52 protein-coding genes and 3 tRNA genes (1 of these 55 running past the window's edge) are annotated in these 55,787 nt (G+C 73.6%); 26 read left to right on the forward strand and 29 right to left on the reverse strand.

Annotated features, from left to right (window positions below; translation table 11 throughout):
- Positions 1–167: 167 nt before the first annotated feature.
- Positions 168–1,961 carry a methionine--tRNA ligase gene (gene metG, locus M8316_RS09020; RefSeq protein WP_250053895.1) on the reverse strand — a complete coding sequence of 598 codons (1,794 nt, stop codon included), beginning with the start codon at positions 1,959–1,961 and terminating at the stop codon, positions 168–170.
- Positions 1,962–2,017: 56 nt separating this feature from the next.
- On the opposite strand from metG, the gene M8316_RS09025 reads away from it, so the two are divergent.
- Together M8316_RS09025 and M8316_RS09030 are read left to right on the forward strand one after the other, a co-directional pair.
- Entirely contained in the window at positions 2,018–2,728 is a 711-nt protein-coding gene (locus tag M8316_RS09025; protein WP_250053896.1) for a GOLPH3/VPS74 family protein, read from the forward strand.
- Between the two features lie 72 nt (positions 2,729–2,800).
- Entirely contained in the window at positions 2,801–4,141 is a 1,341-nt protein-coding gene (locus tag M8316_RS09030; protein WP_250053897.1) for a DUF2254 domain-containing protein, read from the forward strand.
- Positions 4,142–4,189: 48 nt separating this feature from the next.
- On the opposite strand, the gene M8316_RS09035 is transcribed toward M8316_RS09030, so the two are convergent.
- Positions 4,190–4,825: a mycothiol-dependent nitroreductase Rv2466c family protein gene (locus tag M8316_RS09035; protein WP_250053899.1), complete on the reverse strand. Its 636-nt coding sequence runs from the start codon at positions 4,823–4,825 to the stop codon at positions 4,190–4,192.
- 64 nt (positions 4,826–4,889) lie between these two features.
- Positions 4,890–6,629 carry a CHAP domain-containing protein gene (locus M8316_RS09040; protein ID WP_250053901.1) on the reverse strand — a complete coding sequence of 580 codons (1,740 nt, stop codon included), beginning with the start codon at positions 6,627–6,629 and terminating at the stop codon, positions 4,890–4,892.
- A 207-nt stretch (positions 6,630–6,836) separates the two neighbouring features.
- On the opposite strand from M8316_RS09040, the gene pepN reads away from it, so the two are divergent.
- Positions 6,837–9,380, forward strand: a complete 2,544-nt coding sequence (gene pepN, locus M8316_RS09045) for an aminopeptidase N (protein ID WP_250053902.1) — start codon at positions 6,837–6,839, stop codon at positions 9,378–9,380.
- A 118-nt stretch (positions 9,381–9,498) separates the two neighbouring features.
- Here the strand turns inward: pepN and M8316_RS09050 are convergent, their stop codons facing one another.
- Positions 9,499–9,903 carry a DUF5130 family protein gene (locus M8316_RS09050; protein WP_250053904.1) on the reverse strand — a complete coding sequence of 135 codons (405 nt, stop codon included), beginning with the start codon at positions 9,901–9,903 and terminating at the stop codon, positions 9,499–9,501.
- Entirely contained in the window at positions 9,890–10,246 is a 357-nt protein-coding gene (locus tag M8316_RS09055) for a hypothetical protein (RefSeq protein WP_250053906.1), read from the reverse strand. The genes M8316_RS09050 and M8316_RS09055 overlap by 14 nt, the downstream gene beginning before the upstream one ends.
- 150 nt (positions 10,247–10,396) lie before the next feature.
- Here M8316_RS09055 and M8316_RS09060 point away from each other — a divergent pair, with 150 nt between their 5' ends.
- Complete coding sequence (locus M8316_RS09060) at positions 10,397–11,437, forward strand: mechanosensitive ion channel family protein (protein WP_250053908.1); 1,041 nt, start codon at positions 10,397–10,399, stop codon at positions 11,435–11,437.
- Between the two features lie 70 nt (positions 11,438–11,507).
- Here M8316_RS09060 and M8316_RS09065 read toward each other — a convergent pair whose 3' ends face one another.
- The gene (locus M8316_RS09065; RefSeq protein WP_250053910.1) at positions 11,508–11,933 is read right to left on the reverse strand and encodes an OsmC family peroxiredoxin; all 426 of its coding nucleotides are present in this window, start codon (positions 11,931–11,933) and stop codon (positions 11,508–11,510) included.
- A 147-nt stretch (positions 11,934–12,080) separates the two neighbouring features.
- On the opposite strand from M8316_RS09065, the gene M8316_RS09070 reads away from it, so the two are divergent.
- The 3 genes from M8316_RS09070 to M8316_RS09080 all read left to right on the forward strand — a co-directional run bounded on the left by M8316_RS09070 (position 12,081) and on the right by M8316_RS09080 (position 14,225).
- Entirely contained in the window at positions 12,081–12,461 is a 381-nt protein-coding gene (locus M8316_RS09070; protein ID WP_250053912.1) for a globin, read from the forward strand.
- 186 nt (positions 12,462–12,647) lie between these two features.
- A complete protein-coding gene (locus M8316_RS09075) occupies positions 12,648–13,655 on the forward strand; it encodes a hypothetical protein (protein ID WP_250053914.1) in 1,008 nt (335 codons plus the stop codon).
- Between the two features lie 9 nt (positions 13,656–13,664).
- Positions 13,665–14,225 (forward strand): RNA polymerase sigma factor, encoded by a 561-nt coding sequence (locus M8316_RS09080; protein ID WP_250053916.1) that lies wholly within the window; start codon positions 13,665–13,667, stop codon positions 14,223–14,225.
- Between the two features lie 36 nt (positions 14,226–14,261).
- On the opposite strand, the gene M8316_RS09085 is transcribed toward M8316_RS09080, so the two are convergent.
- Positions 14,262–15,164 (reverse strand): acyl-CoA thioesterase, encoded by a 903-nt coding sequence (locus M8316_RS09085; RefSeq protein ID WP_250053918.1) that lies wholly within the window; start codon positions 15,162–15,164, stop codon positions 14,262–14,264.
- Between the two features lie 109 nt (positions 15,165–15,273).
- Here M8316_RS09085 and M8316_RS09090 point away from each other — a divergent pair, with 109 nt between their 5' ends.
- Both M8316_RS09090 and M8316_RS09095 read left to right on the forward strand, forming a co-directional pair.
- Positions 15,274–16,488 (forward strand): acetyl-CoA C-acetyltransferase, encoded by a 1,215-nt coding sequence (locus M8316_RS09090; protein WP_250053920.1) that lies wholly within the window; start codon positions 15,274–15,276, stop codon positions 16,486–16,488.
- 91 nt (positions 16,489–16,579) lie between these two features.
- Positions 16,580–17,107, forward strand: a complete 528-nt coding sequence (locus M8316_RS09095; RefSeq protein WP_308195983.1) for a MarR family winged helix-turn-helix transcriptional regulator — start codon at positions 16,580–16,582, stop codon at positions 17,105–17,107.
- An 87-nt stretch (positions 17,108–17,194) separates the two neighbouring features.
- On the opposite strand, the gene ettA is transcribed toward M8316_RS09095, so the two are convergent.
- From ettA to M8316_RS09120, 5 genes are all read right to left on the reverse strand, one after another.
- On the reverse strand, positions 17,195–18,877 hold the full coding sequence (gene ettA / locus M8316_RS09100) for an energy-dependent translational throttle protein EttA (protein ID WP_250053922.1): 1,683 nt from the start codon (positions 18,875–18,877) through the stop codon (positions 17,195–17,197).
- 68 nt (positions 18,878–18,945) lie between these two features.
- Entirely contained in the window at positions 18,946–19,452 is a 507-nt protein-coding gene (locus tag M8316_RS09105) for a single-stranded DNA-binding protein (RefSeq protein WP_250053924.1), read from the reverse strand.
- Between the two features lie 171 nt (positions 19,453–19,623).
- Complete coding sequence (locus M8316_RS09110) at positions 19,624–21,267, reverse strand: GTPase (protein ID WP_250053926.1); 1,644 nt, start codon at positions 21,265–21,267, stop codon at positions 19,624–19,626.
- A gap of 87 nt (positions 21,268–21,354) precedes the next feature.
- Positions 21,355–23,100: a dynamin family protein gene (locus M8316_RS09115; protein WP_250053928.1), complete on the reverse strand. Its 1,746-nt coding sequence runs from the start codon at positions 23,098–23,100 to the stop codon at positions 21,355–21,357.
- On the reverse strand, positions 23,097–24,218 hold the full coding sequence (locus M8316_RS09120) for a PrsW family intramembrane metalloprotease (protein ID WP_250053930.1): 1,122 nt from the start codon (positions 24,216–24,218) through the stop codon (positions 23,097–23,099). Before M8316_RS09120 ends, M8316_RS09115 begins: the two co-directional genes overlap by 4 nt.
- A 181-nt stretch (positions 24,219–24,399) precedes the next feature.
- Between M8316_RS09120 and M8316_RS09125 the strand changes: the two genes are divergently transcribed.
- Together M8316_RS09125 and M8316_RS09130 are read left to right on the forward strand one after the other, a co-directional pair.
- Positions 24,400–25,821, forward strand: coding sequence for an aminopeptidase P family protein (locus M8316_RS09125; protein WP_250053932.1), 1,422 nt, complete (start codon positions 24,400–24,402; stop codon positions 25,819–25,821).
- A gap of 167 nt (positions 25,822–25,988) precedes the next feature.
- A complete protein-coding gene (locus M8316_RS09130) occupies positions 25,989–27,110 on the forward strand; it encodes a YibE/F family protein (RefSeq protein WP_250053934.1) in 1,122 nt (373 codons plus the stop codon).
- A 7-nt stretch (positions 27,111–27,117) separates the two neighbouring features.
- Here the strand turns inward: M8316_RS09130 and M8316_RS09135 are convergent, their stop codons facing one another.
- Positions 27,118–29,493, reverse strand: a complete 2,376-nt coding sequence (locus tag M8316_RS09135) for a TPM domain-containing protein (protein ID WP_250053936.1) — start codon at positions 29,491–29,493, stop codon at positions 27,118–27,120.
- A gap of 210 nt (positions 29,494–29,703) precedes the next feature.
- Here M8316_RS09135 and M8316_RS09140 point away from each other — a divergent pair.
- Positions 29,704–29,777 (forward strand) — tRNA-Arg (locus tag M8316_RS09140).
- 96 nt (positions 29,778–29,873) lie between these two features.
- On the opposite strand, the gene M8316_RS09145 is transcribed toward M8316_RS09140, so the two are convergent.
- Entirely contained in the window at positions 29,874–30,608 is a 735-nt protein-coding gene (locus M8316_RS09145) for a helix-turn-helix transcriptional regulator (protein WP_250053938.1), read from the reverse strand.
- 172 nt (positions 30,609–30,780) lie between these two features.
- Here M8316_RS09145 and M8316_RS09150 point away from each other — a divergent pair, with 172 nt between their 5' ends.
- Positions 30,781–31,563, forward strand: a complete 783-nt coding sequence (locus M8316_RS09150) for a PIG-L deacetylase family protein (RefSeq protein WP_250053940.1) — start codon at positions 30,781–30,783, stop codon at positions 31,561–31,563.
- Positions 31,564–31,578: 15 nt separating this feature from the next.
- On the opposite strand, the gene M8316_RS09155 is transcribed toward M8316_RS09150, so the two are convergent.
- From M8316_RS09155 to M8316_RS09165, 3 genes are all read right to left on the reverse strand, one after another.
- Positions 31,579–32,700, reverse strand: coding sequence for an adenosine deaminase (locus M8316_RS09155; protein WP_250053942.1), 1,122 nt, complete (start codon positions 32,698–32,700; stop codon positions 31,579–31,581).
- Between the two features lie 111 nt (positions 32,701–32,811).
- Positions 32,812–33,546, reverse strand: coding sequence for a DsbA family protein (locus tag M8316_RS09160; protein WP_250053944.1), 735 nt, complete (start codon positions 33,544–33,546; stop codon positions 32,812–32,814).
- A gap of 94 nt (positions 33,547–33,640) precedes the next feature.
- Positions 33,641–34,204 carry a MauE/DoxX family redox-associated membrane protein gene (locus M8316_RS09165; protein ID WP_250053946.1) on the reverse strand — a complete coding sequence of 188 codons (564 nt, stop codon included), beginning with the start codon at positions 34,202–34,204 and terminating at the stop codon, positions 33,641–33,643.
- Positions 34,205–34,363: 159 nt separating this feature from the next.
- On the opposite strand from M8316_RS09165, the gene orn reads away from it, so the two are divergent.
- The 3 genes from orn (at position 34,364) to M8316_RS09180 (ending at position 35,563) form a co-directional block, all read left to right on the forward strand.
- Positions 34,364–34,990, forward strand: coding sequence for an oligoribonuclease (gene orn / locus M8316_RS09170; protein WP_250053948.1), 627 nt, complete (start codon positions 34,364–34,366; stop codon positions 34,988–34,990).
- A 124-nt stretch (positions 34,991–35,114) separates the two neighbouring features.
- A tRNA-His gene (locus M8316_RS09175) sits at positions 35,115–35,190 on the forward strand.
- Between the two features lie 148 nt (positions 35,191–35,338).
- Positions 35,339–35,563, forward strand: a complete 225-nt coding sequence (locus M8316_RS09180) for a hypothetical protein (RefSeq protein WP_250053950.1) — start codon at positions 35,339–35,341, stop codon at positions 35,561–35,563.
- Between the two features lie 161 nt (positions 35,564–35,724).
- On the opposite strand, the gene M8316_RS09185 is transcribed toward M8316_RS09180, so the two are convergent.
- The gene (locus M8316_RS09185) at positions 35,725–36,585 is read right to left on the reverse strand and encodes a sigma-70 family RNA polymerase sigma factor (RefSeq protein ID WP_250053993.1); all 861 of its coding nucleotides are present in this window, start codon (positions 36,583–36,585) and stop codon (positions 35,725–35,727) included.
- Positions 36,586–36,757: 172 nt separating this feature from the next.
- Here M8316_RS09185 and M8316_RS09190 point away from each other — a divergent pair, with 172 nt between their 5' ends.
- The 3 genes from M8316_RS09190 to M8316_RS09200 all read left to right on the forward strand — a co-directional run bounded on the left by M8316_RS09190 (position 36,758) and on the right by M8316_RS09200 (position 39,453).
- Positions 36,758–37,657, forward strand: a complete 900-nt coding sequence (locus M8316_RS09190; RefSeq protein WP_250053952.1) for a bifunctional helix-turn-helix transcriptional regulator/GNAT family N-acetyltransferase — start codon at positions 36,758–36,760, stop codon at positions 37,655–37,657.
- Between the two features lie 21 nt (positions 37,658–37,678).
- Complete coding sequence (locus M8316_RS09195; protein ID WP_250053954.1) at positions 37,679–39,265, forward strand: phytoene desaturase family protein; 1,587 nt, start codon at positions 37,679–37,681, stop codon at positions 39,263–39,265.
- Between the two features lie 115 nt (positions 39,266–39,380).
- Positions 39,381–39,453 (forward strand) — tRNA-Lys (locus tag M8316_RS09200).
- Positions 39,454–39,544: 91 nt separating this feature from the next.
- Here the strand turns inward: M8316_RS09200 and M8316_RS09205 are convergent.
- Positions 39,545–39,892 (reverse strand): winged helix-turn-helix transcriptional regulator, encoded by a 348-nt coding sequence (locus M8316_RS09205; RefSeq protein WP_250053956.1) that lies wholly within the window; start codon positions 39,890–39,892, stop codon positions 39,545–39,547.
- A gap of 99 nt (positions 39,893–39,991) precedes the next feature.
- On the opposite strand from M8316_RS09205, the gene M8316_RS09210 reads away from it, so the two are divergent.
- From M8316_RS09210 to lplB, 3 genes are all read left to right on the forward strand, one after another.
- A complete protein-coding gene (locus M8316_RS09210; RefSeq protein ID WP_250053957.1) occupies positions 39,992–40,603 on the forward strand; it encodes a malonic semialdehyde reductase in 612 nt (203 codons plus the stop codon).
- A 62-nt stretch (positions 40,604–40,665) separates the two neighbouring features.
- A complete protein-coding gene (locus M8316_RS09215) occupies positions 40,666–41,088 on the forward strand; it encodes a PPOX class F420-dependent oxidoreductase (RefSeq protein ID WP_250053959.1) in 423 nt (140 codons plus the stop codon).
- 38 nt (positions 41,089–41,126) lie between these two features.
- Positions 41,127–42,179, forward strand: coding sequence for a lipoate-protein ligase small subunit (gene lplB / locus M8316_RS09220; protein WP_250053961.1), 1,053 nt, complete (start codon positions 41,127–41,129; stop codon positions 42,177–42,179).
- A 93-nt stretch (positions 42,180–42,272) separates the two neighbouring features.
- Here the strand turns inward: lplB and M8316_RS09225 are convergent, their stop codons facing one another.
- From M8316_RS09225 to M8316_RS09245, 5 genes are all read right to left on the reverse strand, one after another.
- Positions 42,273–42,974: a nucleoside/nucleotide kinase family protein gene (locus tag M8316_RS09225; RefSeq protein WP_250053963.1), complete on the reverse strand. Its 702-nt coding sequence runs from the start codon at positions 42,972–42,974 to the stop codon at positions 42,273–42,275.
- Positions 42,975–43,021: 47 nt separating this feature from the next.
- Entirely contained in the window at positions 43,022–43,891 is an 870-nt protein-coding gene (locus M8316_RS09230) for a sugar phosphate isomerase/epimerase family protein (protein ID WP_250053965.1), read from the reverse strand.
- Between the two features lie 47 nt (positions 43,892–43,938).
- Positions 43,939–44,724, reverse strand: coding sequence for an ATP-binding cassette domain-containing protein (locus M8316_RS09235; protein WP_250053967.1), 786 nt, complete (start codon positions 44,722–44,724; stop codon positions 43,939–43,941).
- The gene (locus tag M8316_RS09240) at positions 44,721–45,725 is read right to left on the reverse strand and encodes an ABC transporter permease (protein ID WP_250053969.1); all 1,005 of its coding nucleotides are present in this window, start codon (positions 45,723–45,725) and stop codon (positions 44,721–44,723) included. The genes M8316_RS09235 and M8316_RS09240 overlap by 4 nt, the downstream gene beginning before the upstream one ends.
- A 145-nt stretch (positions 45,726–45,870) precedes the next feature.
- Positions 45,871–46,866: a substrate-binding domain-containing protein gene (locus M8316_RS09245; protein WP_250053971.1), complete on the reverse strand. Its 996-nt coding sequence runs from the start codon at positions 46,864–46,866 to the stop codon at positions 45,871–45,873.
- 131 nt (positions 46,867–46,997) lie between these two features.
- Here M8316_RS09245 and M8316_RS09250 point away from each other — a divergent pair, with 131 nt between their 5' ends.
- The 3 genes from M8316_RS09250 to M8316_RS09260 all read left to right on the forward strand — a co-directional run bounded on the left by M8316_RS09250 (position 46,998) and on the right by M8316_RS09260 (position 49,699).
- A complete protein-coding gene (locus M8316_RS09250) occupies positions 46,998–48,176 on the forward strand; it encodes an ROK family transcriptional regulator (RefSeq protein ID WP_250053973.1) in 1,179 nt (392 codons plus the stop codon).
- 306 nt (positions 48,177–48,482) lie between these two features.
- Positions 48,483–49,262, forward strand: coding sequence for a GntR family transcriptional regulator (locus M8316_RS09255; RefSeq protein ID WP_250053975.1), 780 nt, complete (start codon positions 48,483–48,485; stop codon positions 49,260–49,262).
- Between the two features lie 35 nt (positions 49,263–49,297).
- The gene (locus M8316_RS09260; protein ID WP_250053977.1) at positions 49,298–49,699 is read left to right on the forward strand and encodes a DoxX family protein; all 402 of its coding nucleotides are present in this window, start codon (positions 49,298–49,300) and stop codon (positions 49,697–49,699) included.
- Positions 49,700–49,703: 4 nt separating this feature from the next.
- On the opposite strand, the gene M8316_RS09265 is transcribed toward M8316_RS09260, so the two are convergent.
- Positions 49,704–50,999: a DUF1501 domain-containing protein gene (locus tag M8316_RS09265; RefSeq protein ID WP_250053979.1), complete on the reverse strand. Its 1,296-nt coding sequence runs from the start codon at positions 50,997–50,999 to the stop codon at positions 49,704–49,706.
- A 61-nt stretch (positions 51,000–51,060) separates the two neighbouring features.
- The gene (locus M8316_RS09270; RefSeq protein WP_250053981.1) at positions 51,061–52,542 is read right to left on the reverse strand and encodes a DUF1800 domain-containing protein; all 1,482 of its coding nucleotides are present in this window, start codon (positions 52,540–52,542) and stop codon (positions 51,061–51,063) included.
- A 618-nt stretch (positions 52,543–53,160) separates the two neighbouring features.
- Here M8316_RS09270 and M8316_RS09275 point away from each other — a divergent pair.
- Complete coding sequence (locus M8316_RS09275; protein ID WP_250053983.1) at positions 53,161–54,492, forward strand: hypothetical protein; 1,332 nt, start codon at positions 53,161–53,163, stop codon at positions 54,490–54,492.
- 119 nt (positions 54,493–54,611) lie between these two features.
- Here the strand turns inward: M8316_RS09275 and M8316_RS09280 are convergent, their stop codons facing one another.
- The 3 genes in view from M8316_RS09280 to M8316_RS09290 are tightly spaced (at most 35 nt apart) and all read right to left on the reverse strand, a layout consistent with a single transcriptional unit that may run on beyond the window.
- On the reverse strand, positions 54,612–54,911 hold the full coding sequence (locus M8316_RS09280; RefSeq protein WP_250053994.1) for a GroES family chaperonin: 300 nt from the start codon (positions 54,909–54,911) through the stop codon (positions 54,612–54,614).
- Between the two features lie 35 nt (positions 54,912–54,946).
- A complete protein-coding gene (locus tag M8316_RS09285; protein ID WP_250053985.1) occupies positions 54,947–55,195 on the reverse strand; it encodes a DUF3618 domain-containing protein in 249 nt (82 codons plus the stop codon).
- A gap of 34 nt (positions 55,196–55,229) precedes the next feature.
- Positions 55,230–55,787, reverse strand: the 3' portion of a protein-coding gene (locus M8316_RS09290; protein ID WP_250053987.1) for an energy-coupling factor ABC transporter ATP-binding protein. Its footprint extends 213 nt past the window's final position; the window shows 558 of its 771 coding nt (coding positions 214–771); its start codon lies beyond the right edge, outside the window; its stop codon occupies positions 55,230–55,232.

Raw genomic sequence — 55,787 nt, forward strand, 5'->3', positions numbered from 1 at the left:
CAGATCGCCGCCGAGCTCAACGCCCGTCCTCGCAAGACACTGAAGTGGCGCACCCCCGCGGAGGAACTCGACGCACTACTGTCGGGCGAGTCAGATCCACCTGTTGCGACGACAGGCTGAATCCACCCGGCGTGTCGCCTGCAGAACGTCACGGACTATCGCGGGCCTCAGCCGCCGAGCCGCTCCAGCTCCTCCTCGACCACCGCGGTGTCGAGCTTGCGGAAGACGGGGGTCGGCTTGGCGACGGGCAGCCCGACGGTGATCGGGTGCCGCTGCCATGACGGCGCGGTCGTGTAGTCGCCGGTGATGATCGGGTAGCCGTCGCCACCGTCGAGGTCGTCGGCATCCACGATCTGCGGCATCGGGGCGATCTCGCCGGTGCCACCGAGCGCCTTGTCGACGTCGTTGGCGCTGAACGGCAGGAACGGGCTGAGCACGAGGTTGAGGTCGGCCACGCACTGGGCGACCACGTGCAGCACGGTGCCCAGGCGCTCGCGCTGGTCCTCGCCCTTCATCTTCCAGGGCTCGAGGTCGGAGACGTACTTGTTCACCTCGCCGACCGCGCGCATGGCCTCGCCGATCGCGGCCTTCTGCCGGTGCCGGGAGATGAGGTCGCCGACCGTGCCGAACGCGGCCTCGGCGGCGGCGAGCACGGCCTCGTCCTCGGGCTGGAGCGGGCCGGCGGCCGGGATCTCGCCGAAGTTCTTGGCGATCAGGTTCGCGGTGCGGTTGACCAGGTTGCCCCAGCCGGCCACGAGCTCGTCGTTGGTGCGACGGACGAACTCCGACCAGGTGAAGTCGGAGTCCTGGTTCTCCGGGCCCGCGGAGGCGACGAAGTAGCGGAAGGCGTCCGGCTGGTAGCGGCTGAGCAGGTCGCGGACGTAGATGACGATCTTCTTGGACGAGGAGAACTTCCTGCCCTCCATCGTGAGGAACTCGCTCGAGACCACCTCGGTCGGCAGGTTGAGCGTGCCGAGGGAGTGCTCGGTGCCGCCCTTGTCGCCCTTGCCCGAGTAGGCCAGCAGCTCGGCCGGCCAGATCTGGCTGTGGAACGTGATGTTGTCCTTGCCCATGAAGTAGTAGGACAGGGCCTCGGGGTCGTTCCACCAGGCGCGCCAGGCGTCGGCGTCCCCGGTGCGACGGGCCCACTCGATCGACGCCGAGAGGTAGCCGATCACCGCGTCGAACCAGACGTACAGCTTCTTGGTCGGGTTCTCCCGCCAGCCGTCCAGCGGCACCGCGATGCCCCAGTCGATGTCGCGCGTCATGGCGCGCGGACGGATCTCCTTGAGGATGTTCTGGCTGAACCGGATGACGTTGGGCCGCCACAGACCGGTCTCGGCCCGCTCGTCCAGCCACGCGGTCAGCGCCTCGGCCAGGGCCGGCAGGTCGAGGAAGAAGTGCTGGGTCTCGATGAACTCCGGCGTCTCGCCGTTGATCTTGGAGACGGGGTCGATGAGGTCGGCCGGGTCGAGCTGGTTGCCGCAGGCGTCGCACTGGTCGCCGCGGGCGCCCGGGGTCTTGCAGATCGGGCAGGTGCCCTCGATGTAGCGGTCGGGCAGCGTGCGCCCGGTCGACGGGGAGATCGCGCCGTAGGTCGTCTGCTCGACGAAGTACCCGTTCTCGTAGACGCCCGTGAACATCTCCTGGACGACGGCGTGGTGGTTGCGCGTGGTCGTCCGGGTGTAGAGGTCGTAGCTGCAGCCGAGCGCGGCCAGGTCCTCGGCGATGACGCGGTGGTTCTGGTCCGCCAGCTGCTGCGGGGTCAGGCCGGCCTCGTCCGCGGCGATGAGGATCGGCGTCCCGTGCTCGTCGGAGCCGGAGACCATGAGCACGTCGTGACCGGCCATCCGCATGTACCGGCTGAAGACGTCGGAGGGCACGCCGAAACCGGCCACGTGGCCGATGTGGCGCGGGCCGTTGGCGTACGGCCAGGCGACTGCGGACAGGACTCTGCTCATGCGGATGATCCTAGGTGCCACCACCGGTCCTTTACCTTCCGGCTACCGTGCCGGGCATGAGCACACTCGTCTCGGAGGACCTGCTCCTGCTTCTGCTCGACGTCGACCGGGGCACCGTCCCGTCCGGCTACGCACCTGACCTGGGGCTGGGCGGGGCGCTGATGGTCGACCTCGCACTGGGTGGCCACGTCGACCTCGCCGAGCGCGAGGGCATGTGGCGTGGACAGGTGGTCGTGCCCCTGGACGGCGTCCCGGCCCCGGAGGACGGGCTGCTCGCCGCGGCCCTCGCGCGGGTGGCGGAGAAGCCGCGCTCGCCGAAGGACGCGGTGACGCGGCTCGGCAAGGACGCCCGCGGCGCCCTGGCCGACCGTCTGGTCGCGCGCGGCCTCGTCGAGCAGGTGGACGAGAAGGTGCTGTGGCTGTTCCCGCGCACCCGCTGGCCCGAGGCCGACGGCCGGCACGAGCGGGAGCTGCGGGCCGCCCTGCGCGCGACGCTGCTCGACGATGCCGACCCGGACCTGCGCACGGCGGCGCTCGTGGCCCTGCTCCACGCGGTCGGGCACGTCCACCGCGTCGTCCGCGCCGACGGCGTGGGCGACCGCGAGGTCAAGCGCCGGGCGAAGGCCGTCGCGGACCGGCTCGGTGACGGCGGCTGGCCCGCCGCGGCGGTGACGGCCGCGGCCACGGAGGCCACCACGGCCGTCATCGTCGCCATGATGGCGACCGCTGCCGCGAGCGGCGGTGCCGCTGCTGCCAGCGGCTCCTGAAGACCCTCGGGCTCTCCGACCCGACCGGTCAGGTGTGCCGCTCGGCTCCCCTCACCCGGTAGAGGACGGGGAGTGAGCACTCCCACGAGCGGCCGGCCGCGCGCCGGCGTCGCCCCCGTCACCCCGCCGCCGTCGCGTCGTCTGCCCGGTCGCGGACGCCACCTGCTGCGGCGCCTGCTGCGTCCGTTCTGGGTGGTCCCCACGCTCTGGACGGTCCTGGCGATCGCGCTGGGCCTGGCGGCCCCCGAGATCGGGGCGCTGCGCACCGAGGCGGCGATCCCGTGGCTGTTCCCCGGCGACGTCGAGGGCGCCCGGTCGGTGCTCTCCACCATCGCCGGCGCGATGATCTCGGTGACCGGCCTGGTCTTCTCCAACACCATGGTGGTGCTGCAGCTGGCCTCCAGCCAGTACTCGCCCCGGGTGCTGCGCACCTTCCTGGAGGACCGGGTCACCCAGCACACCCTCGGACTGTTCGCCGGGTCGTTCGTCTACGCCCTGACCGTGCTGCGCTCCATCGAGGGGTCGGGCGCCGGGGACGTCCCCCAGGTCGCGGTGACCCTGGCCTACGCCTGGGTGGTCGCGGCGCTGGCGATGTTCCTGGGCTTCATCAACCACATCACCGGAGCCGTCGGCGTGGACCGGGTGCTCGAGGAGACGACGCACAGCACCCGTGCGCTGCTCGAGGAGAGCCTGTCGACCCGCGCGCGCCAGCGCGGCGCACGGGCGGACGAGGCCCCGGCCGCCGGGGCCGATGACGACCTGGACGCCGTCCTGCGCGAGGCCCGGCAGGGGCGGACCCAGCACGTCGTCACGGGCAGCGCGACGGGCTACCTGGACGGCGTGCTGCTCGCCGAGCTGGTGCGGTGCGCGGCCGAGGCCGACGTCCTCGTCGAGGTGCTGCACCCGCTGGGCACCTTCGTCGTCGAGGGCGACCCCGTCGCGCTCGTGCACGCCGACGGCGCGAGCACCGACGACGCCCGGGAGGAGCTGGAGGAGACCGTCTGCGCGCACCTGGTCGTCGAGGCGGAGCGGACCCTGGAGCAGGACGTCGCGTTCGGCTTCCGCCGGCTCGTCGACATCGCCGAGAAGGCCCTCTCCCCCGGCGTCAACGACCCGACCACCGCCGTCCAGACCCTCGACCGGCTGCACGAGCTGCTGCGCCTCCTCGCGGTGGTCGACGACCCGCTGCCCGTGCACGCCGACGACGAGGGCGTGCCGCGGGTGGTGACCCGGGAGCCCGGGTTCGCCGGTTTCCTCGACCTCGCCGTCGACGAGATCGCCCACTACGGCGCCGAGGACGTCCAGGTCCCCCGCCGGCTGGCGCGGATGCTGGAGTCGCTCGGCGCCGTCGCGACGCCGGCGCACGCCGAGCTGATCGCGGCCAAGGCCGCCGCCGTCAGGTCGCTCGGCTGACCACGCCCCGCCCCGGGCCGGGCCGGGCCCACGGTCACGGGGCGCGGCTCAGCTGAAGTCGAGGTCCCCGGTGCGGGTGCGCTTGAGCTCGTAGAAGTGCGGGAACGAGGCCATGGCCACGGCGCCGTCCCACACGGTGCCGGCCTGCTCGCCCTTGGGGATCGCACTCATGACCGGGCCGAAGAACGCGGTGCCGTTGACGGCGATCGTGGGCGTGCCCACCTCGGTGCCGACCTGGTCCATGCCCTCGTGGTGGCTGGTCGCGATGGCGGCGTCCAGGGAGTCGTCGTCCTTGGCGGCGAGGTACGTGGCGGGCAGGCCGACGGCCTCCAGCGCCTCGAGCAGCACCTCGTCGTCCTTCCAGCCCCGCTTCTCGTTGTGGATGCGGGTGCCCATCGCCGTGTACAGCTCGGCGAGCTTCTCCTGGCCGTGGTCCTGGGAGACCTTCATCGCGATCCGCACCGGGCCCCAGGCGCCCTCCAGCATCGTCCGGTAGTCCTCGGGGATGTCCTTGTCCTGGTTGAGGTAGGCGAGGCTCATGATGTGCCACTCGACCTCGACGTCGCGGACCTTATCGACCTCGAGGACCCAGCGCGAGGAGATCCAGGCGAAGGGGCACAGGGGGTCGAACCAGAAGTCGGCCTTGTCGGGGGTCTGCTCGGTCGTGGCGGCGTCGGTGCTCATGCCGGTGCCAAGCCGGCGGCGCCGCGCCCTATTCCTGCCTGGACGGGGCACCACGGGCGGGCACTCAGCGGCGGGGCACCCGCACGGTCACCTTGGCGGCGCTGGCCTCGACAATCTTCGTGCCGAGGTAGTCGACCCGGATCTTCTGCTTGCCGCGAGGCACGTTCGTGAGCACCAGGCGCACCGTGCTGTCCTCGAGGGTGCCCTCCACGACCTGCTGGGTGCCGTCGGCCAGGGTCAGCGTGGCGCGGACGGCCCCGTTGACCACCTTGCGACCGGGCGCCTCGACGCCCGCGTTCACGACGACCTTGCGGTTGACCACGGTGCGGGTGCGCTGGGTGCCCTTGACCCTGACCTCCCGGGTGCGCACCCGCGGGGTCGCGTCGAGGTCGAGCACCGAGCTCGTGGTGGTGAGCGAGCCCGAGCGCAGCACGAACTCCTCCGTCGTGTAGCCGGGTCGCGAGACGGTGACCCGCACGCCGACCTGCTTGCCGACGTCACGGGTGCCGAGGGTGTAGGTCAGCGAGTCCTCGCTGACCCCCGAGCCGTCGGTGCTGCTCGCCGAGCGCGCGTTGGAGGTGGTCTGGCCGCGCAGCCACTCGTAGCTGACGTCGGCGTCGGTGGGCCACGACACGGTGCCGGGGGCGACCGTGAGCGCGTCGCCCAGCTCCGCGCGACCGTCGAGGCCGAACGGGTCGTCGAGGCGGATGACGCCGGGGGCGACGTCCTTCGTCTCGGACGTGGTGGCGCGCTGCACCTTGTAGGCCTCCGTGCTGGCGGCGACCTTCGCGGTGATCCGGGTGTCGACCAGGTCGGGGGTCACGGTGAGCGTGCGGCCGCTCTCGCCGCGCACGCGGGTGCCGTCGGCGTACCAGGCGATCTTGGTCGCCGCCGCGGCCGGGCTGTAGCGGCCGAGGCTCGTGGTGAGCACCTGGTCGACCTGGGCGGTGCCGGTGACCACCGGGTCGGTGGTGACCTCGATGGTGCCGCGTCGCACGCCGTGCGTGCGGTCGGTGTCGATGACGGTGCGCGCGTAGCCGGTGGCCTTGGCGACGACGCGCACGGAGAGCCGCTTCTTCCACTGCGCCACGGTGGGGGTGAAGGTGAGACCGGTGGCCCCCTTGATGCGGGTGCCGGCCGCGAACCACCGGACGCTCACGTCGGCGTCCTCGGCGTAGCTGCCGGGGTCGACGTTGAGGGTCTCGCCGACGGCGACGTCACCGCTGACGACGGGCTCGGAGACCACCTCGAGGGGCGTGTCGTTGACGTGGATGAACCCGTCGGGCCAGCCGTTGGTGCCCTTGGTGACCACGCGCCAGTCGAAGTCCCCGCCCCAGTTGTCCTCGGAGACGAGGATCTGGGTCGCGGAGACGACCTCCTCGACGTAGGCCACGTGGCCGGAGGAGCCCGCCCAGCCGCCGTTGGCCTTGTACCAGGCCACGGCACCGACGCGGGGCGTCTGGTCGACGAGGCCGGAGAGCGCGACGCCCCAGTTGGTGGCGTTGCCGCTGCCCGACCACGGCCGCTCGCTGGAGGCGCCCGACTTCACCAGCCGGTAGGCGACGTAGTTGGTGCAGTTGTGGCCCGCGTACATGCGCCACCACATCTTGGAGCCCTCGGTGCGGTAGCCGCCCGAGGGGTAGCCGGCCTTGGAGCACGCCACGTACCCGGTGCACAGGTAGGTCGAGCTCGCCGCGGACGCGCTGGGGACCGCGGCCAGGCCGGCGAGGCCCAGGAGGAGGGCGAGCAGGCTCGCGAGGAGGGCCGGTCGAGGGGGCGACGGGCGTCGATCAGGGGGGAGCACGGGGAGTATGAAACCCGAAGTCAAGCACCGACACGCCGAATCCCGAAGAAATTTCACATTGGCCACATCGGCCACACTCGGCCCCGGGACAGTACAACTGCCCCACGAGTCACGCAGGGGACGGGTTCTCGGGCGTCCGCCTGGCACGCCGGTTGCTCAGGTCACCTGCCCGTCCACACCGTGGACAGGCAGTGAGAGGATCGCCGCATGCCTGGAACCAACCTGACCCGGGACGAGGCCGCCACCCGCGCCGCCCTCCTGGACGTCACGTCGTACACCATCGACCTGGACCTCACGACGGGCGACAAGACCTTCGCGTCCACGACCACCATCCGCTTCACCGCCGCGACCCCCGGCGAGCAGACGTTCGCGGACCTGGTCGGCGCCGTCGTCCACGAGATCACACTGAACGGGGAGGAGCTCGACCCGAGCACCGCCTACGCCGACAGCCGCATCGCGCTGCCCGGCCTGGCCGCCGAGAACGAGCTCGTGGTCCGCGCCGACTGCGCCTACTCCCACACGGGCGAGGGCCTGCACCGCTTCGTCGACCCCGCCGACGGCCGCGTCTACCTCTACTCCCAGTTCGAGGTGCCGGACGCCCGCCGCGTGTTCACCACCTTCGAGCAGCCCGACCTGAAGTCGGTCTTCTCGTTCAACGTGACCGCGCCGGAGGACTGGAAGGTCGTCTCCAACTCCCCCTCCCCCGCCCCGCAGCCCCTCGGCGACGGCAAGGCCCTGTTCGCCTTCGAGCCGACCCAGCGGATGTCCACCTACATCACCGCGCTCGTCGCCGGCGAGTACCACGAGGTGCAGGACGTCTACGAGGGCAAGCACGGCACCATCCCGCTCGGCCACTACTGCCGCCAGTCGCTGGTGCCCTACCTCGACACCGACGAGCTGGTGAAGCTCACCCGCCAGGGGTTCGCCTTCTTCGAGGAGGCCTTCGACTACCCCTACCCGTTCGGCAAGTACGACCAGCTCTACGTGCCGGAGTACAACATGGGCGCGATGGAGAACGCGGGCTGCGTGACCCTGCGCGACGAGTACCTGCCCCGCTCGCGACAGCCGCGCTCGTTCTACGAGTTCCGCTGCTCGGTGATCCTGCACGAGATGGCCCACATGTGGTTCGGCGACCTCGTGACCATGAAGTGGTGGGACGACCTCTGGCTCAACGAGTCCTTCGCGGAGTGGGCCTGCTACCACGCCGAGGTCGAGGCCACCGAGTACACCGACTCCTGGACCGGCTTCGCCAACGCGCGCAAGCAGACCGGCTACCGCCAGGACCAGCTGCCCTCCACGCACCCCATCGCGGCGGACAACTTCGACCTGCACGCCGTCGAGGTCAACTTCGACATGATCACCTACGCCAAGGGCGCGTCGGTGCTCAAGCAGCTCGTCGCCTGGGTCGGCATCGACGACTTCATGGCCGGCCTGCGCCAGTACTTCAAGGACCACGCCTTCGGGAACTCCGAGTTCACCGACCTGCTCTCCGCCCTGGAGAAGGCCTCGGGCCGCGAGCTCTCCGGCTGGGCCGCCGAGTGGCTCCAGACCTCCGGCGTCAACACGCTGACCCCGGAGTTCGAGCTCGACGCCGACGGCGCGTACAGCCGGCTCGCCGTCCGCCAGAGCGCGCACCCCGACTACCCCACCCTGCGCCGCCACCGCATCGGCGTGGGCCTCTACGACGAGGTCGACGGACGCATCGTGCGCCGCTCCTACGTCGAGACCGACGTCGAGGGTGAGCTGACCGAGATCGCCGAGCTGGTCGGCGAGAAGCAGCCCGACCTGCTGCTGCTCAACGACTCCGACCACACCTACGCCAAGATCCGCCTCGACGAGCGCTCGCTCGCCACCGCGATCTCCGGCCTCTCGAAGCTGGACGACTCCCTCGCCCGCGCCCTCGTCTGGGGCGCCGCCTGGGACATGACGCGGGACGCCGAGATGGCCGCGTCCGACTACGTCGCGCTCGTGCTGGCCAACATCGGCGAGGAGACCGACGCCTGGGGCGTCAGCCGCATCCCCTCGACGGCCGCCACCGCCGCCGCGCTGTACTCCGCCCCGGAGCACCGCGCGGAGCTGCGGGCCCGGTGGGAGGCCGGCATGCGGGAGCTCGCCCTGGCCGCCGAGCCGGGCTCGGACAGCCAGCTGACGTTCGTCCGCACGTGGGCCTCGGCCGCGCACGGCGAGGAGTCCCTGGCCGCGCTGGAGGCGCTCCTGGACGGCACGTCCACCATCGAGGGCCTCGCGGTCGACCAGGACCTGCGCTGGTCGCTGGTGACGGCCCTGGCCGGCGCCGGCCGGGCCGGCAGCCGGATCGACGACGAGCTGGGCAACGACGCGACCATCTCGGGCCAGGAGCACGCCGCCGCCGCCCGGGCCGCTCAGCCGGACGCCGACGCCAAGGCCGAGGCCTGGCGCGCGGGCATGGAGGACGCCTCCACGCCCAACGAGACCGCCCGCTCCATCGTCCTCGCGATCATGCGAGCGGGGCAGGACGACGTCCTCGCGCCCTACGTCGAGAAGTACCTCGAGGCCGCCGAGGTGGCCTGGGAGAACCTCGGCACCCACCGGGCGTCGGTGGCGCTGAACTACGCCTTCCCGACCGTGCTCGCCTCCCCGGCCCTGGCCGAGCGGGTCGAGTCCTGGCTGGCCACCACCAGCGCGCCGACCCCGGCCCAGCGCTACGTGCGCGAGGGTCTGGCCGACGTCCAGCGCGCCCTGGCCGCGCAGGAGCGGGACGCCCGGGCCTGAGCGCCGCCGTCCCGGGGGTCCGCCCCCGGGACGACGGGGGCCCCCCGGCCCACCGGGGGGGGGGGCGCCGGGGGGGGGGGGGGGCCCCGCGGGGGGGGGGGCGGGGTGCGTGCCGGGCTCAGGCTCCGGCCGGCTCCTCGTCGGCGTGCAGGACGCGCTGCGGGCGGGCGTGCTCGGCCAGCAGGCCGATGCAGCGCTTGAGGCCGCCGTGCACGTCGCCCGCGGCCAGGTCCGTGCTGAGCTGGATCGTGGCGATCTCGAGCTCGGCGTCGGTGAGGGTCCGGCGCACGTAGGAGCCGGCCACGATCTCCAGGGCGCGGCGGTTGCCGTCGATCATGATCAGGACGCTGCGGGCCGGGGCCGCCAGGCCGCCGTGCAGGCGCCGCGCGTAGGCGGCCGTGTCCTCGGGGGTGTCACCGACGAAGACGGAGAACTCGACGCGGCTCAGCGTCTCGGCGGCGCGGATCGCCCCCTCGAGGTCGGCGCGCTTGGACGAGGAGAACGAGATGTCACCAGCGGGCACTGGTGCCGCCGGCCTCGTCGTCGGACTTCGTGGTCAGGGCGGCGGGCGAGCCGTCCGGGCCACCCAGCCACTCGTGCTCGGGGTTGCGCGAGCCGGGCAGCACCCGCTCACCGCGAGCGAGCGCGGGGCCGAAGGTCAGCGCCACGATCACCAGGGCCAGCACGAGCGGGACGCCCGCGACCACGAGGAAGAAGTGCAGCGGGTCCACCGGGTCCGGGTCGGACCAGCCGACGGGCACCTCGGCGGAGGCCGGGGCAGCGAGGGCGATCGCGCCGGTGGCGGCCACGCCGAGGACGGCGAGGACGGCCGCCGCGCGGCGGGCGAGAGTGGTCAGCGCAGTCACGCGGAGAAGGATACCGACAGCGCGCCCACGGCCCGCACACCGGTTCACGTGGGCCGTGACACCCCTCTCACAGCCACCGCCCGGGGCCTGTGTCACGGCTGACACCCGGGTGGTTCGGCTCCACGGCCCGACGTCTGTTTACTGGGGCCCATGCTTCATCTCGCAGCACTCCAGAACCTCACGTGCGCGGACGACGCGGCCGTCTGTCAGTGGGTCACCGACACCACCGGCAACCAGACCGCCGGCACCGTGGCCGACTGGCTGGTCGGCAAGCCGCTGTCCGTGCTCGTCCTCCTCCTCCTCGGCTTCCTGGTCAGGTGGCTGCTGCACCGGCTCGTGGACCGGGTCGTGGCCCGGGCCGAGGACGGCGTGCTGCCCGACCGCGTCTCCCGGTTCTCCTTCGGCAAGGCCGCCCAGCAGGCGCAGGCCCGCGACGCGGCCACCGCGACCCGCCGGGTGCAGCGGGCGCAGACCATGGGCTCGCTGCTGAAGTCGATCGTCACCGGCATCCTCATCGCCGTCGTCGGCACCATGGTGCTCAGCGAGATCGGCGTGAACATCGCCCCGATCATCGCCTCGGCCGGCATCGTGGGCGTCGCGGTCGGCTTCGGCGCCCAGTCGCTGGTCAAGGACTTCTTCTCCGGCATCTTCATGATCTTCGAGGACCAGTTCGGCGTCGGCGACGTGGTGGACGTCGGGGAGGCCACCGGCACGATCGAGGCGGTCACGCTGCGCGTCACCCGCCTGCGCTCGCTCGACGGCACCGTCTGGTACGTCCCCAACGGCGAGATCCTGCGCGTCGGCAACCTCTCGCAGAACTGGTCGCGCGCCGTCATCAACGTGGGCGTGGCCTACGACTCCGACATCGACCGGTCCCTCGAGGTCCTGCGCGAGGTCGGGGCCGACCTCTACGCCGACCCCGACTTCCGCGACCTGATGATCGAGGAGCCCGAGGTGACGGGCGTCGAGGGCCTGGGCGCCGACTCGATCGACCTGCGTCTCATGGTGAAGACCGCCCCACTGCAGAACTGGACGATCGCCCGCGAGCTGCGGCAGCGGATCAAGGCCCGCTTCGACGCGGAGGGCATCGAGATCCCCTTCGCGCAGCGCGTGGTGTGGCACCGCAACGACGAGACCCGCGACGTGGCGGAGGCCCGCGCGGCCGAGGAGCGCGCCGGCAGCACCGACTGACCGCCCCTCCGGACGCACGACGGCCGCCGCCCCGGGAGGGGTCGGCGGCCGTCGTCGTCCGCGACGCGGCTCAGGCCAGCGAGGCCTGCAGCGTGATGGTGGTGCCGGCCAGGGCCTGGGAGACCGGGCAGCCGGCCTTGGCGCCCTCGGCGGCGGCCACGAAGTCCTCCGCGGAGATGCCCTCGACAGTGCCGACGACCGTCAGCGCGATGCCGGTGATGCCGGTGCCGGGGGTCAGCTCGACCTCGGCGGAGGTCTCGAGGGTGGTCGGCGGGGTGCCGGCCTTGGACAGCGCGGCGGACAGCGCCATCGAGAAGCAGCTCGAGTGGGCGGCGGCGATGAGCTCCTCGGGGCTGGTGAGGCCGTTGGGCTGCTCGGCCCGCGAGGGCCACGACACGTCGAAGGTGCCGATGCCGGAGGACTTCATCTCCACGGAGCCCTTGCCCTCGGCGAGGCTGCCGCTCCAGGTGGTGGTGGCGAGACGGGTGGTGGGCATGGTTCTTCTCCTGTGCGGTGAGATCGGGGGTGCGCCGGGCGCGAGCGCCTCGGCGGGCGGACGGTGCCCAGCCAACCACGCACGCGGTGGCGCGTCCTCCCCCGGACCGGGCACCGGGCACCGGGCCGCGCGCAGGCACCCGGCACAATGACGGGCGTGACGTTCTACGACGAGATCGGTGGGGAGCCGACGATCCGCACGGTCGTCGCGCGGTTCTACGAGGGCATCGCCGAGGACGAGGTGCTGCGCCCGATGTACCCGGAGGAGGACCTGGGCCCGGCCGAGGAGCGGCTCGCCCTGTTCCTCATGCAGTACTGGGGCGGCCCCTCGTCCTACTCCGAGGCCCGCGGGCACCCGCGCCTGCGGATGCGGCACGCGCCGTACCGGGTGAACCCCGACGCGCGCGACCGGTGGCTCACCCACTTCCGCGCCGGCCTCGACAGCGTCGACCTGACCCCCGAGCAGGACGAGCAGTTCTGGGGTTACGCCCAGCACGCGGCCCAGTTCATGGTGAACTCTCCGGACTGACCCGCACGCCCGAGGCGCCCCACGCCCCGGGCGGGACCACCGGCGCCGACCCGTTTCGGCACGGCGCCCCGCGGGAACGTGCTGTGAAGTTCTGTGAAGATCCTCGAAGCATGTAACGCACGCCGTTGCTGGTGACAGGTGAGCGCCGACACCTCACCCCGTCACCCCAGATGGAGTCTCCCCCAGATGCCCCCACACGACCGCCGCTCCGCCGAGCGTGGCCCGCTGCACGTCCACGCCCCCACGCGTGAGCCCGACGACTGGTTCGTCGCGCACCTGGCCGAGCTGGCGCGTGAGAGCACGCCCACGACCCGCGCGGTCGCGGCCGGCTGGCGCACCGGGCTGGTCGTGGCGGGCACCGCGGCCGTGGTCTCCGGCCTGGCCTGGGTCGGCGCGGCCGTGCCGGGCGTGCCCGGTCCGAGCGACCTCATGCCCGCCGACGACGTCATCTCCTCCACCGCGGCGACCGCGGCGGCCACCACCTCGCCCAGCGCGTCCGCCAGCGATTCCGCGAGCCCGTCGGCGGAGTCCTCCTCCCCCGAGGCCGCCGCCAGCAGCTCCGACGCCACCGGGTCGAGCTCGCCGAGCGCCTCTGCCGCCGACGCCGCGGCCACCACCGCGACCGACCGCGGTCAGGGCACGCGCGGCCAGGACCAGGGCACCAAGAGCACCGACCAGGGCCAGGACCGTGGCCAGGGCGCCGGCCCGGCGGCCTCCGTCCCCTCCTCGGCCGGGTCGAGCAACGCCGGTGGGCAGGGCTCCGCGCACGCCAACGCGAACGGCAACGCCGGGGGCAACAGCGGCAACGCCTCCGCCGGGAGCAACGCCGGCGGCAAGGGCTCGACCGACTCCCGGGACTCCTCCGAGGGCAGCGGCACCGGCGCCGCCTCGGACGAGACCAAGACCAACGGCAACGGCAACGGCAACGGCAACGGCCAGGGGAACGGGAACGGGAACGGCAAGGCCAAGGGCAACGGCAACGGCTCCCAGGCCGGGGGGAACGGCAACGGGAACGGCGGCTCGAACGGGAACGGGAACGGGAACGGGAACGGGAACGGCGGCAAGGCCAAGGGCGGCAACGGCAAGTCCGACGGCAAGGCCAACGGCAACGGCGGCTCGAACGGCAACGGCAACGGCAAGGGCAACGGCAAGGGCAACAGCGGCTCCGCCACGTCCTCCGCCGTGGGCCGGTGATCGACGCACGTGACCATCACTCGGGGGGAACGACGGGAGAGGACGCTCGTCGACCAGGCCGCCGCCGGTGACCCGTCGGCGTGGCGTGAGCTCTACCGCCGTCACCACGGGCGACTGGTCGTGTGGCTGGCGAGCCGTCCCACGGGCGACGCCGCCGTCGCGGCCGAGGACATCGCGGCCGACGCCTGGCTGACGGCCGCGCGCAGCATCAGCGACTTCCACGGGGACGACGACGACTTCGCCGGCTGGCTGTTCGGTGTGGCCCGCCGGGTCGGCCTCAACGTCCACCGGCGTGGCCAGCGGCGTCAGACGACGCCCACCGACGAGGTGCCGGAGCAGGCGCCCGCCCCGGGGCCCGAGCCGGCGTCCGCCGACCTGGACTGGGCCCTCTCGGTGCTGCGCCACCTCCCCGACCGGGAGCGTGAGGTGCTCACCTGCATGGAGGTCCTGGGCCTCGACACGGCCGGCACCTCCCAGGCGCTGGGGATCAGCAGCACCGCCGTGCGGGTCGCGCGGCACCGCGGCCTGCGCAAGCTGCGCGCCGCCCCCGCCGTCGTCCGCCCTGCCTGAGCCGCACCCCGGCGAGATCCCGGCGGCGCCCGCCGGTCAGCCTCCGAGCGCGGCGACGGCCTCCTCGTGCAGCGCCACCAGCGGCGCGCGCTGTGCCTCGGTCGGCTCCGACGAGCCCTGGATCGCGGGGTCGAAGAAGACCAGCACGCAGCGGGCCCGGGCGCACACGACGTCCCCGTCGGTGAACTCGGTCTCGACGATCACCGAGGTGCGGCCCACCCGGCTGATCCAGGACCAGGCGTCGTAGGTGCCGTCGCGGTGCACCATCGGCACCCGGTAGTCCACGTCGAGCCTCGCCACGACGACCTGGGTCTCGCCGGCGCGGTCCAGGTCGCCGCCCCAGAGCCCGGCGAGCACGGCGATCCGGGCCTCCTGGAGGTACTCGACGTACTTGACGTTGTTGACGTGGCCGTAGACGTCGACGTCGCTGAACCGGACGTGCAGGTCGACCCGTCCGCTCTCCAGGTGCACGGTCGGCGTCCAGCGGGTGCGCTCGAGGGCGCCGCCGGGCACGCCCAGCACGGGCTCCAGGTAGGGCTGGAGGCCCTCCTTCTCCTCGGCGGTGAGGCGACGCGGCCGCCCGGCGTCGAAGCGGAACGGGGAGAGCACGGTCGTGGCCCGCAGGTAGACCGTGCGCGTCCCGTCCGCATGGGCGTCGAAGATCTCGTAGCCCAGGGTGAAGGACGCGGCGCGGACCTCCTCCACCCAGACCTCGATCGTCACCGGGGCGAGGCGGTACAGCAGCGGGGCCAGGAACTGGAGGTCGTGGCGGACCACCACCAGCGCCTCGGCGGTGCCCGCCTCCCCCGGGCGGACGCCGAAGCGTCGCATGAGGTCGACGCGGGCCTCCTGGAGGTAGTCCACGTAGACGACGTTGTTGACGTGACCGAGCAGGTCGAGGTCGGCCCACCGCAGCGGGCACTCGTAGACGTGACGCACGCACGGCATGCTGCCACGTGCCCCGCGCGACCGCCCCTACCGGGGAGTAACGTGGCCCACACCGCGCCACGTCGCGCGCCCGTCACCACCCCGCGTCAGGAGATCCCCCATGCCCGAGGCCGTCATCGTCGCCGCGTCCCGCACCCCGATCGGCCGCGCCGGGAAGGGCTCCCTCGCGGGCGTCCGTCCGGACGACCTCGCGGCCACCGCCGTCCAGGCCGCCCTGGACAAGGTCCCCGCGCTCGACCCGCACACGATCGACGACCTGCTGCTCGGCTGCGGTCTGCCCGGCGCCGAGTCCGGCCACAACATGGGCCGCGTCGTGGCGGTGCAGCTGGGCCTGGACGACGTGCCCGGCGCCACCGTGACCCGCTACTGCTCCTCCTCGGTGCAGACCACCCGCATGGCCCTGCACGCCATCAAGGCCGGCGAGGGCGACGTGTTCGTCTCCGCAGGTGTGGAGACCGTCTCGCGCTTCGCCCACGGCACCAGCGACGACCCGGCCACCTACAACCCGGCCTTCGCCGAGGCGCGGGCGCGCACGGAGGCGACCGCCGCGGGTGGCGTCGACTGGCACGACCCGCGGGAGGACGGTCTGCTCCCCGACGTCTATATCGCGATGGGGCAGACGGCGGAGAACGTGGCGCGGCTGCGCGGCCTGGACCGGCGCGAGCTCGACGAGTTCGGCGTCCGCAGCCAGAACCTGGCCGAGAAGGCCCTCGCCGACGGCTTCTGGGCCCGCGAGATCACCCCGGTCACGCTCCCCGACGGCACCGTCGTCTCCACCGACGACGGCCCCCGCGCCGGCGTCACCTACGAGGCGGTCAGCCAGCTCAAGCCCGTGTTCCGGCCCGACGGCGTGGTCACCGCCGGCAACTGCTGCGCGCTCAACGACGGCGCGGCCGCGGTCGTCGTCATGTCCGACACCCGTGCGGCCGAGCTCGGTCTGACCCCGCTGGCCAGGATCGTCTCCACCGGCGTCTCGGGCCTCTCCCCCGAGATCATGGGCCTCGGCCCGGTCGAGGCCACCCGGCAGGCCCTGCGGCACGCCGGCATGACCATCGACGACATCGACCTGGTCGAGATCAACGAGGCGTTCGCCGCGCAGGTGGTGCCCAGCTACCAGGACCTGGGCATCGACCTGGACCGGCTCAACGTCAACGGCGGGGCCATCGCCGTCGGCCACCCCTTCGGCATGACCGGCGCGCGGCTCCAGGCCACGATGCTCAACAGCCTCGACTGGCACGACAAGTCCACCGGCCTCATCACCATGTGCGTGGGCGGCGGCCAGGGCATGGCCCTCGTCCTGGAGCGGCTCTCCTGAGCGCAGGGCGGGGGACGACGGTGACGGAGGTCCTGCGCGCGTGCCCGGGCGCCGGAGCCCGACGGGACGCCCGTCGGACTAGGATCGCCCGGTGACCACCTCGGCAGAACCGCCCGCCCTGCGCCTGGTGCCGCGCCCCGAGACGCGCTGGCTGGACCACGGCCAGCAGCGCTCCTGGCGAGCCCTGATGCTCGGCATGCAGCTGCTGCTGGACCAGCTGGACGACGAGCTGCGCGAGCACGGCCTCTCCCTCCCGGAGTACGAGATCATGGTCCGTCTCTCGGAGTCCGACGGGCAGATGCGGATGGCGCGGCTGGCCGACGCCCTCGCGCACTCCCGCAGCCGGGTCACGCACACCATCTCCCGGATGGAGAAGTCCGGCCTCGTGCGCCGCACCACCTCCCCCGAGGACGGGCGCGGCATCGTGGCGGTGATGACCGACGAGGGATGGGAGCGTCTGCGCGCCGCGGCACCCACGCACGTCACCGGGGTGCGCGAGCACCTCGTGGACCTCGTCGACGCGGGCGACCTCGCTGCGGTGGGGCGGGTCTTCGACGCGGTCTCGGACGCGCTCATCCACGCCCACCCCGAGCGGGAGATCCGCCAGGAGTGCGACTGACGTCGCTCGCCCGTCCGGGCGAGCAGCACGAGGCCCCCGCAGGCGCTGCCTGCGGGGGCCTCGACCGTCCGGACGGTGACGGGCTGATCAGTCGCGGGTGAGGCGACGGTGGGTGACGCGGTGCGGGCGGGCCGCGTCGATGCCCAGGCGCTCGATCTTGTTCTCCTCGTAGGAGGCGAAGTTGCCCTCGAACCAGAACCAGGCGCCCTCGTCCTCCTCGGTGCCCTCCCAGGCGAGGATGTGGGTGGCGATGCGGTCGAGGAACCACCGGTCGTGGGAGGTCACGACGGCGCAGCCCGGGAAGTCGAGCAGCGCGTCCTCGAGGGAGGACAGGGTCTCGACGTCCAGGTCGTTGGTGGGCTCGTCGAGCAGGAGCACGTTGCCGCCCTGCTTCAGGGTCAGCGCGAGGTTCAGGCGGTTGCGCTCGCCACCGGAGAGCACGCCGGCCTTCTTCTGCTGGTCCGGGCCCTTGAAGCCGAACGAGGCCACGTAGGCGCGGCTGTTCATCTCGAAGTTGGCGACCTTGATGAAGTCCAGGCCGTCGGAGACGACCTCCCAGACGTTCTTGTCCGGGTCGATGCCGCCGCGGCTCTGGTCCACGTAGGACAGCTTCACGGTCTGACCGACGGTGAGGTCGCCCTCGTCGGGGGTCTCGTTGCCCGTGATCATGCGGAACAGCGTGGTCTTGCCGACGCCGTTGGGGCCGACGACGCCGACGATGCCGGCGCGGGGCAGCGTGAACGAGATGTCGTTCCAGAGCCGACGGCCCTCGAAGCCCTTGACCAGGCCCTTGGCCTCCAGCACCACGTCACCGAGCCGCGGGCCCGGCGGGATGTTGATGTCGGCGGTGTCGATCTTGCGGGCGCGGTCGGCCTCGGCCGCCATCTCCTCGTAGCGGGCCAGGCGGGACTTGGACTTGGTCTGGCGCGCCTTGGCGTTGGAGCGGACCCACTCCAGCTCCTTCTCGAGCATCTTGGCGCGCTTGGCGTCCTTCTGCCCCTCGATCTTGAGGCGCTCCTTCTTGGTCTCCAGGTAGGTGGAGTAGTTGCCCTCGTAGGGGTGCGCCTTGCCGCGGTCCAGCTCGAGGATCCACTCGGCGACGTTGTCCAGGAAGTACCGGTCGTGGGTGATGGCCAGGACGGCGCCCGGGTAGTTCTTCAGGTGGCCCTCGAGCCACTGCACCGACTCGGCGTCCAGGTGGTTGGTGGGCTCGTCGAGCAGCAGGAGGTCGGGCTGCTGGAGCAGCAGCTTGCACAGGGCCACGCGGCGGCGCTCACCACCGGAGAGGTTGTCCACGACCGCATCCGGCGGCGGGCAGCGCAGGGCGTCCATCGCCTGGTCCAGGCGGGAGTCGAGGTCCCACGCGTTGGCGTTGTCCAGGTCGGTCTGGAGGTCGCCCATCTCGGCCATGAGGGCGTCGAAGTCCGCGTCGGGCTCGCCCATGAGCTCACCGATCTCGTTGAACCGGTCCATCTTGGCCTTGATCTCGCCGACGGCCTCCTGGACGTTCTCCAGCACCGTCGCGCCCTCGGTCAGCGGGGGCTCCTGCTGGAGCATCCCGACCGTGGCCTCGGGGTCCCGGATCGCGTCACCGTTGTTGGCCTGGTCGAGGCCCGCCATGATCTTCAGCAGGCTCGACTTGCCGGTGCCGTTCGGGCCCACGACACCGATCTTCGCCCCGTGCAGGAACGAGAGGGTGACGTTGTCGAGCACCACCTTGTCGCCGTGGGCCTTCCGCACGTTGCGCAGGGTGAAGACATATTCCGCCATGGTCCCCGAGCCTAGTCGCTCCCCCCTCGGGACGCCGCAACGGCTCGGGGACCCCGGTCGCCCTCCGCTCAGCCGACGGGCTGAGGGACGCGCTCGGTGGCGGTGAAGGGGTCACGCTCGAGGTCCTCGACGTCCGGCCCCTCCAGGTCCGGGTCGGCGACGTCGTCCACCCCGTGCCGCGCCTGCGTGGCGGCGAGCGCCTCGTCCCTGGCCGAGGCCGCCCGGGAGAACACGGTGGTGCCCCAGGACAGGTCGTGGCCGACCACGGAGGCGTCGACCTCCATCGTGGTGGTCTCGGCGCCCGCGCTGGTGGTCCACGTGCTGGTGGTCAGCCGCCCGTGGACGATCACGGGGTCGCCGCTGCGCAGGGACGCGGCGCAGCGCTCGGCGAGCCCGCGCCAGGCGCTGACGGTGTACCACTGGGTCTCGCCGTCGCCCCACTCCCCCGTCCGTCGGTTCAGCCGGCGCGGGGTCACGGCGACGCGGAAGCTGGCGACGGGGGTCTCGCCGGCCTGGCGCAGGCTCACGCCGCTGCCCAGCCAGCCCTGCAGGGTCACGGTGGTGTCGTTGAGCATGGGGTCCTCCTCGGCCCTCTGGTCGGAGGCCGTGCGCCTCCGGGGTGCCACCAGCCTCGGCCGCACGGCCGAGCCGCGGGAGGGCCACCGCGGGAGCGGTGGAGAACGACGTCGCCCGGGCCCCCTGTGCACGACAGGTGGCCCGGGCGAGGGGTCGGAGGGAGCGCCTGCTCAGCCGCCGAGGACGGTGTCGACGCCGCTGCGGGTGCGGTGGTGAGCACCGAGCACCTCGGAGACCGGCTGGGCCACCAGCGTGGAGACGGTGTCGTGCACGACACCGCGCAGGTTCTCGTCGGCCTTGGCCGCCCGGGTGCGGGCGGTGCCGCCGACCAGGCCGCGACAGACCAGCCCCAGCAGCAGACCCAGGACCAGGGCACCGGCGAGCAGGACCAGCGGCACCGCGATGCCGAGCACCTGCGGGGTCTCGTCGAGGGTGCCCGAGGCGGCGGTCGCGACCGTCCAGCCCGCACCGCCGAGCGCAGCCAGCACCAGCAGCCACTGGAGGACGCCCACGACACCCGCCCAGACCGGCAGCCGGGTCGCGTTGAGGGTCACGCCGGCCAGGCCGGCGTCCAGGCTGTCACCGAGCTGGCCGAGGCGCTGCGTGGCCGCGTCGCGCACGGCGACCGACCAGCCCGGCCCCATCCCGGAGGAGACCTCGTCGACCAGGGCACGGACCTCGTGGTCGACGCGCGCCCGCTCGACGGCGGTCGTCTCGGGGGCGGCGCTGGAGGAGCCGCGCAGCTGCTTGCCGGCGGCGCCCAGGTCGAGCTCGAGCTTCTTGGCCGGGTCGGGCCGCAGCCGCGAGACCCAGCTGACCAGCGGCCAGCCGGTCGAGCGGGTGGCCCGCACCCGGGCGGCACGCTCCACGCCCTCGACGATCGTGGGCACGCCGGCGGCCTCGGCCACGGCCTCCTCGAGCGCCTGGACGCGGGCCGGCGGCAGCTCGCGGGACGGGGCGGTGCCGGTCGCCTCGCGCAGGCGGGTGGCCGCGGCGGCGATGTCGGCCTCGTAGCGCACGACGGTGGACTTCTTGTCCGCGACGCGACGCTCGATCTCGGCTCGCAGCGCGTCGAGACCCTGGCCGTGCCGGGCGCTCACGGGGATGACCGGGACGTCGGGCAGACCGTCGTCCGCGAGGAGGCGGCGGACGTCGGCGACCATCGACTCGCGGCGCTCCTCGGGCACGGTGTCGATGTGGTTCAGCGCCACGACCATGACCTCGGCGTGGGTGCGCAGCGGGGCCAGGTAGCGGTCGTGGATCGCGGCGTCGGCGTACTTCTGCGGGTCGAGCACCCACACGAACATGTCCGAGAGCGCCACGAGACGGTCGACCTCGAGGTGGTGGCTGACCTCGGTGGAGTCGTGGTCGGGCAGGTCGAGCAGCACGACGCCCTCGAGCGCGTGCGACTCGCGCCGCGTGTCGAGCATCGAGTCGCGGGTGGTCTGGTGCCGGGGCGGGATGCCGAGCCAGTCGAGCAGCTCGCCGGCACCCTCGGTGCCCCACACGCAGGCGGTGGCCCACGAGGTGGTCGGACGGCGGACGCCGACCGCGGACAGCTCCAGGCCGGTGAGGGCGTTGAAGGTCGAGGACTTGCCGGAGCCGGTGGCTCCCGCGATGGCGACGACCGTGTGGCCGGCCGACAGGCGCAGCCTCCCGGCGGCGCGCTCGCAGACCTCCAGCGCGGAGTCGACGACCTCGTCGTCGACCACCCCGCGCGCGGCCTCGGCGGCCTCGGTGAGCGCCTCGATGCGCCCACCGATGTCGGTACCCCGGGTCAGCAGCTGCTTGGCCCCCTCGAGCAAGGACGTCATCTTCTCCCACTCACGTGACTGGACTTCGCTGTGCGACACCCTAGGGGGTCGCCGTGCCGATCGTGCCCTCCCCCGTCCGGGACGGGCTCAGGGCTGGTTTGCCGCGAACCGCAGGTCGTCGACGCGCCGGACGGCCTCCCGCACGGCGACGGCCGCCTCGGGCGCCACGGAGACCGCGTCCACCAGGGCGGTGTAGCGGGCCTCCTCGGCGGCGAACAGGTCACCGACCCGGTCGTCGAGCAGCTGGCGGGCCCGGGTGGCGAGGCCGCGGACGGCCTGGTCGCCGAAGACCGCCTCGAGCAGCTTCTGCCCGAGCGCGGCCGACCCGCCGGCGATGCCTGCCTCCACGCCGGTGACGCCGGCGGTCTGGGAGAACACCACGACCATCAGCGCGACGCCGAGGCCGTTGACGCCCAGGGCGAGGAACTTGGCCGTGGTGCGCCGGTCGGCGCCCTCGGCGCGGACCAGCTCCAGCACGTCGGTCTGCCACTCGCGCACGGCCTGCTCGGCACGGCGTCGCAGGTCGCGGGAGGCCCGGGAGAGGTCGGCGTCCGCCGAGGACAGGAGCTCCTGCCCGGCGGGCTGCTGGCGCCACGCCTCGGCGGCCCGCTCGGCCGCCTCCTCGGCGTGCTCCAGCACGAGCAGCTCCAGGCCGGACTCGACGGCCACGACCACGCGGTCCGCCTGCTGCGGCTTGCCCTTGACGGCGCTGACCAGCCGGTCGCGCAGGCGCCCCACCCGGTCCTCCAGGGAGCGAAGCAGCTCGCCGGTGCCGACGAACTCCTGCCAGCGGGCGAGGACCTCGCCGCGCATCAGGGTGCCGTCGGCGGTCGCGCGGCGGGTGTCGGCGAGGGCGAGGTCGTAGGCGCGGCGGCTGGACTCGCGCAGCCCGGAGGCCACCTCGGCCTGCCGCACGACCGCGTCGGCCACGGGGTGGACGTGGTGGGCGATCGAGCGCACCGCCCCGTCCAGCGTCTGCTTGACCACGGCCGTGCGGGCCGCGGTGTCGTCGGCGAGGGACTCCAGCCAGCCGCGGATGTCGCCGACGTGCCCGGGCGGCAGCAGCCCGTCGGAGTCGACCGGCGCCTCGTGGACGACGAACAGCGGGCAGTCCTTGAGGCCCCGGCTGGACAGCATGCGGGCCAGGTGGGTGGAGACGGTCTGGACGGCCTCGGCGGCCGTGCGGTCCAGCACCACCGCGACGGCGGTGGAGCGGTCGGCGGCCTGGCGCAGGAACTGCCACGGCACGGCGTCGGCGTAGCGGGCCGAGGACGTGACGAAGAGCCACAGGTCCGCCGCCGCGAGCAGCTGGGCGGCGAGCTGGCGGTTGCGCTCCTCGACCGAGTCGACGTCCGGCGCGTCGAGGATCGCCAGGCCCTGCGGCACGGTCTCGGAGGCCACGAGCTGGAGCGAGTCGGGGTCGTCGGTGGCGTGCTCGACGCGCTTGAGGTCGGGCAGCAGACGGTCCTGGCCGAACCAGTGGGCGTCGTCGGGGTGGTGGACGAGGACGGGCGAGCGCGTCGTGGGCCGCAGCAGGCCCGGCGTGGTGACCCGCTTGCCGACGAGGCTGTTGACCAGCGTGGACTTGCCGGCGCCGGTGGAGCCGCCCACGACCGCCAGCATGGGCGAGTCGAGGGTCATCACCCGCGGGATCACGTAGTCCTCGAGCTGGTCGAGCATCTGCTGGCGCGAGGCGCGCAGCTCGTCCGTCCCGGGCAGGTCCAGGGGCAGGGCTGCCTCCTGGAGGGCGCCGCGCAGCCGCACGAGCGCCGTCAGCATCTGTGCGTCCTGGCCCCCCGGGTTCGCGGAGGCGTCGTCGAGCCTGGCTGTCATCGGGTCGGAACCACCTGTCCTGGGAACTGAACGGACGGTCGCACGGCGCCGATCCGTGCGACGTAGGCGCCCCCGCGGGAGGCGAAGTCTGCCGGCGCGGTGCCGCGCAGGTAGCGATGATGCAGGAAGCCGAGCTCGATGGCCGCCTGCTGGTAGGCGCGCATGCGGTCCTCGGCCTCCTTGCCGCCGGTCTCGCGGGCGTAGCGGCGTGCCAGCCGACGGGCGCGCAGGTCGACGACCCACCCGATGTCGGTGGCCGGCAGCAGCCCGCGGGCCGCGGCGTCGCCGAGCGCACGGCCGAGCATCTGCCGCTCGGAGGTGCGCGCCCAGAACGCGAGCGCACCCACCAGGAGCAGGGCGGGCGCCATGATCACCAGGTACACGACGGCGAAGCCGCCGAGCCCGGCGAGCGTCGAGGCGTTCCAGAGACCGTGGCAGAGCACGGCCAGCAGGTACCCCGCGACCGGCGCGACCAGTCGGACCACCCCGTGGCGCGAGGTCACCGCCAGGCCGACCCCGATGCCCGTGAAGGCGGTGAACAGGGGGTGGGCGAAGGGGCTGGCCAGGCAGCGCACCACGAACGTGGACGTGAGCGCGACCGTGCCACCGGGGCCCATCCCGTCCGTGCCGTCGTAGGCGGCGGCGAGGTAGAGGATGTTCTCGGTGAAGGCGAAGCCGGTGCCGACCATGCCGGCGTAGACCACGCCGTCGAGCAGCCCGTCCAGCTCCGCGCGGCGCCACCACAGCAGCGCCACGAGGAACGCGCCCTTGACCGCCTCCTCGGTCACCGGGGCGACCACGGCGAGGCTGCCGGCGTCCGTGACCGGGAGGAAGAGGCCGCCGATGCCCTGGAGCAGCAGCGCGGCGACGACCGCGACCGCCGCGCCCCAGCCGAGGCCGAGGAGCAGCAGCGAGCGCGGCTCGGGCTCGTAGCGGTCGAGCCAGAGGAAGACCATCACCACCGGCACCACGGGCAGCGCCGCCAGCACGGTGGCCAGCAGCACCGTGCCGGGGGCACCCGCCAGGGCCACGACCAGCAGCACCGGCAGGGCGCTCACGACCACGAGGATGCTCACGACCAGCGTGAACACCCTTCCGTCGTGACGCAGGCGGGGCATGGCAGCACCCTATCGGGCACCGACCCCGGGGGTGCGCACCTGGTGAACTGCGAGGTCAGGCGTTGCGCCACAGGTGTCGGCCTTCCCGGTCACCCACGCGCCACCCGCGCGCCACCCGCGCAGCACCAGGCCGCCGCCCGGCCACCCGGCGGGGCCCACCGCCGGGACTACAGTGGCCGCCATGAGCGAGGAGAAGTCCGCCGAGTCCGCCGAGCCCCAGACCGAGTCGCACGACCCGGCGGTGCCCGAGGCCTACGCCTCCTTCATGCGCACCGGGTGGGGTGACCGCGACCTCGACCTGCCGCGCGCGGGCGTCGCCGCGTCCGCTGCCGCGCGCCGGACCGCGCTGGCCGAGGCGTTCCCCGGCGAGCGGCTCGTGCTGCCCGCGGGCACCTACAAGGTGCGGGCGAACGACACCGACTACCGGTTCCGCCCGGACACGGCCCACGCCTACTACTCCGGCAACCTCACCTCCGACGCCGTGCTCGTGGTCGAGGACGGCGACGCCGTGCTGTACGCCCGGCCCCGCTCCTCCCGTGAGACCGACGAGTTCTTCCGCGACCGCCAGTACGGCGAGCTGTGGGCCGGCCGCCGCCCGTCGCTGAAGGAGATCTCCGACTCCCTCGGCGTCGAGACCCGGCACATCGACTCCCTGGCCTCCGACCTGGCCGGCACCACCAAGACCCGCGTCCACCGTGGCGTGTCGTCCGCCGTGGACGGCCTGGTCACCGGCGACGAGCAGCGCGACGCCGAGCTGGCCCGCGTCGCCTCCGAGCAGCGCCTGGTCAAGGACGCCTGGGAGGTCGCCGAGCTCCAGGCCGCCTGCGACGCCACCACGCTGGGCTTCACCGACGTCGTGGCGGACTGGGAGAACGCCGTCCGCTACGGCGAGCGCTGGATCGAGGGCACCTTCTTCCGCCGTGCCCGCACCATGGGCAACGACATCGGCTACGACTCGATCGTCGGTGGCGGCCGGCACGCCACCACGCTGCACTGGATCGAGAACTCCGGCCCGATCACGCCGGGCGAGATGGTGCTGCTCGACATGGGCGTGGAGGGCACCAACCTCTACACCGCCGACGTCACCCGCACCATCCCGGTCGACGGCACCTACACCCCGCTCCAGCGCGAGCTCTACGAGCTCGTCCTGCAGGCCCAAGACGCCGGCATGGCCGCCGTGAAGCCTGGCGCCGCGTTCTCCGACGTGCACGCCGCGTCGATGCGGGTGCTGGCCCTCGGCCTGGAGGAGCGAGGCCTGCTGCCGGTCTCCGCCGAGGAGGCGCTGCTGCCCGACAGCCGGGTCTACGCCCGCTGGACCCTGCACGGCACCAGCCACATGCTCGGCATGGACGTGCACGACTGCGGCATGGCGGCACCCGAGTCCTACGCCCGCGGCACGCTGGCCGCCGGCATGGTCCTGACCGTGGAGCCGGGCCTGTACTTCCAGGAGGACGACCTGCTCGTCCCCGAGGAGCTGCGCGGCATCGGCATCCGGATCGAGGACGACGTCCTCGTCACCGAGTCGGGCCACCAGAACCTCTCCGCCGCCCTCCCCCGCGCCTCGGCCGACGTCGAGGCGTGGATGGCCGAGCACCGGCGCTGACGCGGGTGACGGGTCGACGGGCCGCCCCGCGCTCGGCGGGTCGGCGGCGCGCCGTCCACGAGGACGCCGGGGCCGGGGGTCACGGCCATGGGCACGGTCACGGGCACAGTCACGGGCACAGTCACGGGCACGTCGCGCCGCTCGAGCTGACGCGCGCGACGCGCGGGGTGCTGCTCGCCCTCATCGCGGTGGCCCTGCTGGCGGCGCTGGCCGGCACGGTGCGGCTGTGGCCGGAGTCCTCGGCGGTGGCCGCGGTCGACGACCTCGCCGGCTCGACCGCTCCCGGCACGACCTACGTCACCGGGCGCGTCGTGACCGTCCAGGGGCCGTGCGCCGACCAGAGCCAGGTCGGTGACGGCTGCGGCGCGCTGCGGGTGACGGTCGACGGCGAGTCCTCGCCGGTGGTGGTGCCGGCCGCCGCCGAGGTGCTGGGCTCGGGCCTCGCCTCCGGCGACGAGGTGGAGCTGCTGCGCACGCAGCCGCAGGGCGACGGCGGCGAGGCCACGTACGCCTACTACGCCACCGACCGCGACGCGGCCCTGCTCTGGCTGCTGGTGCTGTTCGTGGTGGTGGCCGTGGCCGTGGCCCGGCTGCGGGGGCTCATGGCGATCGTCGGCCTCACGGTGAGCGGCCTGGTGCTGTGGCAGTTCACGCTGCCGGCGCTCCTCACGGGCGAGAACGGCGTGGCGGTCGCCCTGTGCACGGCCACGCTCATCCTGGTCGTGGTGCTCTACACGACCCACGGCCTCTCCTGGCGCACCAGCACGGCCCTGCTCGGCACGCTGGCCGGCGTCCTGATGGTGCTCGGGCTGGGCGAGGCGTGGATGCGCCTGGCAGCCCTCACCGGCGTCTCGGACGAGTCGACGGCGCTGCTCGGCGCCTACGCCTCCGACCTCGACTACCGCGGGCTGCTGGCCTGCGCCCTGGTGATCGCCGGGCTGGGCATCCTCAACGACGTCACCATCACCCAGACCTCGGCGGTGTGGGAGCTGCGGGGCGCCGCCCCGGGCCTGCCCCGCACGGCGCTGTTCTCCCGGGGGATGCGGATCGGCCGCGACCACATCGCCTCCACGATCTACACGATCGTCTTCGCCTACGCCGGCGGTGCGCTGGCCGTGCTGATGCTGCTCTACCTCTACGACCGGCCGCTGCTCGACCTGGTCTCAACCGAGCAGCTGGCCGAGGAGATCGTCCGCACCCTCACGGGCGCGGTGGGCCTGATGCTGGCGGTGCCGGTCACCACCGCGCTGGCCGCGGTGCTCGCGGGGCCGCCGCGCGCCGCCGACTGACGGGCGCTCAGCGCCCCCGACGTCCGCCGCCGCCCCCGCCGAAGCCCCGCGAGCCGCCACCGCCGCCGAACCCGCGGGAGCCACCGCCACCGCCGAAGCCGCGCGAACCGCCACCGCCGCCGAAGCCGCGCGAGCCACCGCCCCCACCGAGGCCCGAGCCCCCGGAGCGGCCCCGACCCGAGCCGCCGAGGAACGAGGTGGACGAGGCCGACGCACGACGACGACGGGCTGCGTCGCGCTCGGAGCGCGCACGGGAGGCCGCGGCGTCGGCGTCGCGCCGCACCCGGGCGGCACCGTCGGCGATCGCGGCGAGGCTCGCGAGGCGGTGGACATCAGCGAGCTGCTGGGCCGCCAGCGCGGCGGCCTGCCGGGAGCCGGGCCCGACGTCGGCGCCCACCGTCTCGCGTCCGGCCCGCTCGACCGCCGCTCGGGCGGCGGCGAGCGCCTGCTGGGCGGCCGCGTGCTCGGCCACGACCGCGTCCACGCGCGCCCGCAGGCCCTCGATCTCACCGCCCAGGGCCACGGTCTCGGCCTCGACCTCCAGCAGCGCCGGACGCGGCAGTGCCAGCGCGGCCGTCAGCGCGCGTGCCCGGGCGAGCAGCGGACTCACCTGGGGCACCGGGGAGAGGTAGCCGACCGCCTCGGCGTGGCGGGCCACGTCCGACTCCAGCCGCGTGGCCGCCAGCCCGACCTGCTCGGCCCGGCCGGGCAGCTGCGCCACCAGCGAGGCCAGCCGCTCACGGCGCTGCGCCGGCAGGTCGCTGCGCTCCACCACGACCTCGACGTCCGCGCCGGCACCGTCCACGGCCTCCCGGGCCTGCGCGAACTGCTGGGTGTCCATCCCGGCGGCCTGCTCGGCCGCCGTCAGGCGCGCGTCCAGGCCGGCGCGGAGCGTGCGGGCAGCCCCGAGGGCCTCCCGGACGTCGGCGTGGCAGCTCTCCTCGTAGGTGCCGACGAGGTCGGCGAGCACCGTGTCGGCCATGGTCAGGCGTCGGTCCAGCTCGGGGAGCCGGTCGCGGACCCCGCCGAGGTCGGCCAGCACCCGGCCGCGGAAGGCGGGCAGGTCCTCCACCAGGGCCGTGTGCTCGGCGACCCGGGCCTCGGCGACGTCCAGCAGGGCAGCGGCGTCCCCGTGCCGGCGCTCGGCCGACGTCCGCTCCGCCTCCTCGGCGCCGGCGCGGGCACGCTCGCCTGCGTCGAGGCTGGTGGAGCAGAAGTACCCCTCGCCCCGGCGACGTGACACGAGCCGGTCGAGGTCGGCCGCGGCGTCGCGCAGCGCGCCGCAGCGGCCGGGGACCGCGGCACCGGCGGCCTCGTAGCCGTCGATCAGCAGGCCGACCCGCTCGAAGCCGGCACGGGCCGCGACGAGCTGCTCGGTGGCGCCCAGCACCGTCGCGGTCTCGGCGCGCGCCTCGTCGGTGCCCAGGCGCGCGACGCGGGCGCTGGTGAGCCGCTCGCCGACGTCCAGCCAGGTCCGCTCGCCGACCTCCCCCAGCCGCTCGGCCTCGGCGTGCCCCGCGCGCACCGCGGTGAGGGCCACGTCGTCGACCCCGGGGAGCGCCGCGACCCGCGCGTGCTCCAGCTCCGAGCCCTCCTCCACGGCCAGCCACGCCGCGGCCAGCCCGTCGAGGGCGGTGGTGAGGTCGCGGCGGGCCGCGGCCCGCTGACGACGGCGGCGCAGCAGCGCCAGGCCGCCCCAGAGCCCGACGACGAGCACCACCAGCACGACGGCGGCCAGCAGCCCCCACGGCGTGCCCGCCGGCCCCGCCCCGTCCGAGGTGCCCCTGACGTCGCGCGCGCCCACCCCGCCGCCGGAGACCCCGGAGCCCGAGCCCGAGCCGGCACCCGAGCCGGAGCCCGTGCTCGCACCGGCCCGCGACCACCGCCTGTCGAACGCCTCGAGCGCGCCCACCATCCCGGCCGTCCAGGCGCCGGCGGTGAACCGGCCGGCCATGTCGTCGACGACCGCCTCGTAGCTGCGGTCGAAGGTGCTGGTGGCGGCACCGTCGAAGTACGCGCCGACGCGCTCGTCCCGGGTGGCGACGGCCAGCACCAGCAGCGAGCGCCCGCCCCCGCGGCGCCAGCCCCACTCGTCGCAGGTCGCGCGGAGGTCGGCGACGGCCGCGTCGAGGCCGCCGGTGCCGGGGACGCGGCGGGTGGCGAGCACCTTCACGGTGAAGCCGGCGCGCTCGAGCGGGCGGGCAGCCCGCTGCACCCGGGCGACGTCGAGGACGCCGGCGGGGTCGTTGACCACGTCCGTGCTGCACAGGTCGACGCCCTCGACGGTGCCGCTCGCGGACGCCGGCGCGACGACCGCTCCCGACAGCAGGATGGCCAGACCGACCAGGAGCGCGGGGAGCAGGGAGGTCGGGGCTCGGCGCACGGGCACCTCCGGTGAGGCGGCCGAGGACCGGCCGGGTGGGGCGGACCGCCCTGACGCTACCGCCCGGGGCGGCCACCGGGGGCGCATCCGTGCACCCGGCACACCTCGGGGCGTGCCGGATCGTGGTGCTGTCCCGATCGTGTCGGCAGCAGCAGGCACGGGTATTCTCCGGCCAGGCCGTGCCACGCGTCGCGACGCTGTCGGCCTCCCGCCTCCGTAGCTCAGCTGGATAGAGCAGCGGCCTTCTAATCCGCCGGTCGCAGGTTCGAATCCTGCCGGGGGCGCGCGGTGATCCCCAGGAGGGGCGAGGCCCGGTGGACCGACGGTCCACCGGGCTTCCTGCTGCGTGGGCGGGCCCGGCCGCGGGGCACCGGGCGGGCCTACTCCGCCTCGCGCTCCTGCTCGGGCCCGAGGCCGTGGGCCAGCCCCCAGAGCACGGCCTGGGCCCGCGAGTGCACGCCCATCTTCTTGTAGGCCGTGCGCACGTAGGTCTTCACCGAGTTGATCGACAGGTAGCAGGCCCGGGCGATCTCGATGTTCGCCATCCCGCGGGTGACCAGTGCGATCACCTCGGCCTCGCGGGCCGACAGCCCGTGCTCCTGGGCGGGCCAGGCCGGCTGCCCGACACGCGCCTCGTCCTCGTCGTGCGGCGTGGCCACGTCGACGTGGTCGGGCACGACCATGTCGGCAGCCTCCGGCTGCTCGGGCCCGAGGAGCCGCACGGAGTCACCGGCCGCGACCTTCTCGATGGCGGCCACCAGGTCCTCGGCGCTGACCCGCTTGCTCACGAAGCCGTGGGCACCGGAGTCGAAGGCGTCGTCGGCCGCCTCCGCGTGGTCGTTCCAGGAGTAGACGAGCACCAGCCCGGCCGAGGCGACGACGTCGGGCAGCGAGAGACCCTCGCCCTGCACCTGGGCGAACGTGTCGAAGAGCGCCACGTCGACCGGACGGACCACCTCGACCCCGGCGTCCAGCTCGCGCACCACCACGCGGTCGGAGAACGGCTCGAGCAGCGTCGACAGGCCGGCCACGACCACCTGGTAGTCGTTGACGAGCGCGACCGACAGGGGCCGGTCGTCGCCGTGCGGCACACGGGCGTCGCTGGGTGAACTCATGGCGGCAGCCTATTTCACCCAGCGGGAGGATGCTCCACCATGGACGGGGGTTTACGTTCGGTCCCCCGGATCGACAGGCTCCCCCCGACACTCCTGACGACGAGAACCCACGACCAGCTCGGTCGGCCCGCCCTGGGGCCGTCCGCCCGGGCACAGCGAAGGGAACCACTCCGTGCACGAGACCTGGCAGCAGCACCCCGCCTGGGGACGTGGCCCTGCTCTCGACCTGACCAACCGGGGTCGCACCTGCGACCGGCTCGTCGTCGTCTCCGCGCACCCCGACGACGAGAGCCTGGGCGTGGGCGGGCTCATCGCCACCGCCCACCGCGCCGGCATGTCGGTCTACCTGGTGCTCCTCACCGCAGGCGAGTCGTCCCACCCGCCGCGCGAGGACATGAGCCGCCACTCCCTGGCCACCCTGCGGCTCGGCGAGCTCGACGCCGCCGTGGAGCAGCTGGCCCCGGGCGCGCCCGTCGTCTTCCTCGGCGCCCCCGACACCGGCGTCACCACGGTGGAACGCGAGGTCGTCACCGCGCTCACCGAGATCGTCGGCGACGGCACCCGCACCCTGCTGGTCGCGCCCTGGCGGCACGACGGCCACCCCGACCACGACGCCGCCGGGCGCGCCGCCGCGGAGGTCGCCAGGGTCACCGGTGCCCGGCTGGTGGAGTACCCCCTGCTCATGTGGCGCCACCACTCCCCCGACGAGGCGCCCTGGGAGGACATGGCCGTCCTCACCCTCGACGAGGAGGTGCTCGCCGCCAAGCACGACGCGATCCGTGCCCACGCCTCGCAGGTGCGCCCCAAGGACGTCGGAGGAGACGCCGAGCCCAGCATCGGGCCGGCCAGCCTGGCGCTGTTCGAGGCCGCCGTCGAGCACGTGGTCGTGCTCCCCGAGCCGGTGCTCGAGAACGGCGAGGACGAGGCGGGCGAACCCGCCCTCGAGGCGGTCTGAGGCCACCCCGTCGGCTCAGTCGGCTGTGGGACCCGCGTAGTCGTCGATCTCCGCGAGCACCCGCGCACGCACGTCGTCCGGCGCGAACGAGGCGTCGACCGCGGCACGCGCGAGGTCGGCCAGCCCCGCCTCGTCCAGGCCGAGGAGGTCGGCGGCCACCAGGTACTCCTGGTTGAGCGTGGTGTTGAACATCGGCGGGTCGTCGGAGTTGATCGTCACCCGCACGCCGGCGTCCACGAAGGTCTTCAGCGGGTGGGCCGCCAGGTCGGTGACCGCCCGGGTGGCGACGTTGCTGGAGGGGCAGACCTCCAGCGGCACGCCCGTGGCGGCGAGGTGGGCGAGCAGCTCCGGGTCCTGCGCGGACGAGGTGCCGTGCCCGATCCGCTCGGCGCCGAGGTCGCGCAGGGCGTGCCAGACGGTCTCGGGGCCGGTGGTCTCACCGGCGTGCGGGACGCTGTGCAGCCCCTCGTTGAGCGCCTGGGTGAAGTGCCGGGCGAACTGGGGACGCGGCACGCCGATCTCGGGGCCGCCCAGACCGAAGCCGACGAGGGCGTCGACCCGGTGGTCCATGGCCATCGCGAGGGTCGCGTCGGCGGCCCGGACCCCGGCCTCGCCGGGCACGTCGTAGATCCAGCGCAGCACGACGCCGAGGTCGCGTTCCGCGGCGACCCGGGCGTCCTCGATGGCCTCGGTGTAGGCCTGGGCCGACATGCCCTCGCCCGGCCGGTAGGGCAGCACGCTGGTGTACGGCGTGCACGTCAGCTCCGCGTAGCGCACCTGCTGCGCCGCGAGCCCGCGCGCGACCTCGTAGGTCAGGAAGCGGACGTCCTCGGGGGTGCGCACCAGCGCCACCACCGCGAGGTAGACGTCGATGAAGTGTGCGAAGTCGCGGAACTCGAAGAAGGACCGGAGCTCGTCGAGGTCCGTGGGCACGGTGCCCGGGTGGCGGGCCGCGAGCCCGGCCACGATCTCGGGCGAGGCCGAGCCGACGTGGTGCACGTGCAGCTCGGCCTTCGGCAGGCCGGCCACGAACCCCGCGAGCGGGTGGGCGGCCAGCGCCGGGTCCAGGAGGCCGAGGGCCGCAGGCGTGGTGGGGCGGGACGGCGTGGTGCCGTCGTGGGGGGTCGCGGTGCTCATCGGGGCATGCTCTCACCCGCCGCCCCCTCCGGAACGGTGACGGGCCGCCGTCCACCTCGCACGAGGGGACGACGGCCCGCGGCCGTGGCGTCACGCGACGCCGGGGGTGGCTCACTCCTGGACGGTGTCCAGGACCGTCTGCACGATCTGGTCGGCGGTGCCGGAGACCTGCTCGCCGTCCAGCAGGACGGTGGGGGTGCCCGAGACGCCGGCGTCGGTGGCGGCCGTGGTGGCCTCCTCGACCCAGTCGGTCATCGTCTGGTCGAGGATGCCGTCGCTGACGGTGGCCTCGTCGGCGCCTGCCTCGACGGCCCAGTCCAGCAGCTGCTGGTTGTCCGGGAACTCCTCCGCGGACTCCGAGGGCTGGTTCTCGTAGAGGATGTCGTGGAACTTCTTCGCCACGGTCGCGCCCTCCTCGGTCAGCACCACCGCGAACGCGGACGTGGCCCGCTCGGAGTAGTCGCTGATGCCGGAGAGCAGGTTGAACGGGCGGTACTCGATCTGCACCTGGCCGGCGTTGGCGGCCTCGGTGAAGTCGTCGCGCGAGGCTGCCTCGAGCTGGCCGCAGTAGGGGCAGAGGAAGTCCTCGTAGACCACGACCTCGTGGGGGGCGTCGGCGTCACCGATGGTGACGCCGTACTCGCCCTCGCCGGCGCCGGCGGCGGCGATCTCGCCGGCCTGGCCGGCGTTGCGCAGGTAGATGTAGACCCCACCGGCGATGAGCACCACGACGAGGCCCACGACCACGGCGGTCACGAGGTTGCGGCGCTTCTCGGCCTTCTGCTGGGCCGCCAGGGCGGCGGCAGCGCGGGCCGCGCGCTCGTTGGTGTTCTGCTTCTTGGCCATCTGTTCGGGTTCAGCCTTCCTCGGGCTCGGAGCGACGACAGCGGTCGGAGCGAAGCGTACGGGGTCGCACCGAACGGGTGAGCCGGGGTGCGGCTCAGCCCCGATGCCCCCGTGAGCCGCCGAACAGCACCGGGTGCAGCGACAGCCGCGTCCGCGGGCGAGCCACCAGCCACACGGAGGCCAGCAGCAGGCCGGCGTCCCGGACGATCTCCCAGAAGTAGCTGCTGCCGGGGTCGGCCACCTGGCCGCCGCCGCCGAAGCAGCCGCAGTCGATCGTCAGGCCCCGGGCCCAGGCCTGGCCGATGGCCGCGACGAACACCACCAGGAGCACGGCGGAGACGACCGCGGCCGGGCGCGTGGCCAGCCCGAGCAGCAGCAGGAGCCCGACCACCAGCTCGATGCCGGGCAGCAACGCCCCCAGGGTCGGCACCACGGCCTCGGGCAGCACCTCGTAGGCCCGGACGGCCCGGACCGACTGCTGCGGGTCGGGCAGCTTCAGCAGGGACGCCACCACCCAGACGCCACCCACCACGAGTCGCGCCGCCAGGCCCACCCAGGGACCCACCCCGGGGCCCGGCCACGAGACCGACCCGTCGGACCGCGGCGCCGGCCCCTCGGCGTGGTGGGCGCTGTCGGGGGCACGGTGCACGAGGCTCACCCGGTCACGGTAGGCAGCACGGAGCTCGACGTGGAGGGCTGCGCCGCTCCCGGTGACCTTCGGCCCGACGGTCGTGGGCCGTCGTCCTGCCCGGGCGTGGGCCGTCGTCCTGGCCGGGCGATGAGCGCCGGGGCGCAGGCCGTGGGTAGGGTCCAGGACATGAGCGACAGACTCGTGTGGATCGACTGCGAGATGACCGGGCTCGACCTGACGGCGGACGCTCTCATCGAGGTCGCCGCGCTCGTGACCGACTTCGACCTCAACGTGCTGGGCGACGGCGTGGACATCATCATCAAGCCGCCGGCCGCCGCGCTGGAGCAGATGGTGCCGTTCGTGCGCGACATGCACGAGAAGTCCGGCCTGCTCGAGGAGCTCGACGCGGGCGTCACGATGGCCGAGGCGGAGAAGCAGGTCATGGACTACCTCCGTGAGCACTGCGCCGACGGGTCCCGGCCGCCGTTGGCCGGCAACACCGTGGCCACCGACCACGCGTTCCTCTCCCGCGACATGCACGAGCTCGACGCCTTCCTGCACTACCGGATCGTCGACGTCTCCTCGATCAAGGAGCTCTCGCGACGCTGGTACCCGCGGGCCTACTACGCCTCGCCCAGCAAGAAGGGCAACCACCGCGCCCTGGCCGACATCCAGGAGTCGATCGAGGAGCTGCGGTACTACCGCGAGGCCGTCTTCGTCCCGCAGCCCGGCCCGGACTCGGAGACCGCCAAGGACATCGCGGCCCGCCACGGCGGCTCGCTCACGGGTCTCCAGGGCGACCACGGCGCCTGAGGAGGCACCGCCTCACGGCCCCCGCACGGGCCACGCGGCCCCGCTCCGGGGCACCGGGACGCCGATTCGTCGCCGTCCGGCCCGCTCCCCTAGTATCTACCTCGGCCTGGTCACCGGGCCCATGGTGGGCGTAGCTCAGCTGGTAGAGCATCGCGTTGTGGTCGCGAGGGTCGCGGGTTCAAGTCCCGTCGCTCACCCCATGCGCACGAGGGCCCCGATCGAGCAGATCGGGGCCCTCGCTGCGTCCGGAGGCCCTGCTCCGGCACTTCTGAACCGGACCGGTCCGTCTTGTCGGAATCCTGACGATTCCTCGCTCGTGGCTAGCACCGCGCGGCCCACAGTGAAGCCATGGCAAACGTTTACGAGACCCTCCGCACCGCGACCGTCGTCCCCCTCCGTCACGCGACCTCGGCGACCGAGCGCGCCCGTTCGGCCGAGCGCGCCCGCAGCGCCGTCGTCGACCTCCTGGCCGAGGCCCGACGACGTCACGTCCTCGCCGAGGAGCGGCGCAACGCCGATCTGGCCTACGCCCTCACGCTCTCCTCGACCCGGGGCCTGGGCAGCGCTTCCTGACAGCCCCACCCCGTCCCCACGTCCCCTCACCCCCCCACTCACCGACCCCGCACCTCCACGGGACACGCGAAGGGCCCCCGACCTCCTGCCGGCGAGCAGGAGGACGGGGGCCCTTCGTCCGTGAGCGGTGACAGCGCCTCGGTGGCTGAGTCGGATGGGGGTCAGGCGACCTCGCCCAGCGCCTGGCGCAGCTGCACGAGCAGCTTCTGCAGGAGACGGGAGACCTGGACCTGGGACATGCCGAGCTGCTCGGCGATCTCGCGCTGCGAGAGCTCGTCGGCGAACCGCAGGCGCAGCACGTCGCGCTCGCGGGTGCCGAGGGTCTTGAGCAGCGGCGCCAGGAGCAGGCGAGCCTCGCACTGCTCGGCGGACCGGTCGTCCGGCACCGCGACGTCGCGCGGCGCGGAGTCCTCGGTGACGGGCGCGTCGATGGAGAGCAGCGAGTAGAAGGAGCGAGCGGCGAGCGCCTCGCGCACGGTGTCGACGGACTCCTCGACCTCGGCGGCGAGGCCGGCGACGCCCTGCTCGTCCAGCTTCTCGAAGGAGGCCTGGGCCCGCAGGATGCGGGAGTGCGCACGCTGCACGTCGCGCGGCGGCCGGATCGTCCAGCCGTGGTCACGGAAGTGGCGGCGGATCTCGCCGGTGATCGAGGGCACCGCGTACGCCAGGAGGTCGCGGCCCTGCTCGGGCTCGAAGGAGCGGACGACCCGCACCAGCGCGAGGTAGGCGACCTGGGTGAGGTCCTCGATCGGGACGCCCTTGCGGGCGTAGCGGCGGGCGACGGCCTCGGCCACCCGCATGTTCAGCTCCACCACGCGGTCGAGCATCTGCTGACGCTCGGCGTCGGAGCCGGCCGCGGCGGCCTGCTCGAGGAGGTGCTGGGTGAAGGCGGCGCGGTCGGCGTCGCTGAGGCGACGGGCACGCGTGGCGTCGAGGTCGATGACCTCGGCACCCGCGTGTGCCACGACCTCGGTGCGGGGGCTGGTGCTGGGCACCGACTCCGGCGCGGAAGAGGCGGTCATGCTCACGGCTGGCTCCTGGTCGTACGGGGTGGGTCACGCTGTCAGGAGGCTTATTGACCGTCGACAAACCTTCTACACCTCTCTCACCCCTTTGGGGCGCTCAGGTCTGGACCGGGCCGGCCACGCCGACGCAGGCTTGGCGGCGGCCATTTATCTGACTAAGGTCAGAGATATGCAGGACGACGTCGCCACCCTCCGCCGCTTCAACCTCGCCTGGTCCCAGCGCACCGGCGTGCTCGAGCACTCCTTCCTCGGCCTGGGCCGCCCGCTGGCCGCCTCGCGCCTGCTGCTCGAGGTCGGCTCCTCCCCCGACGGCGCGAGCGTGCTCGAGCTGCGCACCCGCCTCGGCCTCGACTCCGGCTACCTCTCCCGGCTGCTGCGCCGCCTCGAGCGCGAGGGCCTCGTGCTCACCGAGCCCGACCCCGCGGACCAGCGCCGCCGGGTCGCCTCCCTGACCGAGGACGGGCACCGCGAGCTGCGCGAGATCGACCGACGCTCGGACGCACTCGCCTCCTCCCTGCTCATGCCCCTGGCCGAGAGCCAGCGCGCGCGGCTCGCCGAGGCGCTGCGCACCGCCGAGCTGCTGGTGCGGGCCGCGACCCTCGAGATCGGCGAGCACCCGCACGACGACCCGCGCGTGCTCGCCGCCGTCGGCCGCTACGTGGACGAGGTGGCCGACCGGTTCTCCGACCTCGACGGGGGCTTCAACAGCCCCGGCGCGCTGGTGGACCCCGGCGGCCGCTACCTGCTGGCGCTCAGCGACGGCGTCGTGGTCGGGGTCGGCGGCATCCGCCCCACCCCGATGCCGGACGGCTCCGTGGCCGCCGAGGTCAAGCGCATGTGGGTGGACCCGAGCTGGCGCGGCAGCGGCCTGGGCCGCCGGCTCCTCGAGGCGCTGGAGCAGCTGGCCGCGAGCGACGGCCACCCCGCCGTCGTCCTGGACACCAACCGGGTGCTCGGCGAGGCGGTCTCCCTCTACACGCGCACCGGGTACGTGGAGGTGCCTCGCTACAACGACAACCCCCACGCCGACGCCTGGTTCCGCAAGGCCCTCTCCCCCGCGGCGGGCTGAGCACGGGTTACGTTGACGGGCGTGAGCACCGTTGCCGCGTCCCGTGACCGCTACGACGTCGTGGTCGTCGGAGGCGGCCACAACGGCCTGACCTCCGCCGCCCTCCTGGCCCGGGCGGGCCTGTCGGTGCTGGTGCTGGAGCGGCTCGGCCGCACCGGCGGTGCCGCGGTCTCGGCCCCGGCGTTCACCGGGCACGACGTGCGGCTCTCCCGCTACTCCTACCTGGTCTCCCTCATGCCCGAGGCGCTGATGGCGGACCTCGACCTGGCCGTCGACCTGCGCTCGCGGCGCACCGCGTCGTTCACGCCGACCCTGCGGGGCGGCGTGCCCAGCGGGCTGCACGTGCACCGCCCGGAGGACGAGCGCACCGCCGCGTCCTTCGCCGCGCTGACCGGCGGCACCGAGGAGTACGCGGCCTGGCAGTCCTTCTACGGCGACGTCGAGCGGTTCGCCGCCGGGCTCGCCCCGACGTTCCTCCGGCCGCTGCCGAGCGAGGCGGACGCGGCGGCGTTGGCGGACCCGCAGATCTGGACCGACCTCGTGCAGCGGCCGCTCGGCGAGGCCGTCGAGCGCCGCTTCACCGACGACACCGTGCGCGGGGTCGTCGGCACCGACGCGCTGATCGGCACCTTCGCCTCCCTGCACGACCCGTCGCTGGCCCAGAACCGCTGCTTCCTCTACCACCTGGTCGGCAACGGCACGGGCGAGTGGCGCGTGCCCGTCGGCGGCATGGGCGCGGTCACCGACGCGCTGCTGCGAGCCGCGACCGGCGCCGGGGCGGAGGTGCTCACCGGCGCCGGCGTCAGCGCCGTGCGTCCGGGTGCCGACGAGGTCGAGGTCGCGTGGGACGACGAGGCCGGGCACCACGCCGTGCGCGCCGGCCACCTGCTCTCGGGCGTCGCCCCCTGGGTGCTGCGCATCCTGCTGGGCGAGGAGGCGGACGAGGCGACCAAGCCCGCCGGCTCGCAGCTGAAGATCAACCTGCTGCTGGAGCGTCTGCCGCGGCTGCGCTCGGGCGCCGACCCCCGCGAGGCGTTCGCCGGCACCCTGCACATCGCCGAGGACCACTCCCAGATCGAGCGTGCCTACCACCAGGCGGCCGAGGGCGTCCTGCCCGACGTGCTGCCGGGCGAGGTCTACTGCCACTCGCTCACCGACCCCTCCATCCTCGGCTCGGCGCCCGAGGGCTGGCACACGATGACCTACTTCGGGCTCCACACCCCGGCCGCCCTCTTCGCCGACCCCGCCACGCGCGCCGAGCGCAAGGACGAGGCGGTGCGGCGCGCGATCGCCGCCCTGGACGAGCACCTTGAGGAGCCGCTGCTGTCCTGCGTGGCCACGGACGCCGACGGCCGCCCCTGCGTCGAGGCCAAGGTCCCGCAGGACGTCGAGGCCGACCTCGCCATGCCGGGCGGCCACATCTTCCACGGCGACCTGGAGTGGCCGTGGGCCCCGGGGCGGGCTCTGCTCGACACCCCGGCGCGACGCTGGGGCGTGCAGACCGACCACGAGCGCGTGCTGCTGTGCGGCTCCGGCGCCCGTCGCGGCGGGGCCGTCTCGGGCATCGGCGGCCACAACGCGGCACAGGCCGTGCTGGAAGCGCGCTGACCTGGCCTTTCACCCGGACGACCCGGACGGGTGGCTCGCGATTTTCGCGGTCCGGTCATCCGCTGGTAATGTTCTTCTCGTTGCAGCGCGGGGCGCAAGCCCAGCAAGGCAACGGGCGCCATTAGCTCAATTGGCAGAGCAGCTGACTCTTAATCAGCGGGTTCGCGGTTCGAGTCCGTGATGGCGTACAGAACGAAGGGCCAGGACGATCGTCCTGGCCCTTCGGCGTTTTTCCGTGGTGCCCGTGCTCCTGGAGCGACCTGCTGCTGGTCGACCGGCTCAGTCGCGCTGCGGCAGGTGGTCCCGGCTCCAGTCGGTGAGGGCGGCCAGCGCGGGGGCGAGCCCCTCCCCCGCCTCGGTCAGCGCGTAGGTGACGCGGGTGGGCGGCCCGGGGTCGACCGTCCGGCTGACCAGTCCCGCCTCGGTGAGGCCGGCGAGCCGGTCGCTCAGCACGGAGTCGCTGATCCGCAGCGCCCGCCGCAGGTCGCTGAACCCGGCCGGCCCGTCGCTGAGCACCCCGAGCAGGAGGCCGTTCCACCGCTTGCCGAGGAAGGTCATGGCCCGGGCGAGCGCCCCGTCGCACGCGCGCGGGTCGTGTGCCGTCGTGGGCACGCGGGGCGCGGTCATGCCCGTCATCCTAGCCAGGGACGCCGGCCCGGGAATGTTACTTCGCAAATCGAAGTTACTCGTCTCGACCTAGCCACATCGCAGGAAGAAGCACGCCCCATGACCAGCACGACCGACCTCCGCCCCCTCGACGCCCCCGGGCGCGAGCTGCTCTTCACCGAGGCCCGCACCTCCAACACCTGGTCCGACACCCCCGTCACCGACGCCCAGCTGCACGAGATCTGGGACCTCGCCCGGTGGGCACCCAGCGCCGCCAACGGCCAGCCGCTGCGGGTCACCTTCGTCCGTGACACCGCGGGCAAGGAGCGGCTCCTGCCGCACGTGGCCGAGGGCAACCAGGCCAAGGTCAGCGCCGCCCCGGTCACCGCGATCCTCGCCTTCGACCCCGAGTTCCACGAGCACTTCCCCACCACCTTCCCGGCGCGGGGCGAGATGATGCGGGAGAACTTCGCCGGGGACGCCGGCATGCGCGCCGGGGTCGCGGACTACAACGCCGCCCTGCAGACCGGCGTCCTGCTGCTCGCCGTCCGCTCCGCCGGCCTCGCCGCCGGTCCGATGGCCGGCTTCGACCGCGCCGGTGTCGACGCTGCGTTCCACGCCGAGAACGGCTGGCGCAGCCAGCTGCTGGTCAACATCGGGCACCCGGGCCAGGACCCGTGGTTCCCGCGGCTGCCCCGCCTGGCCGACGAGACGGTGCTGGCCTGGGCCTGAGCCCGCGAGGTCCGCGCGTGCCGGGTGAGCCCCGCCCGCCCAGCACGCGCGAGCGTGGACCCATGGAGATCGAGCAGGCCCTGACCGCCGCGCGCGGCACCCACCAGTCCGTGCTGACCACGCTGCGGCGCAGCAACGGCCGCCCGCAGATCTCCAACGTGGTGCACGCCGTCGACGAGCACGGCACCGTGCGCGTCTCGATCACCGCCGACCGGGCGAAGTACGCCAACCTGCGGCACACCCCGTGGGCGGCGCTGCACGTCTCGGGCGGCTCGTTCTGGGCCTACGCCGTGCTGGAGTGCGAGGCCTCGCTCTCGGAGGTGGTGGCCGCCCCCGACGACGCAGCCGCCGAGGAGTCGGTGGCCCTGTACCGCGCCATCGCCGGCGAGCACGAGGACTGGGACGAGTACCGTGCCGCCCTCGTCACCGACCGTCGCCTCGTCGTCCGGCTGACGCCCGTGCACGCCTACGGCCAGCTGGGCTGAGGCGGAACACACGGCCGCCCGACGCGGTTGGGGCGGGCGTGACCCACCACCACGGAGAGTTCAAGGTCCCGCAGGGCAAGCTGGTCGTCGTCGACCTGGAGGTCACCGACGAGGTGATCACCGAGGCCGTCGTCTCCGGCGACTTCTTCCTCGAGCCCGACGAGGCCCTCGGCGCCATGTCGGACGCCCTGCTCGGCCGGCCGGTCGACGTGCCGCTGGGCACCCTGGCGAGCGCCGTCGAGGAGGCCGCCGGCGACGCGGTGCTGGTCGGCTTCGACGCCCGCTCCCTCGGCATGGCCGTCCTGCGCGCCCTGGGCCGGAGCACGGCCTGGCACGACCACGACTTCACGCTGCTGGAGGCCGGGCCGCTGCACCCGCCGGCCCAGATGGCGCTGGACGAGGTGCTGCTGCGCCAGGTCGCCTCCGGCGAGCGCGGCCCGACCCTGCGCGTGTGGGAGTGGGCCTCCAACGCCGTCATCATCGGCTCGTTCCAGTCGCTCTCGAACGAGGTCGACCTCGAGGCCGCCGCCCGGCACGACGCCACGGTCGTGCGCCGGGTCTCCGGCGGCGGGGCGATGTTCGTGGAGCCGGGCAACACCATCACGTACTCGCTCTACGTGCCCGACACCCTGGTCGCGGGCCTCAGCTTCCTCGACTCCTACGCCTTCCTGGACGCCTGGGTCGTCCGCGCGCTGCGCGGCCTGGGCGTCGAGGCGTCCTACGTGCCGGTCAACGACATCGTCTCGCCCGCCGGCAAGATCGGCGGTGCGGCGCAGAAGCGGGCGTCGGGCGCCGTGCTGCACCACGTGACCATGAGCTACGACATGGACGCCGACGCGATGATGGACATCCTGCGCATCGGCCGCGAGAAGCTCTCCGACAAGGGGCACACCTCCTCGGGCAAGCGCGTCGACCCGATCCGCAGCCAGACCGGCCTCACGCGGGAGAAGGTCGTCGAGGCGATGCTCGACCACTTCGAGCAGTCCTACGGCCTGGGCCGCGAGGCCCTGGACGACGGCACGCGCGCCGCGTCCGAGGCGCTGGCAGCCGAGAAGTACGTCGGTGGGGAGTGGCTCGCCCGCGTCCCGTGACCGACGCGGCGACGTCGGCCTGCGGGACCCTGCACTGCGGGACGCGGGCGAGCCCGTCCTGGTCCCCTCCCCCGTTCCCGGGGTGAGGGGACGTCAGCCGGCGAGCGGCGGCACGACCGCCACCGGCACGACGAGGTCCGCCCGAGGGGCGGTGTCGAGCACGAGCCGGGCGTTCGGCTCGTCGACGGAGGCCACCCACGCGACGGCCTCCTCGCGGGTCTTGCCGAACCGCACGTGCCGCTCCACCAGCCGGGCGCGCCGCTCGTCGTCGGGCACGGCGCAGAACCACACCTCGTCCATGGCCGCGCGTGCCCGCTCCCAGCCGGCGCCGTCGAGCAGCAGGTAGTTGCCCTCCGTCACCGCCAGACGGCACTCCGGCTGCACCGGCACGGCCCCGGCGATCGGCTGCTCCAGCTCCCGCTCGAAGGTGGGCGCGTAGACGACCTCGCCCTCGCGCGGGGCCCGGATGCGCTCCAGCAGCGCCGCGAAGCCGTGCGCGTCGAAGGTGTCCGGGGCGCCCTTGGCGTCGCGGCGCCCGATCCGCTCCAGCTCGACGTCGGCCAGGTGGTAGCCGTCCATCGGGACGTGCGCCACCCAGCCGTCCGTGCAGCCCTCGGGCACCGGCCCGGCGGCCAGCGCGCGGACGAGCTGCACGGCGAGGGTCGACTTGCCGGCGCCGGGGGTGCCGGCCACCCCGAGGACGTGGCGGCCCGGCCGCGCCACCAGCGCACGGGCCCGGGCCAGCAGGTCCTCGAACGTGACGTCGTCGGTGGGCAGCGCGGTCTCGGCGGTCATGGGCGTCATGGTGCCTCCTGCCTGTCTCTGCGTGGCTCGCCCGCCGGTCAGGAGCGGTGCCCGGCCGCGGCCAGGCCGGCGGAGAGGAACTGGTGGGCGTGCCCGGCCAGGTCCGCGCCGTCGTCCCAGAGGTTGCGCCAGACGGCGAGGTCGGCCGAGAGGGTCGGGTGGACCACGGCGGAGGAGAAGGACTCGAAGGTGATCGGGCCGTCGTAGGAGATGTCGGCCAGCGCGTGGAAGAACCCGGTGAAGTCCAGGTGGCCGGACCCGAGGTAGCCGCGGTGGTTCTCGCCGATGTGGACGTAGCCCAGGCGGTCCCCCACCTCCAGCACGGGCCGCACGAGGTCGTCCTCCTCGATGTTCATGTGGTAGGTGTCCAGGTGGATGACCACGTTGTCGGCGGCGATGTCGTCGGCCAGCGCGAGCGCCTGGCGGGCGGTGTTGACCACGTTGGTCTCGTACCGGTTGCACACCTCCAGGCCGAGGGTCACGTCGCGCCTGGCGGCCTCGGCCGCCAGGTCCTTGAGGACGCGGACGACGTTGGCCCGACCGGCCTCGGTCAGCGGGGCGCCGTACTTGCCGAGCGCCGAGTACAGGGCGCCGGTGAGGTAGCGGCCGCCGAGGCCCGAGACGACGTCGAGGGACTCGTGCAGCAGCGCCTCGCCGCGCGCCACGACGGCCGGGTCGTCGCTGGAGACGTCCGCGTCGAAGGCGAGGCCGCGCGAGCAGGCCACCTGCAGGCCCTGCTGCTCGAGCAGGGCGCGGGTGCCGGAGACGTCGAGCTGCTGCAGGTCGTGCAGGCTCAGCTCGAGCAGGTCGAAGCCGGCGGCCGCGGTCTGCTTGACCGCGAGCTCCACGGACGCGGGCGCGGTGTCGCCGACCCAGACGAGGGCGTGGACGCCGAGGGGGCTGGACATGGGGTTCTCCTCAGAAGGGTGGTGTCGGGGTGGTGAGGCGTGGCCGGTCAGGCGGCCTGGGCACCGGTGATGAGTGCGACGATCTCCTCGCCGGTGGTCTCGGCGGTGCGACGTCCGGCGACGCACCGGCCGGCGCGCATGACCCAGACCTGGTCCGAGAGGCGCATGACCTGGGCGAAGTTGTGGCTGATGAGCAGCACGGCGTGACCCTCGGACCTCAGCCGCAGGATCAGCTCCTCGACGCGGGCGGTCTCCTGGACGCCGAGCGCCGCGGTGGGCTCGTCCATGATCACCAGGCCGCTGGAGAAGCCGGCGGCGCGGCAGATGGAGACCGCCTGGCGCTGGCCACCCGAGAGGCGGCGCACCTTGGAGGTCACCTCGGGGACGTTCACGGACAGCCCGGAGACCATCCGCTGCGCCTCCTTCTTCATCGCGCGGCGGTCGAGCAGGCGCAGCGGGCCCACGCCCCTGGTCAGCTCGCGGTTGAGGAAGAGGTTCTGCCAGACCGTGAGGTCCTCGACGAGGGCCAGGTTCTGGTGGACGGTCTCGATGCCGGCGCGGCGCGCCTCCTCGGGCGTCTTGAAGGACACCTGGCTGCCGTCCAGCTCGATGGTGCCGGAGTCGGGCGTGTGCACGCCGCAGATGCAGCGGACCAGGGTGGACTTGCCGGCGCCGTTGTCGCCGACGATCGCGGTGACCTCACCGCGGCGCAGCTCGACGTCGACGTCCTTGAGCGCCTGGACGTTGCCGAAGGACAGGGAGACGCCAGAGGCGCGGACGAGGACGTCGGCGGGGGCGGTGGGGCTGCTGGGGTCGATGGTCGTCTGGGTCACTTCTGGTACCTCGAGAGGAAGGCGGCGGCCACGACGACGCAGCCGACGGCGACGGGCTGGTAGTACTGCGAGACCCCGACGAGGGTGAGGCCGTTGGTCAGTCCGGTCAGCAGCAGGGCCCCGAAGAACGGGCCCACGATGGTGGCGCGGCCGCCGACGAGCGCCACGCCACCGAGGACGACGGCAGCGACGCAGTTGAGCAGGAACTGGGTGTTCGCCGCGGGCTCGGCCGCACCGATCCGGGCGACGAGGAGCACGCCCGCGATGCCCGCGCAGCTCCCGGAGATCGTGTAGACGGCCGTCTTGACCCGGGCCACGCTGATGCCGGTGGCGGTGGCGGCCTCCTCCGAGCCGCCGGCGGCGAGCACGTGGGTGCCGAAGCGGGTGTGGAACAGGACGACGTGGGCCAGCACGGCGACGAGCACGGCGACGAGGACCGGGTAGCCGATGATCCACACCGAGCCGGTGGCGAAGCGGAGCAGGAAGCGGTCGATGATCGTCGTCGGCTGCCCGTCGGAGACCACGAGCGCCAGGCCCGAGGCCACCGAGAACCCGCCGAGGGTCACGATGAAGTCGGTGATCCGACCGCGTCCGATGAACAGCCCCTGCACCAGCCCGAAGCCGGTCCCGGCCGCCACGGAGGCGAGCATGGCGACGCCGACCGGGGCTCCGGCGGCGAAGACGGTGCCGAAGATGATGGCCGAGAAGGTCATGGTGGAGGCCACGGCCAGGTCGATGCCGCCGGTCGCGACCGTGAAGGTCTGGCCGGTGGCCAGGACGATCAGGATCGCCGCCGCGGCGAGCATCGCCTCGATGTTGCCGAGGCTGAGGAACGTGGTGTTGAGCGACTGGAAGATCAGCACCATCACCAGGAAGCCGAGGGGCGCCGCCCACTCCGCCCAGGAGCCGGGGTCCTTGAGCCGGGTGCGCCAGCCGGTCGTGGGTGGCGAGGGCTGGGTGCTCTCGTCGGTCGGGGACGCTGCGTGCGTCACGGTGGTCATGCGCGCTCCTTGCTCTGCGGGACGGCCGGGGGACGGAGGTGGGACGGACGGGGTGGGGCCGGCGAGGTGACGGGTGGTCACCCGGGGGTCGGGGCGGGATCGCCACCCCGACCGCCGGTCCGTCCCCGTGAGGGGTCGGGGTCGCTCAGTCGAGCGGGTTGTCGAACTCCTCGAACGGGGCGGGGAAGGCGCTCAGCGCCTCCTCGGCCACGTCGGGGGTCACGAGGGCGACGGGGGCCTCGATGCTCTCGGGGACGTCGTCACCCGCGACCAGCGCCTCGCAGGCCTGCATTCCGAGCTGACCGATGGCGTAGGGGTACTGCGCGACGGTGGCGTCGAGCGTGCCGTCAGCCACGGCCTGCAGCGCCTCCTCGTTGCCGTCGAGGCCGATGACGGCGATCTCGTCGGTCTTCCCGGCGTTCGCCACGGCGCGCGCTGCGCCGAGTGCCATGTCGTCGTTGGCCGCGAAGATGCCGACCAGGTCGGGGTTCGCCGTCATCAGGTCGGTGGCCGCGGTGAGGGCCTGCTGGCGGTTCCAGTCCGCCGAGACGACGGGCAGCAGGTCGAGGGTGTCGCCGGCGGCGTTCTCGAAGCCGGTCAGCCGGTCCTCCGAGGTGATGTTGCCGGCGATGCCGCCGATCATGCCGATGGAGCCGGAGCCCACGAGCTCGACCATGTGCTCGCCGGCGAGCTCGCCCGCGGAGACGTTGTCCGTGCCGATGTAGGTGGCGGCCTCGACCCCCGCGGCCTCGGCGGCGTCGCTGTCGAGGGGCTGGTCGATGTTGACCACGGGCACGTCGATGCCGGCGAGCCCCTGGACCAGGTTGTTGCCGCTGATGGGGTTCACGACGAAGCAGCCGAAGTCCTGCTGCGCCAGGGCGGTCAGGCGCTCGGCCTGGCCGGTGGTGTCCGAGATGTCCTGCGCCGCCTGCACCTCCACGGAGATGCCGTCCGCGTCGGCCTCGTCCGTCAGGCCGTCACGCATGGCCTGGAAGAACGGGTTGTCCAGGCCCTTGATGACGGCGGCCACGCTCTCGGACTCGGAGCCCGAGCCGGCGTCGGAGTCGCTGCCGCACGCGGTGAGCAGCAGGGACGGGACGGCCAGCGCGGCCACGAGGTAGCGGGTACGGATCGGGATCATGTCGCCTCCTTTTTGACTTGTGATGCACATTAAGTGGGCTCGATCACACCCGTCAAGACCCAAAACGCCCGCTTGAATCTGAACTGTTGTGCCTAATAGGGTGACCCGCACGACAGACGAAGGAGGCGGACGTGCCTGACGTGTCAGAGGGCGCCACCGAGCTGCTGCGCCTCGTGGCCAGCAGTCGCAGCGAGACCCGCGCGAGCATCGCCCGGGTCACCGGATGGGCCCGCAACACCGTCAACGCGCGCCTCGACGAGCTGCTCGACCTCGGCCTGGTCACCGACACCGGTGCCGTGGGCGGCTCGCGGGGACGGCCCGCCGCCCGCTTCTCCTTCGACGCCTCGGCCGGCAGCCTCCTGATCGCCGACGTCGGCGCCTCGGCCGCCCGCTTCGCGCACGTGGACCTGCGGGGTGCCGTGCTCTCCCAGCAGGAGGTGTCGCTCGACATCACGGCCGGCCCCGAGCCCGTGCTCGACGCCGTCGTCCGCGGGCTGGAGGCACTGCCGACCCGCGACGACCTCCCCGCCTGGGCCCTGGGGGTCTCCCTGCCCGGCCCGATCGAGCAGCCGGCCGGCCGCGTGGTCAGCCCGCCGATCATGACCGGGTGGGACGGCATGAACGTCCCGGAGGTGCTGGGCCCGCGGCTGCGGGTGCCCGTGCTGGTCGAGAACGACGTGAACGCCATGGCGTGGGGCGAGGTGGTCTCCACCGGACGCATGCGCGACCTGTTGTTCGTCAAGGTCGGCACCGGCGTCGGCGCCGGCCTCGTCCTCAACGGCGCACTCCTGTCCGGTGCCCGCGGCGCCGCCGGCGACCTCGGGCACACCCACGTGGGCGTCGGCGACGGCGCGGTCCAGCCCCTGTGCCGGTGCGGCAAGCGCGGCTGCGTCGAGGCCTACGCCGGGGGCTGGGCGATCGCCCGCGACCTGAACGACGCCGGCGTCGACGCCGCCGGGGCGGCTGACGTCGTCGCCCGGCTCCAGGCGGGCGACCCCGTGGCCGTGGACCTCGTCCGCGAGGCGGGGCGGGTGCTGGGCGCGGGCATCGCCGCCGCGGTCAGCCTGGTCAACCCGGCCGAGGTGGTCATCGGCGGGCAGCTCAGCCACGCCGGCGAGCACCTGCTCATGGGCATCCGCGAGAAGGTGGCCGCCTACGCGCTCCCCCTCGCCACGCAGGAGCTGGTCATCCGCACCGCGTCCCGGCCGCACGACGTCGGGCTCGTCGGGCTCGTCGACCGGATGACCCGCTGGGCGCTCGAGCACGCCCACCTCTCCGAGATCCTCCGCCGGGTCGGCGTGGCCTCCTGACCCTCCGCCTCGCCCGGCACGGCGACCGGCGTGTCGCCGCCGTCCCGCCGCCCACCCGGGGCACGCTCGTGGGCATGTCGGCGGTAACGGGCGCAGCGGCCGCGAGGACGCGGATCGGTGCGGACGGTCCCGCCTGACCGGTCCGACCGCCTCGTCCGGGCGATGCGGACGGTGCATCTCGTCCGGCCCGACCGCACCGGACGGACGGTCGGCACGACCCTGGTCAACCGGTCACCGGGCTCCTAGGCTCCGGTCACGCCGCCCACGCACCTTCCCCCCTCCGGGCGGTCGTGCCAGGAGGCTGCCGTGCCGGACCCGTCCATCGACCGTTCCTCCCCCGTGCCCTACTACCGACAGCTGGCCGAGGCCCTGGCCGCGCAGGTGGCGGCCGGCGACCTGGGGCCGGGTGACCGCCTCCCCAGCGAGTCCGACCTGGGCGGGCGCTACTCGCTCTCCCGCGCGACCGTGCGGCAGGCGCTCGCGCACCTGGAGGAGCAGGGGGTGGCCCGCCGGGTCGCCGGCCGCGGGGTGTTCGTGCGCGGCGACGAGCCCGACGCACCGACCGGCTGGCCCGTCACCGACCCCGCCGCCGTCCTGGAGGCTGCCTACGGGCCCGAGCACCCCCTGGTCGAGCTGGAGGTCCGGACCCGCGGCGAGGCCGTGCTGCCGCCCTGGGCCACCCGGTTGCTGGAGGTGCCGGACGGCACCCGCGGCCACGAGCTGGGGCGGCTGCACCTGCTCGACGGCACACCTGCGCTGCTCAGCACCCACCTCCAGCCGCCGCCCGTCGACGCCGTGGTCGCGGCGGCCCTGGACGCCGGCACCCCCGACGGCCGGGGCGGTGACCCGCTCGCCGCGGCGCTGGCTGCCGGCGGCCACGCACCGGTCGGCACCCGTCGCTCCCTGCACGCGAGGAGTCCTCGGGGAGCCGTGGCCGAGGCCCTGGAGGCCGGGCCGGCCACCCCCGTCCTGCGCATCCGCGCCGTCTCCTGGTCCCGCACGGGGGCCCTGGTGGACGCTGCCGAGAGCTGGGTCCGCACCGACGTCGCGCCCCTGGACCTCGAGGTGGGCAGCCCCCGCGGGTGACCCTCGCCGGCCGGAGGCGGTCGTAGGTTCGAGGCATGCTCCGCACCCTCGCCCGGATCGTCCTGGGCTCGCTGATGACCGCCGCCGGCACCGCGCACCTCACGGTGCTGCGCGAGGAGTTCCAGGCCCAGGTGCCCGACTGGGTGCCGGTCGACGACGACGCGGTGGTGCTCGGCTCCGGGGTCGTGGAGATCGCGCTGGGCTCGGCGTTCGTGCTGCTCCCCCGGCACCAGCGGCTCGTCGGTGGGCTGCTGGCCGCGTTCTACGTCGCGATCTTCCCCGGCAACGTCGCCCAGTACGTGGAGCAGACCGACGCCTTCGGCCTCGACACCGACCGAGCCCGGTTCCTGCGCCTGTTCTTCCAGCCGGTGCTCGTCGCGTGGGCGTTGTGGGCCGGCCGCACCCTGACCAAGCGAGAGCACGCCGACCGCGACTGAGCGCTCACGACTGCCGCAGGAACCCCAGCGGCTCGTAGTGCAGGCCGGGGAACACGTCGGCGACCGCGGTGGCGCTGAACCGCTTCTGCACGATCTCCCCCAGCACCTGGCGGTAGTCGGTGGTGACGGTGAGGTCGGAGTCCACGCCCATGGACAGCCCCGGCCAGGTGCCGTAGTGCTGACCGCCGCGCACCCCGGCACCGGCCACCATCATCACGTTGCCGTGGCCGTGGTCGAGGCCCTGGTTCTGGTTCTCCTCGACCCGCCGGCCGAACTCGCTGAGCGCCACCAGGGTCACCTTGTGCCGCTGGTCGCCGAGGTCGGAGAAGAAGGTCGCGAGGGCCGAGGCCAGCTCGTCGACGTTGCGGATCATCTGGCCCCACTCGAGGGTGCCGAGCCGGCTGTGCATGTCCCAGGCGCCCTGGTCGAGGGTGATGACGTCGGTGCCGATGTCGGCACGGATGAGGCGCGCCGCGTCGGCGAGCGCCGCCCCGAGGTCACCCTGCGGGTAGTCGGCAGCCCGCGAGCGCTGCCGTCGCGCGGGCGCGAAGTCGTCCACGGCACCGAAGGTCTGCCGCATCGCGCGCCCGAGCACCCCCTTCTCGCCCTTCCACATCGTCCGCAGCCCCCGCTCGCGCTGGCGGGCGCGCGCGGCGTCCCACGACGGCCCGGGGATCTCGATGTCGTCGATCGCCTGGGTGACGAAGGTGGGCTGGCGGCCGAGCAGGGAGGTGGGAGCCGCCCCGGAGATGAGGCCCACGCCCTCGGTGGCGCTGCGGACGCTGTCGGTGCCCACGAGCCGGTTGAGCCACCCCTCGCGCCGGGCCGAGCCCGGGGCGGCGTCCTCCAGCTCCTCCATGGCGGCGAAGTGGGAGCGGTTCACGCTCGGCAGCCCGGCGGCGTGCACGAACGCCAGCTCGCCGCCGTTCCACAGCGGCAGGAGGGGCTTCATCCGGGGGTGGAGCCCGAAGAACCCGTCCTTGGCGAGCAGCTCGGTGCGGGGCACGGCGATCCGCGGCCGCGCCTCGTAGTAGACGTCGTCGCCGTAGGGCACGACGACGGACATGCCGTCCATGGCCCCGCGCAGCGAGAGGACGACCAGCACCGACTCCGCGCTGGCGGCGGCTGACGGGGACGCGGTGAGCACGGCGGAGCCGAAGGTCGCGGTGGTGCCGGCGGCGACCAGCCCGCCGCGCAGCAGGCCGCGGCGGCTGAGGGCGGCCATGCCGGCCATCTCCGCACAGCAGGTCGGGGTCGTGGACGAGAGCGTGGGGGCGGACGGGGCGGGGCGGGTGGTCATGCGGACTCCTGGCGGGGGTCTGTGCAGGTCGACGGGTCGCGCGGCGGGCAGCGACGCAGCATCAGCGAGAGAGGTGGGTGGGGCTGTCGAGCAGCGTGGTGAGCACGAAGCCGAGGCGGTGGACGATGACCGGGTGCTCGGCGTGGACCACGTCCGAGGCGGAGACGTCCGCGGCCCGGCAGCAGGCGACGACGACCCTCCGCGTGGCCGGGACCCCGAGCATCGTCCGGGAGAGGTGGTCGACGAAGGCACCGAACCGCATGCGCCGCTGCGGCAGCCAGGCGGTCGGCTTGCGGTAGACGATGCCGCGGCTGGGCCAGTACGAGCCGGCCATGAGCCAGTGGTTGCGGGACCCGCCCAGCATCCGTGAGGGCGTCGCCCACGCGTCGTCGGTGATCGGGGCGCCGTCGGGCCGGGGCCAGTCGAAGGGCTTGAGACCGAGCCGCTGGCACTGGGTCGGGAGGGTGTGGGCGGCCCAGCCGTTGCCGGTGCCGCGGGCCTTCTCGCCGGGCTCGGTGACCCGGACCCCGAGGGCCCGGTGCGTGGCCACCACGTCCTCGCCCGCGTCGCGCACCTTCTGGCCGCGCGCGTCGCGGAACTCCTCGGAGCGGACGAGCGCCCGCAGCACCGGGCGGATGTCGGTGTCGTGCTCGAGGTAGATCCGTGCCAGACGCCGGACGAGGGTCTGCGGCGCCGCGTCCGAGACGAGCTTGACGACGAGCTTGCGAGCGATCCGCTCGGCGGTCGCCGGGTGGTGCGCCAGGTACCGCACGAGGCTGCGGGCCGCGGGCCGCCCGTCGGCGTCGGCGTTGGCGTGCTTCCAGCCCATCACGTTCACCGGGCCCACCGCGTGGTCGGCCGTGCTGTAGGAGAAGGCGAAGGTGCCCCAGAGGTCCACGTGGTACCCGGTGAGGACCTGGGCGGCCTGCTTGACGTCGTCCTCGGTGTACTCGCCGCGGCCCACCGTGTGCAGCTCGAGCAGCTCGCGGGCGAGGTTCTCGTTCGGGTGCTGCCAGGTGGAGATGCCGGCGTCCAGGGCCAGCAGCATCGCGGGGTGCAGCACGGCGGCCTGCAGCAGCCGGTCGACGCGACCCAGGGCGTGCTTGCGGATGACGTCGCCGTAGCGCTTGCGCCAGGTGAAGGCGGCGTCGGCGCCGACCGGCACGTGCAGGTGGTTCTCCCAGAGCTCCGTCATCAGCTCCAGCACCTGGCGCTGGGAGTAGGTGCGGCGCAGGATCACGTAGGACTGGTAGTCGTTCATGACCTCCCAGTTCTCCTCCACACCGGACTTCTTGCGCTGGTAGAGGTCCTCCGGGGTGCGGGAGAGGCTGGGGAACCAGGTCAGGTAGGCGCCCGTGCCGCGGTCCTTGACCTTGCGGGGCGTGAGCTGTCGCTCGAACCAGCGCAGGCCGCCACCGGCGTTGCGCACCTGGCGGGCGAGGGCGGGCGTGTGGCCGTAGGACAGACGGTCGACGATGTGTCGGTCGCCCGCGGGCAGCACGCGGGTCGTGGCGCGGCCCGCAGGGGTCGTGCGGTCAGACATGGATGGCTCTCCAAGGTGTGGGACGGGCAGCGGCCGTCCTCCCTCCCCAGGGACGGGCGGCCCGCGCGTCTCTTACTCTCCTTCTTCGGAGCCGCGACGCCGGGCCTTGAGCCGACCACGGAATCTTTACGAGTTCGCTGTGAGACGTCGCTCACGCCTCCGCGTCCCGTGGCGGCGTCTCGTCGACCTGCGGGCATCGACACCGGCCCGTGCCTCTCGGCTGGTGCACGGACGAACTCCGACTCCGGACCTCGTCCCTCGCCTTCCGCGCGCAGAAGGGCCTGACCCGCGGCGACGCAGGCGGACGAGGCGGGCCACTGCCCGGCACGACGGCTACACGAGTGCTCCCGGCCACGACTCGACGACCTTCTTCTCCGCCGCGGACCCGCACCCCTGACTTACGGAACGGGCCCCTGTCCCCTCATCGGACGCGGCCGTCCTGTCCCCGAGGAGCGCCCGCCGCGGGACGGGCACCTGAGCCTCGCCTCGTCATCAGTTCATCCACGAAACACCTACATTCGCAGTACAACCGTCCTTGTTCGTGATGCGATCTGACATCGTCACCCTGACGGACGTTCCGTCGCCCCCGCACCAGCCCTGAACTGCACGAGGACGCCGATGACCCACACCCGCACCCTGGCCGCCACCGCTCTGACGGGAACGACCGTGGCCGCACTCGCCGGCGCCCTGGCCCTCGCCGGCCTCTCCGGCCCCGCCACCGCGGGCTCGGTCGCCTCGCGCAGCGCCGTGGACGACGACAAGGTGTGCGTGGACTACCTCGCCACCACCGGCAGCGGCTCCGGCAAGATCGACGTGACCGGCAGCGTCACCTCGCTGACCGTGAGCGCCCCCGAGGGCTACGTCATCGACTACTACTGCGTGAAGTCCGGCTCCTCGAGCCAGGGCGACGGCCCGCGGGTCGTCGAGACCACGGACCCGCACCCCGCCAGCGTCACGCTGACCTACGAGACCACGCTGAAGAACGGCAAGACGGTCTTCAAGGACCTGAGCCACTACTCGCTCCACTACACGCCGGCCGCGGGCACGACGCCGTCGGAGGAGCCGACCGGGACGCCGTCCGAGGAGCCCACGGAGACCCCCTCGGAGACCCCCACCGAGACGCCGACCGAGACGCCGACCGAGACGCCGACCGAGACGCCGACCGAGACGCCCACCGAGACCCCCACCGAGACCCCCTCGGAGACCCCCACCGAGACGCCGACCGAGACGCCGACCGAGACCCCGTCCGAGCCGGGCCCGGTGTTCGCCACCAACCCGCCGGCCATGACCGGTGACGGCTCGTTCGACTGGAACTGGCGCTACCCGGACCCGACCTGCACCGCGCTGACGGTCCCGTACCCGTCCAACTTCCCGGTCGACCAGACGACGGACATCAACGTGCGTGTCCGCTTCGCCGACGGCAGCACCCGGACGTTCAACTGGCACGCGAACGAGGGCGTCCAGCACACGATGAGCTTCCAGTTCGCCCAGCACCCGGACTGGCCGGCCGGCGTCACCGAGTACCAGGTCGAGTGGACCCAGGTCGGCGGCTCGAACTACCACTTCGGCGAGTCCTTCCACAACGCCGCGATCGCCAACCCGGTCGACTGCGTGGTCACCGACGGTGAGGTCGGCCCCCGCGCCGTCACCTCGCTGAAGGGCTTCTCCAGCGAGCGGGTCGTCGTGGCCGCAGGTCGCCGGGCCGCCTCCGACCGGGTGCTCGCCGACGCGCTCTACTCCGAGCCGCTCACCCTGCAGCGTCGCACCGCCCGCGGCTGGCGCACCGTCAGCACCGTGGCCCGCAACGACGGCCGCGCCGTCGTCCGCTACCCGCGTCTGCGCAAGGCCGGCCAGACCGTCCGTTTCCGCCTGCACGCGGCGGGCAGCGGTCTCGCCACGGGAGAGACGAGCAAGGTCCTGAAGGTGCGCGTGGTGCGCTCGCGCCGCTGACGCTCGACGGCCCACCGGCCGCACGCACGAAGGGCCCCGCCGATCGGCGGGGCCCTTCGTCGTAACTGGGTGGAGCAGAAGTGGATGGGTGCTCGACCAGGTGGGTGGCCGATCTGTGATCAGAGGTAGAGGCCGGTGCTCTCGTCACCGACGCGCTCCGCGGCCACCGCGTGCACGTCGCGCTCGCGCATGACGACGTAGGTCTCGCCGTGCACCTCGACTTCGCCGCGGTCGTCGGGGTCGAAGAGCACCCGGTCGCCGGCCTGCACGGCCCGGGCCTGCGGCCCGACGGCCACGACCTTGGCCCAGGCGAGCCGCTTGGCGCCCATGGCCGCGGTCGCGGGGATGACGATGCCGCCGGAGGACCGGCGCTCGCCGGCCTCGGCGTCGATCTCCACGAGCACCCGGTCGTGGAGCATCTTGATCGGGGTCTTGTCGCTCACGCCCACCCCGGTCAGGCGGTGAGCCGGCGCACCACCAGGATGGCGGCGGCGACCCCGACGACCGTGCCGACGGTCTTGAGGATGTTGTCGGTGCGGGGCTGGCCGGTGGCCGGGTCGACGTAGTGGGCCTTGATGCTCCAGGCCTGCCGCGAGGCGACCGTCTTGGGGCTGGCGCGGTGCAGGAGCTGGTCGATCGTGCCCGCCAGACGCTGGCGGGTCTCCTCCATCTCGCGCTCCAGGGCGCTCGGGTCGGTGCTCACGGTCAGAAACCTACCAACTCAGCAGGTCCGGGGGTCACCCGGTCGTGAGGCGGACGGCGGCGGCCGGGTCGAACCCCCAGGGCAGCTCCAGGCGGTGCCGGGTCATGAGCGCCTCGTCGGTGAGCACCTCGATCGTGGGCGCGTCCGCGACGACCCGTCCCTCGCTCAGCACGACGGCCCGGGGGCACAGCTCGAGGGCGTAGGGCAGGTCGTGGGTGACCATCAGCACCGTCACGTCCAGGCTGCGCAGCACGTCGGCCAGCTCGCGGCGCGAGGCCGGGTCCAGGTTGGACGACGGCTCGTCGAGGACGAGGATCTCCGGCTGCATCGCCAGCACGGTGGCCACCGCGACGCGGCGCCGCTGCCCGAAGGAGAGGTGGTGCGGCGGACGGTCGACGAACTCGGTCATGCCGACCTGCTCGAGGGCCTCCATGACGCGGCGGTCCAGCGCGGCGCCGGTCAGCCCGAGGTTGGCGGGGCCGAACGCCACGTCCGCGCGGACGGTGCCCATGAACAGCTGGTCGTCGGGGTCCTGGAAGACGATCCCGACGCGCCGACGGATCTCCCGCAGGTGGTCCTTGGCCACCGGGAG

It is taken from the genome of Nocardioides bruguierae, from assembly GCF_023554635.1.
Lineage (GTDB): Bacteria > Actinomycetota > Actinomycetes > Propionibacteriales > Nocardioidaceae > Nocardioides > Nocardioides bruguierae.

Excerpts from the sequence above, each read along its gene's own strand:
- M8316_RS09260 (WP_250053977.1), top strand. The coding sequence starts at position 49,298 with ATGCTCCGCACCCTCGCCCGGATCGTCCTGGGCTCGCTGATGACCGCC.
- ettA (WP_250053922.1), bottom strand. The coding sequence starts at position 18,877 with ATGGCGGAATATGTCTTCACCCTGCGCAACGTGCGGAAGGCCCACGGC.
- M8316_RS09180 (WP_250053950.1), top strand. The coding sequence starts at position 35,339 with ATGGCAAACGTTTACGAGACCCTCCGCACCGCGACCGTCGTCCCCCTC.
- M8316_RS09275 (WP_250053983.1), top strand. The coding sequence starts at position 53,161 with ATGACCCACACCCGCACCCTGGCCGCCACCGCTCTGACGGGAACGACC.
- M8316_RS09110 (WP_250053926.1), bottom strand. The coding sequence starts at position 21,267 with ATGACGTCCTTGCTCGAGGGGGCCAAGCAGCTGCTGACCCGGGGTACC.
- M8316_RS09075 (WP_250053914.1), top strand. The coding sequence starts at position 12,648 with ATGCCCCCACACGACCGCCGCTCCGCCGAGCGTGGCCCGCTGCACGTC.
- M8316_RS09060 (WP_250053908.1), top strand. The coding sequence starts at position 10,397 with ATGCTTCATCTCGCAGCACTCCAGAACCTCACGTGCGCGGACGACGCG.
- M8316_RS09265 (WP_250053979.1), bottom strand. The coding sequence starts at position 50,999 with ATGACCACCCGCCCCGCCCCGTCCGCCCCCACGCTCTCGTCCACGACC.
- M8316_RS09035 (WP_250053899.1), bottom strand. The coding sequence starts at position 4,825 with ATGAGCACCGACGCCGCCACGACCGAGCAGACCCCCGACAAGGCCGAC.
- M8316_RS09240 (WP_250053969.1), bottom strand. The coding sequence starts at position 45,725 with ATGACCACCGTGACGCACGCAGCGTCCCCGACCGACGAGAGCACCCAG.
- M8316_RS09230 (WP_250053965.1), bottom strand. The coding sequence starts at position 43,891 with ATGTCCAGCCCCCTCGGCGTCCACGCCCTCGTCTGGGTCGGCGACACC.
- M8316_RS09125 (WP_250053932.1), top strand. The coding sequence starts at position 24,400 with ATGAGCGAGGAGAAGTCCGCCGAGTCCGCCGAGCCCCAGACCGAGTCG.
- M8316_RS09090 (WP_250053920.1), top strand. The coding sequence starts at position 15,274 with ATGCCCGAGGCCGTCATCGTCGCCGCGTCCCGCACCCCGATCGGCCGC.
- M8316_RS09280 (WP_250053994.1), bottom strand. The coding sequence starts at position 54,911 with ATGCTCCACGACCGGGTGCTCGTGGAGATCGACGCCGAGGCCGGCGAG.
- M8316_RS09190 (WP_250053952.1), top strand. The coding sequence starts at position 36,758 with ATGCAGGACGACGTCGCCACCCTCCGCCGCTTCAACCTCGCCTGGTCC.
- metG (WP_250053895.1), bottom strand. The coding sequence starts at position 1,961 with ATGAGCAGAGTCCTGTCCGCAGTCGCCTGGCCGTACGCCAACGGCCCG.
- M8316_RS09070 (WP_250053912.1), top strand. The coding sequence starts at position 12,081 with ATGACGGGCGTGACGTTCTACGACGAGATCGGTGGGGAGCCGACGATC.
- pepN (WP_250053902.1), top strand. The coding sequence starts at position 6,837 with ATGCCTGGAACCAACCTGACCCGGGACGAGGCCGCCACCCGCGCCGCC.
- M8316_RS09120 (WP_250053930.1), bottom strand. The coding sequence starts at position 24,218 with ATGCCCCGCCTGCGTCACGACGGAAGGGTGTTCACGCTGGTCGTGAGC.
- M8316_RS09185 (WP_250053993.1), bottom strand. The coding sequence starts at position 36,585 with ATGACCGCCTCTTCCGCGCCGGAGTCGGTGCCCAGCACCAGCCCCCGC.
- M8316_RS09210 (WP_250053957.1), top strand. The coding sequence starts at position 39,992 with ATGACCAGCACGACCGACCTCCGCCCCCTCGACGCCCCCGGGCGCGAG.
- M8316_RS09245 (WP_250053971.1), bottom strand. The coding sequence starts at position 46,866 with ATGATCCCGATCCGTACCCGCTACCTCGTGGCCGCGCTGGCCGTCCCG.
- M8316_RS09155 (WP_250053942.1), bottom strand. The coding sequence starts at position 32,700 with ATGAGCACCGCGACCCCCCACGACGGCACCACGCCGTCCCGCCCCACC.
- M8316_RS09160 (WP_250053944.1), bottom strand. The coding sequence starts at position 33,546 with ATGGCCAAGAAGCAGAACACCAACGAGCGCGCGGCCCGCGCTGCCGCC.
- M8316_RS09065 (WP_250053910.1), bottom strand. The coding sequence starts at position 11,933 with ATGCCCACCACCCGTCTCGCCACCACCACCTGGAGCGGCAGCCTCGCC.
- M8316_RS09145 (WP_250053938.1), bottom strand. The coding sequence starts at position 30,608 with ATGAGTTCACCCAGCGACGCCCGTGTGCCGCACGGCGACGACCGGCCC.
- M8316_RS09270 (WP_250053981.1), bottom strand. The coding sequence starts at position 52,542 with ATGTCTGACCGCACGACCCCTGCGGGCCGCGCCACGACCCGCGTGCTG.
- orn (WP_250053948.1), top strand. The coding sequence starts at position 34,364 with ATGAGCGACAGACTCGTGTGGATCGACTGCGAGATGACCGGGCTCGAC.
- M8316_RS09105 (WP_250053924.1), bottom strand. The coding sequence starts at position 19,452 with ATGCTCAACGACACCACCGTGACCCTGCAGGGCTGGCTGGGCAGCGGC.
- M8316_RS09115 (WP_250053928.1), bottom strand. The coding sequence starts at position 23,100 with ATGACAGCCAGGCTCGACGACGCCTCCGCGAACCCGGGGGGCCAGGAC.
- M8316_RS09225 (WP_250053963.1), bottom strand. The coding sequence starts at position 42,974 with ATGACCGCCGAGACCGCGCTGCCCACCGACGACGTCACGTTCGAGGAC.
- M8316_RS09215 (WP_250053959.1), top strand. The coding sequence starts at position 40,666 with ATGGAGATCGAGCAGGCCCTGACCGCCGCGCGCGGCACCCACCAGTCC.
- M8316_RS09025 (WP_250053896.1), top strand. The coding sequence starts at position 2,018 with ATGAGCACACTCGTCTCGGAGGACCTGCTCCTGCTTCTGCTCGACGTC.
- M8316_RS09205 (WP_250053956.1), bottom strand. The coding sequence starts at position 39,892 with ATGACCGCGCCCCGCGTGCCCACGACGGCACACGACCCGCGCGCGTGC.